Here is a 56298-nt window from a genome sequence, read left to right on the forward strand (position 1 = left end):
CCAGCAAAATCAAACCCTTAAGGCCAAATATCGCCGCCAGTCTCAAGAGCAAACGAGAAGGTCGCCAGCAGCGAAGCCGCCCTCGTCAACGACGCTGCTTATAGAACCCTCCACACTCAAACGTCAACACTCAACAGACAAAAATATCCAGAAAATTATGTAACCACATGTAAAACAACAATAATTTCTGAAACAATCCAGACATCAACGCAAAAACAGCGCGGAACGACGGGAATAATAGCGCAGCGGCAGCCGCCTTGCAAAGCCTGCCGGGATTGGGCACATTCCGCGCTCCCGCCGGGACGATCCATCCTGCCCCTTCGACAAGAACCCCGGGCGACCGGCGTTGCCATCAGGATAGCGCGCCGGCAGACGCATACAGGCCGACGATGACGTTTTCACGTGAATCACTCCCGACGCTTCCCGTCTCGCATGTCCTGCCCGATATCGCCGCAGCCCTGGCCGATCATGGCCGCGCGGTGCTTTCCGCGCCTCCGGGCGCCGGCAAGACGACGCTGGTTCCGCTTTATCTTCTCCAAGAGCCCTGGCGGAGCGACGGCAGGATCATCCTGCTCGAGCCACGGCGGCTGGCGGCCCGGGCGGCGGCGGCCCGGATGTCCGAACTGGCAGGGGAGGCGGTGGGCGCACTGGTCGGTTACCGCATGCGGCTCGACAACCGCATCTCCGCCCGCACGCGCATCGAAGTGGTGACGGAAGGCGTTTTCGCCCGCATGGTGCTGGACGATCCGGAACTTGCCGGCATCGCGGCAGTGATCTTCGACGAATTCCACGAGCGGTCTCTCGACGCCGATTTCGGACTGGCGCTGGCGCTGGACGTCCAGTCGGCGCTTCGCCCGGACCTGCGCATCCTGGTCATGTCGGCGACGCTCGATGTCGCGCGGGTCGGCGAACTGCTCGGCAATCCTCCAGCCATCGAAAGCATGGGACGCTCTTACCCGATCGATATCCGCCATGCGGAACGGCCGGCCGGCGAGCGGATCGAGGATACGATGGCGCGCGAAATCCGTGCGGTCCACGCCGCCGAAGACGGCTCGATCCTCGCCTTCCTTCCGGGACAGGCGGAAATCCTGCGCACCGCCGAACGGCTGGAGGGACGGTTCGGGCCGGATACGGATATCGTGCCGCTCTACGGCAATCTGAGCCAGAAGGAACAGGATGCCGCGATCCGCCCTGCCCCGGCCGGCCGGCGCAAGATCGTGCTCGCGACCTCGATTGCCGAAACCTCGATCACCATCGACGGGGTGCGGATCATCGTCGACAGCGGTCTGCAACGCCTGCCGGTGTTCGAACCGGCAACCGGGATCACGCGGCTGGAGACCGTGCGCGTCTCCAGAGCCTCCGCCGACCAGCGGGCGGGCCGCGCCGGACGCACCGGACCGGGCATTGCCATCCGCCTGTGGCATGCGGGCCAGACGGCAGCGCTTCCCGCCTTCACGCCGCCGCAGATTCTGTCCAGCGATCTGTCCGGTCTGGTTCTCGACATGGCGCACTGGGGCGTGAAGGACCCGGCCGGCCTTTCCTTTCTCGATCCCCCGCCTCCCCCCGCCTTCGCCGAGGCGCAGGCCCTGCTGACATTGCTCGGGGCGCTCGACCAAAACGGCGACCTGACCGAAGCGGGCAAACGCATCCGCTCGCTTGCACTTCCGCCGCGACTGGCGGCCATGACCGTCTCGGCGGCGGCGGACGGCCAGGCGATGGAGGCCTGCCTTCTCGGCGTTCTGCTCACCGAACAGGGCCTCGGCGGTGCGAGTCCGGATCTCGAGGACAGGCTGCGCCGGTTCAAAAGCGACAGAAGCAGCCGCGCCGAATCGGCAAGAAGGCTGGCGGCGCGCCTGGCCGCGTCCCTTCCGGCCGCAACCGGAAAGGCCGGCGAGCCGGCAAGTCCCGGCGCGCTTCTCATTCATGCGTTTCCGGATCGCGTCGCCCTTCAGCGCGGTGGCCGCGGCCGGTTCGTGCTGGCGAACGGACGCGGCGGCGAACTGGACGAGGCCGAGCGGCTTTCCGCAGCGGAGATGCTGGTGGTGGCGGACCTGACCGGCCGCGCGGCGCGGCCGCGCATTCTGGCGGCGGCGGAAATCGGCCGCGCCGATGTGGAACGGGAGCTGAAATCGGCGATCCGCCGCGAGGAACAATGCCTGTTCGACCAGAAGAGCCGGCAGGTGCGCGCCCGCCGCGTCACCCGTCTCGGCGCGCTGGTTCTGGAGGAATCGCCATTGCCCCGGCCCGCCGGGCCTGAGGCCGCAAAGGCGCTGGCCGAGGGTGTCACGCTGCTCGGCCTCGGCGTTCTGCCCTTCGGCAAGGAGGCGAAACAGCTTCGCGACCGCATCGGCTTCCTGCACCGCGCGCTCGGCGAGCCCTGGCCGGACATGAGCGACGACGCCCTGCTCGCACGGCTGGAGGATTGGTTCGAGCCTTTCCAGCAGGATACCCGCGGGCTCGACGACATCAGGCCGGGCACCCTCTCCGACGGACTGATGGCGCTGGTGCCGCATGCGCTCCAGCGCGATCTCGCCCGGCTCGCCCCGACCCATTTCGAAGCCCCGACCGGGCAGCGCCACCCCATCCACTATGACGGCGCGGAACCCGTGCTGACGATCCGCGTGCAGGAACTGTTCGGGCTCAAGGTTCACCCTTCCGTGGGAGCTGGACGCCTTCCCCTGGTTCTGGAACTGACATCCCCCGCCCATCGGCCGATCCAGACGACGCGCGACCTGCCCGGCTTCTGGACCGGTTCGTGGAAGGACGTGCGCGCCGAGATGCGCGGCCGCTATCCGAGGCATCCCTGGCCGGAAAACCCCGCCGAAGCCGCACCCACGACACGCGTCAAGCCGCGTGGTACATGAGCGCGATGCAGGAGAAGGACCTTATCGCCATGAACGCCACGCCATCCGACGCCAACATGACCTTCGGCCACGACAGCCGGGCGCTTCGCCTTCATACGCTCGCATGGCTGCGCTGGCTGGCCATCGGCGGCCAGACGGTCACGGTGCTTACGGTGGCGCTGGTCTTCGGCTTTCCGCTGCCCCTTTTCACATGCGTGGCGCTGATCGGCGGCCTCGCGGCGCTGAATCTGGCCCTGTCGCTGCGCTATCCCTCGACGCAGCGCCTTTCGCCGGAAGCGACGCTTGCGCTTCTGTCCATCGATCTTCTCCAGCTCGCGGGCCTGCTTTACGTGACCGGCGGGCTCGGAAACCCGTTCGCGCCGCTGCTGTGCGTTCCCGTCATCATTTCGTTCGCTGCCCAGCCGCTGCGTTATTCGCTGGCGCTGTTCGCCATCGCCCTGGCAGCCACCACCGCGCTCGCCTTTTCCATCTACGAAGTGCCGTGGTATCCCGGCGAGGAACTCTATATCCAGCCGATCATGCAGACGGGCATGTGGTGCGCCGTCATAGCGACGATGGCGTTTGCGGCCTTCTACGTCTATCGCATCTCCAGCGAGGCGACGCAGCTTGCCGATGCGCTCGCCGCCACGGAACTGATCCTGCAACGGGAAAAGCACCTGACGCAGCTCGACGGCCTGGCGGCCGCGGCGGCGCACGAACTCGGCACGCCGCTCGCCACGATCACCCTCGTCGCCAAGGAAATGGAACGCGAGCTTGGACCGGACGACCGCTTCGGCGAGGACGTGGCACTTCTGCGCAGCCAGAGCGAGCGCTGCCGCGACATCCTTCGCCGGCTCACCTCCCTTTCCGCCGAGGGCGAGGAGCATATGCGCTTCCTGCCGCTGTCGTCGCTGGTCGAGGAAGTGATGGCGCCGCACCGGGATTTCGGCGTGACGCTGGAACTGGTGGAAAAATCCGGCCGGGCCGGCGAACCGGTGGGCAACCGCAATCCCGGCATTCTCTACGGTCTCGGCAACCTGCTCGAAAACGCTGTCGATTTCGCCAGGGAGAAAGTGACGGTGACGGTGGAGCATACGCGCGAACGCGTCACCATCCTGATTTCCGACGACGGCGAGGGCTATGCGCCGGATGTGCTTGCCCATATCGGCGAGCCTTACGTGACGAAACGCAGCCGCCCGGACAAGGCCGGCGGGCTCGGGCTCGGCATGTTCATCGCCAAGACGCTTCTGGAACGATCCGGCGCACGGCTGGAATTCTACAACGGGCCGGACGACCGCCCGGGTGCGAATGTGCGCATCGAATGGCCCCGCGCGCGAATGGAAGCCGTCAACGGAAAATGACTTTACCCGTCAGGAATTAATGGCCATAACCGTTTCCGGGACGGATTGCCCTTGCCGGATATATCCTCCGCTGACGGATATCGGCAGGCAGGGGCGCGATCAGGAAGAAGCGGCACCCTGCCCGCCAGCGGGTCGCCGACGGCTCGAGAGGAATGGAAAGCAATGGTGGAAAAAGGCCCGAACGGCTCAGCCTCCCAGTCCCTGGCGGACAAGAACGGGACGGACACGGCGGCTGGCGAGGAGACCCTGCTGCTCGTGGATGACGACGGCCCCTTTCTCAGGCGTCTGGCCCGGGCAATGGAATCGCGCGGCTTCGCCGTCGAAATGGCCGAAACCGTCGCTGAAGGCATCGCCAAGGCCAAGGCCCGCCCGCCGAAATATGCCGTGATCGACCTGCGTCTCGGCGACGGCAACGGGCTGGACGTCATCGAGGCGCTTCGCGAGACGGAGGCAGAAACCCGCGTCGTCGTGCTGACCGGCTACGGCAATATCGCCACCGCCGTGACCGCCGTGAAGCTCGGTGCGCTCGACTATCTCGCCAAGCCCGCGGATGCCGACGACATCTACCATGCGCTGACGCAGCGGCCCGGCGAAAAGGCCGAGGTGCCGGAGAACCCGATGTCGGCGGACCGGGTGCGGTGGGAGCATATCCAGCGCGTCTATGAAATGTGCGAGCGCAACGTTTCGGAAACGGCGCGGCGCCTGAACATGCACCGCCGGACCCTGCAACGCATTCTGGCCAAGCGCGCGCCGAAATAGGCCATCCCTGGTGCGTCCCGATGGACGCCCGGCGCCGCGCGGGCGCCTTATCCTTCCCCGGGAAGGTTCCCCGGATTCCAGTCGGCTCCGGCCGCCCATTCGGCCGCCATCAGGCGGCGTGCCGCGGTGCGGGAAAAATGCAGCGTCAGCGATCTGCGGGTGGCCGGCGCAAGGCGATGCTCGGGCGCGTCGCGCAGCATATGCGCGCCATAGCCGTCCGATACGATGAGACCGCACTCCTCCGGAAAGATATCAAGGGGCACCTTATCATGCGTGGCGAAGAACAGCCGGTCGCAATGGGCGCGGTAGTCCGGCCATTTGCGGTCGGTGCGGAAGTCGATCAGCGACGACTTGATCTCGACGATCCAGATCTCGCCCTTTTCCGAAAGGCTGACGAGATCGGCCCGCCGGCCGCTGGCCAGCGGCAGTTCCGGCAGCGTTGCATGCCGCATGTCTTCCAGCAGGCGCTGGACGCCGCGCCGGACCATCAGCGCGGCATCGGATTGCCGTCCATCCATGAGCGGGCCCGGGCCCGAAAAACTGATCAGCGTCATCCGCTCTCACCTGCGGCTGCGATGCACCCTATGTTGCAAAAAGGCCATGCCCGCCAAAATTAGACGGGACCATACTTCGGCCCGCAAACAGCGGCTTGCCAAGCCCCGCCTTATCGAAAATAAACCTTGCTCAGAGACGGCCGCAAGCCGCCGAATCATCCCGTTTCACAAAGAGAATACCATGCGCGCCCGCAATGTCCTGACTTTGTCCGGTCTGGCAGCAATGCTAGCACTGGCCGGCTGCTCCACGACGTCCGAAACCGCCTCCGGAGACGGGAAGGCTCCCGCCACCCGGACGGCGCGGATCGAAACCAACCAGATCTTCTCCGATTCCTACGGCGCCGTCACCGACGCGGGCTACGCCCTTCCGGCGATCCCGATCGAACGGGTGAACAAGCAGTTCCACCGCCAGATCGTCGATTACCCCACGAGCGAAAAAGCCGGCACCATCGTCGTCGATACGCCGAAGCGTTTCCTCTACTATGTTCTGCCCGGAGGCAAGGCGGTGCGTTACGGCATCGGCGTCGGCAAGGCGGGCTTCGCCTGGAAGGGCGAGGCCTATGTCGCCTGGAAGCAGGAATGGCCGATGTGGCACCCGCCGAAGGAAATGGCGCAGCGCCGGCCGGACCTGACGAAATACGTGGAAGCCGGCATGGGCCCAGGCCTCAACAATCCGCTCGGCGCCCGCGCCATGTACCTGTTCGACGAGAAGGGCCGCGACACGCTCTTCCGCCTGCACGGCACGCCTGAATGGGCTTCCATCGGCACCGCCGCCTCCTCTGGCTGCATCCGCCTGATGAACCAGGACGTCATCGACCTCTACAACCGCGTCCGTCCCGGCCGCAACACCCGCGTCGTCGTTCTCCAGTAGGAGCCCCGCCGCACGCGCTGCAATCGAAAAGCCGCCGGAGCGATCCGGCGGCTTTTTCGTTCGATGTGGATCGGGACCGTTTCGACGGTCCCGGTCCTGCGTCAGGAGGCAAGCTTCGCCTTCAGTTCGCGGCGGCGGCGGTGCAGGACCGGCTCGGTATAGCCGTTCGGCTGCTCGCGTCCCTTGAGGACCAGATCGAGTGCCGCCTGGAAGGCGACGGAGCCGTCGAAATCGGCGGCCATCGGGGTGTAGAGCGGATCGCCGGCGTTCTGGCGGTCGACGACGGCAGCCATGCGCTTCATCGTCTCGAAAACCTGCTCCTCGGTGATGACGCCGTGGCGCAGCCAGTTCGCCATGTGCTGCGAGGAAATGCGCAGCGTGGCGCGGTCTTCCATCAGGCCGACATCGTTGATATCCGGAACCTTGGAGCAGCCGACGCCCTGGTCGATCCAGCGGACGACATAACCGAGGATTCCCTGCGCATTGTTGTCGATCTCGCGCTGGATATCCTCCGGCGTCCAGTTCGGCCGCGCCGCGACCGGCACCGAGAGAATATCGGAAAGCGCGGCGCGCGGACGGCTCTTCAGTTCGGCCTGCCGGGCGGCCACGTCGACCGTGTGATAATGCGTGGCGTGCAGCGTCGCCGCCGTCGGCGAGGGAACCCAGGCCGTGTTGGCACCGGCTTTCGGATGGGCGATCTTCTGCTCCAGCATCGCCGCCATCAGGTCGGGCATGGCCCACATGCCCTTGCCGATCTGCGCATGGCCGGACAGGCCGCATTCGAGGCCGATATCGACATTCCAGTTCTCGTAAGCCGCAATCCAGGCGGCCTGCTTCATGTCGCCCTTGCGGATCATCGGCCCGGCTTCCATCGAGGTGTGGATCTCGTCGCCGGTGCGGTCGAGGAAGCCGGTGTTGATGAAGACGACGCGTTCGCTCGCCGCGCGGATCGATTCCTTGAGGTTGACCGTGGTGCGGCGCTCCTCGTCCATGATGCCCATCTTGATCGTGTTGGGCGCCATGCCGAGCGCGTCTTCCACCCGGGCGAACAGCTTCGAGGCGAAGGCGACTTCCTCCGGCCCGTGCATCTTAGGCTTGACGACATACATGGAGCCGGCGCGGGAATTGGCGCGGCGGCCGTTCGGGCCGATATCGACGAGCGCGATCAATCCGGTCACGAGCGCATCCATGATGCCTTCCGGAATCTCGTTGCCCGCGGCGTCGAGAACGGCCGGATTGGTCATCAGGTGGCCGACATTGCGCACCAGCATCAGCGAGCGGCCATGCAGGGTGAACGTGGAGCCGTCCGGCGCGATATAGGTGCGGTCGGCATTGAGGCGGCGGGTGAAGGTCCTGCCGCCCTTCTCGACCTCTTCGGTCAGGTCGCCCCGCATCAGGCCCAGCCAGTTGCGATAGACGAGGACCTTATCGTCGGCATCGACGGCCGCCACCGAATCCTCGCAATCCATGATCGTGGTGATCGCCGATTCGAGGATGACGTCGGCGATGCCGGCCGGATCGGTCCCGCCGATCAGCGAAGCCGGGTCGATGCAGATGTCGATGTGCAGGCCGTTCTTCTCCAGAAGCAGGCTTTCCGGCTGTGCAGCCTCACCCGTGTAGCCGGCAAACGACGCCGTGTCCTTCAGGCCCGTCTTCGTGCCGTCGAGCAGCGTGACGGAAAGCGCTCCGCCCTCGATGGTGAAGGATTTCGCGTCCTTCCATGAACCGGAGGCAAGCGGGGCGCTGCCGTCGAGGAAATCACGCGCCCAGGCGATGACCTTCCCGCCGCGCTTCGGATTGTAGCCCTTACCCTTCTCCGCGCCGTCCTCCTCGGGGATCGCGTCCGTGCCATAGAGCGCATCATAGAGCGAGCCCCAGCGGGCATTGGCCGCGTTCAGCGCATAGCGGGCATTCATGACCGGAACGACGAGCTGCGGACCGGCGATCGAGGCGATTTCCGGATCGACGTTCTGCGTCGTGACGCTGAAGGCCGGGCCTTCGGGCAGGATATAGCCGATCTCGCGCAGGAAGGCCTCATAAGCCTTGAGATCGATGGGCGCGCCGTTCTTGCGATACCAGTCGTCGAGCTGCTGCTGGAAGCGGTCGCGCTTTTCGAGCAGCGCCCGGTTTTCCGGCGCAAGCTCATTCACGATGGCGGCGAAGGCGGCGAACCAGGCGTCCGGATCGACGCCCGCTGCCGGCAGCGCTTCCCTGACGAGAAATTCATGAAGACCGGCATCGAAGGCCAGCCCGTTCTTTTCAATCCGGCTCATATCCCAACTCCCATCGCAGCATACGTTACGTTGGGATTCAGTTTCCCCGGATTTCGCTTTTGGTCAATTCTGCAAAAGTTTGAAAGATTTTTTCCAAATTGGAAAAAATGGAGCGCAGGCGCCGATCTCAGAGGAGCTTCATGAGTTCGGGAAGCCGGTCGTTGATCAGCCAGCCGTAATAATTCTCCTCGGGCCAGGCCTGCCGGCCGGCGGCGCGCTGGGCGGCCAGCCGGCGGGCACGCTCGCGGGGGTTGCCGATATTGTAGAGTGTCGCGGTGATGCCCGGATTGGTGGAGATATCGACGCCGGCTATATCGTTGTAATCGTCGATCGAGCGGCGGATGATCGCCGCCATGTAGGCCAGTGAGCGATCCGGGTCCATGATCGCCCTGTAGACGCCGGCGGCATCCTTCTCGTCCAGCCTTTCATAGCCGGAACGCCTGACGACCAGGTCGGACAGCATCAGGGCCGTCAGCGGGTTGATCTGGCCGAGGCCGAAGGTCTGGCCGGCGAAGAAGGGCTGGAAGAATACGGCGCTGAAGCGGTTGTCCGGAAAGGACGTGCCATCGACCGCGCGGCCCCGGAAGCTCTTGTCCCAGATGCCCTCGCGGCAGGTCCAGAGGCTGTAGCTGTCTGACTGCCGGCAGCCGGCGAATTGCGGCCGGGCGAGAAAATCGGAAATCGACTCGTTCGCATAGCTGAAGCGGAACGAATTGCCGGTATAGGACGCCGCCTTGACATAATAGCTCTGGAGCCGGTCGTAGGCGTCGACATTATAGGTGTGTTCGCCGACCAGCGCCCCGACCATATGGATCGGCGCGATACCGTAGGTCGCGGCGGTCTTCTTTATCTTGGCGATGAGCTGGCGGTCGCTGGCCAGCAGGTCGCGGACCTTCTCGTACTTGCGGTCGAAGCTCGACTTCAAGGCGGCGGTGCGGCGCACCGAGGCCCCCGGGATCGCCGGTTGTTCGGCATTGCGGTTGCCCGCCGGCACGGCGACACCCGCCTGCGCCATTTCCGCCGATGCAAGGGCCGCAACGCCCGCCAATGCCAGAATGATCCGTCGAAGCTTCACCATCATGCCCGTTCTTTTTGGCAATTCCGGATGCAAATCGCTACCCGTTTTTCCGGAAACTGCAAGTGGCCCGGCTCAATCGCTTCCCGGCCGCGGCAGGCGGCCGAATCGGATCAACAGCGGGAAAGTCGCTTTCAGGCGGCTCAGACTGCCGACAAACTGCTCATCGCTCTCTTTCGTCATGGTCGGGCCAGACCCCACCATCCACCGCGCCGCTTGCGGCGTGGACCCTCGGGTCAAGCCCGAGGGTGACGAAGGAAAGGGTTTGCCAATACACTGAGTCGTCTTCAGGCGGCTCTCCTTTAACGAATCCGTGCCGGTTTTGTCGAGGGCGGGATTGTTCACAATCCCGCCAGACCGGCATTTCCGCCATCAGAGAATGTAGCGCGACAGGTCCGTGTCGCGGGCGAGATCGCCGACATGCTCGCGGACATACTCCGAATCGATCATGATTTCGGAGCCGCCACGATCCGGCGCATTGAACGAAATCTCGTCCAGAACACGCTCCATGACCGTTTGCAGGCGCCGCGCGCCGATGTTCTCGACAGTGGCGTTGAGATGCACCGCCGTATCCGCCAGCGCATCGATGGCGTCTTCGGTGAAATCGAGGTTCAGGTTTTCCGTCGCCATCAGCGCCTTGTACTGGCGGATCAGGCTGGCCTCGGTTTCCGTCAGGATGCGGCGGAAGTCTTCCTTGGTCAACGGCTTCAGCTCGACGCGGATCGGCAGTCGGCCCTGAAGCTCAGGCAGAAGGTCGGAGGGCTTGGCCACATGGAAGGCGCCCGAGGCGATGAAGAGGATGTGATCCGTCTTCACCGGGCCGTATTTGGTCGAAACCGTGGTGCCTTCGACCAGCGGCAGCAGGTCGCGCTGAACGCCCTCGCGGGAAACGCCCGCTCCGACGCCGCCGTCGCGCGCGGCGATCTTGTCGATCTCGTCGATGAAGACGATCCCGTCGTTCTCGGCCGAGCGGATCGCCTCGCGCTGGATGACCTCGTTATCGATCAGCTTGTCGGATTCGTCGCGGATCAGTTCGGGATAGGACTTGGAGACGGTGGTTCGCACTTTCTTGGTGCGCCCGCCCATCGCCTTGCCGAACATTTCCGAAAGGTTCAGCACGCCGATATTGGCGCCCGGCATGCCCGGGATCTCGAAACCCGGCGTGCCGGAACCGCTGTCGGCCACTTCGATGTCGATTTCCTTGTCGTCCAGCTCGCCGGCGCGCAGCTTCTTGCGGAAGCTTTCCCGCGTGGCGGGAGAGGCGGTGGCGCCGACCAGCGCGTCCAGCACGCGCTCCTCGGCATTCTGGTGGGCCTTGGCCTCCACTTCGGAGCGCTTCCTGTCGCGCACCAGCGCGATGCCGACCTCGACCAGATCGCGGATGATCTGCTCGACGTCGCGGCCGACATAGCCGACCTCGGTGAATTTCGTCGCCTCGACCTTGATGAAGGGAGCGCCGGCGAGCTTGGCCAGACGGCGGGAAATCTCCGTCTTGCCGACGCCGGTCGGGCCGATCATCAGGATGTTCTTCGGCATCACCTCGTCGCGCAGCCCTTCCTCGAGCTGCTGGCGGCGCCAGCGGTTGCGGAGCGCGATGGCCACGGCGCGCTTGGCGTCATGCTGGCCGATGATGTGGCGGTCCAGTTCGGACACGATTTCGCGAGGGGAAAAATTGGTCATGATACTCTTGGCCTCCCGTCCATCTCAACGTTCGGCATCGAGCGTTTCGACAATGACATTCTGGTTGGTATAGACACAGATATCGGCGGCGATATCCAGGGCACGGCGGGCGATTTCCTCGGCGTCCTTGTCGGAATCGATCAGCGCGCGGGCAGCGGCCAGCGCGTAATTGCCGCCCGACCCGATGGCGATCGCGCCATGTTCCGGCTCCAGCACGTCGCCGTTGCCGGTGATCGCCAACGTGACCTGCCGGTCGGCGACGATCATCATCGCCTCCAGATTGCGCAGATACTTGTCGGTGCGCCAGTCCTTGGCCAGCTCCACCGCCGCGCGCATCAGCTGGCCGGGATATTGCTCCAGTTTCTTTTCCAGCCGGTCGAGCAGGGTGAAGGCGTCGGCCGTCGCGCCTGCGAAACCGGCCACCACCTCGCCGCCCTTGCCGATGCGGCGGACCTTGCGGGCATTGCTCTTCATGACGGTCTGGCCGAGGCTGACCTGACCGTCGCCGGCCATCACGACCTTGCCATCCTTGCGTACAGAGATAATCGTCGTCATCGAATGATCCTTCGGCCCGGAAACGGTCCGGGCCCTTCCTTAAGATTCACACGCAATCCCGCACGCAAAACCGTTTCACATCTTGCCGGAGAACTGCTCTGGGTTGGAACTTATGTAAGCGCACCGGATGCGAATGCAATGCACCCCGCCCGCCGCAATGGATTCTGGCATTTGCGGCCCATGCCTGATAAGGAACGGACACATTGCAAGGGAGCCCCGACATGACCGAAGCCGCAAGCCGCAAGGCCAGCGTTTCCCGCACCACCAACGAGACCTCCATTTCCGTTTCCGTCGACATCGACGGCACCGGCCAGGGCAATATCTCGACGGGCATCGGCTTCTTCGACCACATGCTGGACCAGTTCTGCCGTCATTCGCTGATCGACATGGACATTTCCGTGAAGGGCGACCTGCATATCGACGATCACCACACCGTCGAGGATACCGGCATCGCGCTCGGGCAGGCGATCTCCCGGGCGCTCGGCGACCGCCGCGGCATCACCCGCTACGCCGCCCTCGACCTCGTGATGGACGAGACCATGACCAGGGCCGGCATCGACGTTTCCGGCCGCCCCTTCCTCGTCTGGAACGTAACGTTCCCGGCGGCGAAGATCGGCACCTTCGATACCGAGCTGGTGCGGGAATTCTTCCAGGCCTTCGCCCAGAATGCCGGCATCACGCTGCATGTGCTGAACCATTACGGCGCCAACAACCACCATATCGCCGAGACCTGCTTCAAGGCCGTTGCCCGCGCCTTGCGCACGGCAACCGAGATCGATCCACGCCAGGCAAACCGGATTCCCTCCACCAAGGGCATTCTGGTCTGATCCGGACCCGGCAATTGCCAACGGAAAGCCGCGAAACGCTTTCCGCGATTGCCCCGGACGCCTCGCCCACGAGGGAAACCCTTCATGGCAAGCTTCGTTTTTCTGACACCGCCCGGCAGCGTCGAAGGCGACGAGCGCACGGCGGTCGTCCGTGACGGCTTCTCGTTTCTGGCCTATTTCCTGCCGCCACTATGGTTTCTTCTCCATCGCCTGTGGTTCGAGGCTTTCCTGACGCTTCTGCTGCTGGCGCTTTCCGGCATTCTGGCCGGGATCGAGGCCGCCGCTCCCGCCGGGCCGGTCCTGGCTTTGGCCGTGAGCGTTTTCAGCGGGCTTGAAAGCCGCAATCTCGCCATCCGCAAACGCGAGCGGCACGGCTACCGGATCGCCGCCGCGATCGTGGCGAGGAATCTCGACGAGGCCGAGGAAATCTTCTTTTCCGGGGCGGCACTTCGGACTAGAACGCCGGTGAATTCAGCCGGTGCGGCGCCGGCCGCCTATGCGCCAGTGGGCGACCGGCGTCCGGTGCTCGGCCTTTTCGATTTGCATGGAGGACGCTAGAGCGATGCGCGTCGCGATCATAGACTACGGTTCGGGCAACCTGCGCTCGGCCACCAAAGCCTTCGAGCGTTCCGCCCGCGAACAGGGACTGGACGCCGAGATCGTCCTGACCGACAAGGCCGACATCGTTGCCGGCGCCGACCGCATCGTGCTGCCGGGCGTCGGCGCCTATGCCGATTGCCGCGCCGGTCTCGACGCCGTGCCGGGCATGGTGGAAGCGCTTCGCCATGCGGTGGAGGAAAAGGCGCGTCCCTTCCTCGGCATCTGCGTCGGCATGCAGCTCATGTCGTCGCGCGGACTGGAAAAGACGATCACCGACGGTCTGGGCTGGATCGCCGGCGACGTGGTGGAAATGACGCCGTCCGACCCGGAGCTGAAGATTCCGCAGATCGGCTGGAACACGCTGACGCTCAACCGTCCCCACCCGCTTTTCGACGGCATCCCAACGGGGCCGGACGGGCTGCATGCCTATTTCGTGCATTCCTACCATCTGGCCGCGGCGCGGCCGGAAGACGTCATCGCCACCACCGATTACGGCGGGCCGGTGACGGCCTTCGTCGGCCGCGACAACATGGCCGGAGCGCAGTTCCACCCCGAAAAGAGCCAGACGCTCGGCCTGAAACTCATCGCCAACTTCCTGAAATGGGCGCCCTGACATGATCCTCTTTCCCGCAATAGACCTGAAGGACGGCCAGTGCGTGCGCCTGAAGCTCGGCGACATGGACCAGGCCACGGTCTACAATCCCGACCCGGCGGCCCAGGCGAAAGCCTTCGAGGACCAGGGCTTCGAATGGCTGCACGTCGTCGACCTCAACGGCGCCTTCGCCGGCTCGTCGGTCAACGGCGCGGCGGTGGACGCCATCCTGAAGGCGACGAAGAACCCGGTGCAACTCGGCGGCGGCATCCGCACGCTCGACCATATCGAAAGCTGGCTTGCGCGCGGGCTTTCCCGCGTCATCCTCGGCACGGTCGCGGTGCGCGATCCGGCACTGGTCATCGAGGCCTGCAAGCGCTTCCCCGGCCATATCGCCGTCGGCATCGACGCCAAGGGCGGCAAGGTGGCGGTCGAGGGCTGGGCGGAAGCCTCCGAACTCGGGGTGATCGAACTGGCGCGGAAATTCGAGGGTGCCGGCGTCTCCGCCATCATCTACACCGACATCGACCGCGACGGCATCCTGACCGGCATCAACTGGGCCTCGACGCTGGAGCTGGCGAACGCCGTTTCCATTCCCGTCATCGCCTCGGGCGGGCTCGCCTCGCTGGACGATATCCGCCGCATGCTTGAGCCAGATGCCGCCCGTCTCGAAGGCGCGATCTCCGGCCGGGCGCTCTACGACGGCCGCATCGACCCGAAGGAAGCGCTGGCGCTGATCGCAAATGCGAAGAAGGAGGCCGTCCGATGACCCTCAAGGCCCGCGTCATTCCCTGCCTCGACGTGAAGGACGGCCGCGTCGTCAAGGGCGTCAACTTCGTCGACCTGATCGACGCCGGCGATCCGGTGGAGGCCGCGCAGGCCTATGACGCCGCCGGTGCCGACGAGCTGTGCTTCCTCGACATCACCGCCTCGTCGGACGATCGCGACACGATCTTCGACGTGGTGCAGCGGACCGCCGAACATTGCTTCATGCCGCTCACCGTCGGCGGCGGCGTGCGCACCATTGCCGATATCCGCAAGCTGCTGCTGTGCGGCGCGGACAAGGTTTCGATCAACTCCGCCGCCGTGAGGAACCCGGATTTCGTCACGGAAGCCGCCGACAAGTTCGGCGACCAGTGCATCGTCGTCTCCATCGACGCCAAGAAGGTTTCGAAAGAGGGTGAGGCGAACCGCTGGGAAATCCATACCCACGGCGGCCGCAACCCGACCGGCATCGACGCCGTCGACTTCGCCATCAGGATGGTCGAGCGCGGCGCGGGCGAGCTGCTCGTCACCTCGATGGACAGGGACGGCACCAAATCCGGCTACGACCTGGAACTGACGCGGACGATTGCCGACGCCGTGCGCGTTCCCGTGATCGCGTCGGGCGGCGTCGGCACGCTGGACGACCTCGTGGCCGGCGTGAAGGAAGGCCATGCGACGGCGGTGCTCGCCGCCTCGATCTTTCATTTCGGCACCTATTCCATCGGCGAGGCCAAGCGCTATATGGCCGAACGCGGCATACCGATGCGGCTCGACTGATATCCGGGAGAGAAACGATGAGCGAGTTCACCCTGTCCGATCTGGAAAAGATCGTCGCGACGCGCGCGCATGCCTCGCCGGACGAATCCTGGACGGCGAAGCTCTACGCCGCCGGCCAGCGCAAGGCGGCGAAGAAGCTGGGCGAGGAGGCCGTTGAGACGGTGATCGCCGCCATCGCCAGCGACCGCGCCAACCTTATCGACGAAAGCGCGGACCTGCTCTATCATCTTCTCGTCGTTTTGAAGATTGCAGACATACCGCTTTCGGATGTATTGAAGATATTGGAAAAGCGTACTGTGAAAACCGGCCTTGAGGAGAAGGCCAGTCGTCGGGAGTGAGACATGGTCGCAATCAGGGAGGTGGAGGTGCCGGAAACGCTGGATCATTTCCAGGCGAGCCGATATTCTCCGTATCATTTCTTCAGCGCAACGGAATGGGCGCGGTTCCGCGCCGATACGCCGTTGACGCTCACCGAAGACGACCTGAAGCGTCTGCGCTCCATCGACGATCCCATCGACCTCGATGAAGTGCGCCGCATCTATCTGTCGCTGTCGCGCCTGCTTTCGGCCCATGTCGAATCCTCGCAGATGCTGTTCAACCAGCGCAACCAGTTCCTCAGCCTTTCCGATGCCGTCAAGACGCCCTTCGTGATCGGCATCGCCGGTTCCGTGGCCGTGGGCAAGTCGACGACGGCGCGCATCCTGAAGGAGTTGCTGGCCCGCTGGCCGTCGAGCCCGAAGGTCGATCTCGTCACCACCGACGGTTTTCTCTACCCGAACGCCATCCTGAAGGCGCGCGGCCTGATGGCCCGCAAGGGCTTTCCGGAAAGCTACAACACCGGCGCCCTGCTGCGCTTCCTGTCGGATATCAAGGCCGGCCTGCCGAATGTGAAGGCGCCGCGCTATTCGCACAACGTCTATGACGTCCTGCCGGACGAATTCACCATCGTCGACCGGCCCGACATCCTGATTTTCGAAGGCGTCAACGTTCTCCAGTCCCGCCACCTGCCGGCGGGCGGCAAGATCGTGCCCATCGTGTCCGACTTCTTCGACTTCTCGATTTATATCGACGCCGAGGAACACCTGATCCACGAATGGTATGTGAGCCGGTTCCTGCGCCTGCGCGAGACGGCCTTTCGCGACCCGCACGCCTATTTCAACCGCTATGCCTCGATCAGCGTCGAGGAGGCGGTGGGCATGGCCGAGGGCCTGTGGCACAACACCAACCTGAAGAACCTGCGCCAGAACATCCTGCCGACGCGCCCGCGCGCCGACCTCATCCTCAAGAAGGGCGAGAACCACCTGGTGGAAACGGTCGCGCTGCGCAAGCTCTGAAACCCGCGCCCACATTCACGGCGCGGGCGAGACGCGCCGCAGGGTGAGATTGACGCGCCCGCCGTTCTTCAGAAGATCGGACGTGCCCGGATAGATCCGGTCGACGCCGTGAAACAGAAGGCGCCCCTCCCCGCCCAGCACGAAGACGTCGCCGCTGTGCAGCCGGAACGATTTCGTCGGATCGTTGCGCGCAAGGCCGCCGATCCGGAACAGGCAGGCATCGCCCAGCGAGACCGAGAGGACGGGCGCGGAGAATTCGTGTTCGTCGCGGTCCTGATGCAGGCTCATACGGGCGTCGGGAGCGTAGAAATTCACGAGGCAGGCTTCCGGCGGCGGCGCATCGGGCGCGACCTCCTTCCAGAGATCGAGAAGCCTTGGCGGAATGGCGGGCCACGGCTTGCCGGTTTCGGGATGAAGCGGCTGGTAGCGATAGCCGCGCTCCTTGTCCGTCACCCAGCCGAGCGGACCGCAATTGGTCATGCGCACCGACATCGGCTTGCCCGTGCGCGGCATGCGCGGAACGAACAGCGGCGCCTCGGCCACGGCGGCGCGGATCTCCGCAAGCAGATCCTCCTGCGACGTCCGGTCGAAATAGCCGGGCAGAAGCCTGACGCCCGGCGACAGGACAAGCTCATTTCCATTGGCCATCGGTAGGTCCAGCCTGGAGCATTTCCGCTTTTCTCCGAATCGCGAAAATTCTCTCACTATTTGTTTTCACGCATTTCCGGACGCAGAACCGCTTCGCACTTTTGCTGGAAATGCCCTATGAAAAAACGGAACCGCCGCAGTCCGGCGGACAGGCGGCGGTCCCTTCATTTTCGTCATGGTCGGGCCAGACCCGACCATCCACCGCGCCGCTTGCGGCGTGGACCCTTGGGGCTCAAGCCCGAGGGTGACGAAGGAGAGGGTTTGCCAATACACTGAGCGCCGTCAGGCGGCTCTCCTTTCACGAATCCCTGCCGGTTCTGTCGAGGGCGGGATTGTTCACAATCCCGCCAGACCGGCATTTCCGCCATGCACGATATCAGGCATCCAGTTCCGGAATGCGCAGAACCTGGCCCGGATAGATCTTGTCCGGATGGGTCAGCATCGGCTTGTTGGCCTCGAAGATCAGCGTGTGCTTGGCGCCCTTGCCGGCGCCGTAATGCGCTTCGGCGATCTTCCAGAGGTTGTCGCCCTTCTTCACCGTGTAGAAGACCGGCTCCTTGGCGGCGGTGTCGGCAACCTTGAGTTCGGAGGCTTCCACCTTGGAGACGCCGAGCGTGTTGCCGACGGCGACGACGGCTTTTTCGAAGATGCTCTGGTCGGCGACATCGCCCTTCAGGACCACCTTGTCACCGTCCAAGGCCACCTGAACCTTATCGGTTCCGAGGCCGTGCGATTCCAGTTCCTTCTTCACCGCCTCGACATCCGGCGGTGTCGTCCCCTCGTCATCCACCAGGCCGAGCTTCTTGCCGGCGTTCTTGATGAAGTTGAACAGACCCATGATCGTTTCTCCCTAAGGGTGGTTGTGATTCCCGTATTAAGAGAGGGCAGCGACAGGAAGATTACAAGGGTTGACCCGTTAAAAATCGGCAGGGAAAAATCATCACGCCGCGGATCATTCCGTCGAAGGGCGGCCACGCATTTTCTTGACCACGGCACGGCCGGATTTTTCCTTGAGCCGGCGTTCGACGGAGCCTTTCGTCGGCTTCGTCTTCCTGCGCGGCGGCGGAGGCGGCGCGGCAGCCTCCAGCAGGAGCGCTTTCAGGCGTTCGCGGGCATCTTCCCGGTTGCGCTCCTGGCTGCGGAACCGGCTCGCCTCGATCATCAGCACGCCATCCTTCGAAACCCGGCTGCCGCCGAGCCGGATGGCATTGGCCTTCACCCGGTCGTTGAGCGCAGGCGAGGAGGCGATGTCGAAGAAAAGCTGGACCGCCGTCGACACCTTGTTGACGTTCTGTCCGCCCGGACCGCCCGCCAGCACGAACTGCTCGACGAGCTCCCATCCCGCAATCGTAATGCGGCTGTTGATCACCAGCGGATCGCTCGCCATGTGCCCCTACTCCTTCGTTCCCGCTCTTGATAACCGGACGGGCGCAAAAGAAAAACCCGGCTGTGGTGTCCACAGCCGGGTTTCACGTGAATCCACTCGTGTGTGCGGATCAGGCGGCAGCCGGTGCCGCAGCCTTGACGTTCGAGTCGACGTGATCCTCGAACTTTGCGAAGTTCGCGACGAACATGCCGGCCAGCTTCCGGGCCTGCGCGTCGTAGGCGGCAGCGTCGGCCCAGGTCGAACGCGGGTCGAGGATGGCGGAATCGACACCTTCCAGCGCCTTCGGAACCAGGAAGCCGAAGTTCTCGTCCTTGCGGAACTCGACCTTGTTCAGTTCGCCGGAAAGTGCCGCGGTCAGCAGGGCGCGGGTTGCCTTGATCGGCATGCGCTGGCCGACGCCGTAGGCGCCGCCGGTCCAGCCGGTGGACACCAGCCAGCAGGTCACGCCGTGCTTGGCGATCAGTTCCTTGAGCAGCTTGCCGTATTCGGCCGGATGACGCGGCATGAACGGCGCGCCGAAGCAGGTCGAGAAGGTGGCTTCCGGCTCGGTCACCCCCTTTTCCGTGCCGGCGACCTTGGCGGTGTAGCCGGACAGGAAGTGGTACTCGGCCTGTTCCGGCGTCAGCTTGGCGATCGGCGGCATGACGCCGAAAGCGTCGGCCGTCAGCATGATGATCGTCTTCGGATGCGGCGCGATGCCGGTGTCCGAGGCGTTCGGGATGAAGTGCAGCGGATAGGCGCAGCGGGTGTTTTCCGTCAGGGAGCCGTCGTCGAAATCGGGAACGCGGTTCTCGTCGAGGACGACGTTTTCCAGAACCGTGCCGAAACGCTTGGTCGTGGCGTAGATTTCCGGCTCGGCCTCGGCCGACAGGCGGATCGTCTTGGCGTAGCAGCCGCCTTCGAAGTTGAAGATGCCGTGTTCGCCCCAGCCATGCTCGTCGTCGCCGATCAGCGTGCGCTTCGGGTCGGCCGACAGCGTGGTCTTGCCCGTGCCGGACAGGCCGAAGAAGACGGCGGCATCACCGGCGGGACCGACATTGGCGGAGCAGTGCATCGGCATCACGCCCTTGGCGGGCAGGAGATAGTTGAGAACCGTGAAGACGGACTTCTTGTTCTCGCCGGCATAGGACGTGCCGCCGATGAGGACGAGGCCGTTTTCGAGGTCGCAGGCGATGACGGTTTCCGAACGCACGCCGTGGCGGGCCGGATCGGCCTTGAAGCTCGGCAGGTTGATGATCGTCAGCTTCTGCTGGAAGGTGGCCAGATCCTCCTTCTTCGGACGGATCAGAAGATTGCGGATGAAGAGGGCATGCCAGGCGAGTTCCGTCACGACGCGGGTCGGGAGGGCGTTTTCCGGGTCGGCGCCGCCGATGAGGTCCTGCACGTAGAGCGTCTTGCCCTTGGCATGGGCCAGCATGTCGGCCTTGAGAACGGCGAAGTGTTCCGGCGAGATCGGCTTGTTGTTGTCCCACCAGATCTTGTCTTCGGTCTGGGCGTCGCGGACGACGAACTTGTCCTTCGGGGAGCGGCCGGTATGTTGCCCGGTGATGGCGCGCACGGCACCGTCGGCGGTCAGGTCGGCTTCACCGGCGCGAATCGAATCCTCGACCAGATACGGCTCGAGGAGGTTGTACTTGACGACAGCAGCGCCCTCGATCCCGCTCGTGGTCACGCTATTGGCCGGATTGAATACTCCGAGCTCCTCCATGCAGACGCCCTCCTTCAGTTGAGGCTAGAGATTGCAAAGCTGCCGAAACCTAGTGGGGGGCGAAAAAAAACGCAAGAGACTCGCACGAGAATCTTCAATAATTTCAAACAATTAATCGGTTTAAAGCAAATCTGTCCCGTTTAAATCGTTTAAACCTGCCCGCCATTCCGGCTTTCGTCAAATCCTCGCGATGCGACAATGCGCTTTCCGATTTGCCTTTGCCACAATTTGTTCCACCTTTATACTCAAGAAAGCGCACCGGCTTGCGCCGGGCCTGGGCTGGGAATCGAAATCCAGGAGATGCGCATTCGATGATGGCGGAGAATTTTAGCATGCAGACAATCGCGCTCGTTGACGACGACCGCAATATCCTGACATCCGTATCCATCGCGCTTGAGGCCGAAGGCTACAAGGTGGAAACCTATACGGACGGCGCCTCGGCGCTGGAAGGATTGACGGCACGGCCGCCACACCTGGCGATCTTCGACATCAAGATGCCCCGCATGGACGGCATGGAGCTTCTGCGCCGCCTGCGCCAGAAATCCGACCTCCCGGTGATCTTCCTCACCTCCAAGGACGAGGAGATCGACGAGCTGTTCGGGCTCAAGATGGGCGCCGACGATTTCATCACCAAGCCGTTCTCGCAGCGGCTGCTGGTGGAGCGCGTCAAGGCGATCCTGCGCCGGGTGGCGAACCGGGAAGCGGCCGCGGCCGGTGGCTCTTCCGCCAAACCGGCGCAGGGCGAACAGGCCCGCACGCTGGAGCGCGGCCAGCTCGTCATGGACCAGGAGCGCCACACCTGTACCTGGAAGGGCGAGCCCGTGACGCTGACCGTGACGGAATTCCTCATCCTGCAAGCGCTGGCGCAACGTCCCGGCGTCGTGAAAAGCCGCGACGCGCTGATGGATGCGGCCTATGACGAACAGGTCTATGTCGACGACCGCACCATCGACAGCCACATCAAACGGCTTCGCAAGAAGTTCAAGATGGCCGACGGCGACTTCGACATGATAGAAACGCTTTACGGCGTCGGCTACCGCTTCCGCGAATCCGCCTGATCCTCGGGCGGCCGGAGGGCTTGGGAAAGAGAATGGCGACAACGGCGGAAATCATAGCGGACAAGAACGGCCAGACACTGGGGAACCGGTTTTCGCGCCGGACGGGCCGCAATGTGCTGTCGCGACCGTTCACGCTGATCCGCCGGATGTTCGGCAATGCCGTGTTCTCCAGCCTGACGCGCCGGATCGTCTTCTTCAATCTCGCCGCGCTCGTGGTGCTGGTGGGCGGCATCCTCTATCTCAACCAGTTCCGCGAGGGCCTGATCGACGCCCGCGTCGAGAGCCTGCTGACCCAGGGCGAAATCATCGCCGGCGCGATTTCCGCGTCGGCGTCGGTCGACACGAACTCGATCACCATCGACCCGCAGAAGCTGCTCGAACTCCAGGCCGGCCAGAGCATCACGCCGGCGCCGAACGACGAGAACCTCGATTTCCCCATCGATCCGGAGCGCGTCGCCCCGGTGCTGCGTCGGCTCATTTCGCCGACCCGCACCCGCGCCCGCCTGTTCGATTCCGACGCGAACCTGCTGCTCGATTCCCGCCACCTCTATTCGCAGCGGCAGGTGCTGCGTTTCGACCTGCCCCCCATCGGTCCGGCGGACATCGGCCTCGGAGACCGCTTCATGAGCTGGGTCAACCGGATGCTCCAGCCCGGAAACCTGCCGCTCTACAAGGAATCGCCCGGCGGCGACGGCCAGATCTACCCGGAGGTCATGAACGCCCTGACCGGGGTGCGCGGCGCGGTGGTGCGCGTGACGGAAAAGGGCGAGCTGATCGTTTCGGTCGCCGTCCCCGTCCAGCGCTCGCGTGCCGTGCTCGGCGTCCTTCTCCTGTCCACCCAGGCCGGCGACATCGACAAGATCGTCCATGCCGAGCGCCTCGCCATCATGCGCATGGCCGGGGTGGCGACGCTGGTGAACATCGTGCTGTCGCTGATGCTGTCCTCGACGATCGCCAATCCGCTGCGCCGGCTGGCGGCGGCGGCCGTGCGCGTGCGCCGCGGCGCCCGGCAGCGCGAGGAAATCCCCGACTTCTCGATCCGTCAGGACGAGATCGGCAACCTTTCCGTCGCGCTGCGCGAGATGACGACGGCGCTCTACGACCGCATCGACGCCATCGAAAGCTTCGCGGCCGATGTCAGCCACGAGCTGAAGAACCCGCTGACCTCGCTCAGGAGCGCCGTCGAGACGCTGCCGCTCGCCAAAACCGAGGAATCGAAGCAGCGGCTGGCGGATATCATCCAGCACGACGTGCGCCGCCTCGACCGGTTGATCAGCGACATTTCCGACGCCTCGCGCCTCGATGCGGAACTGGCCCGCGCCGATGCGGTTCCGGTCGACCTGGAGGTGCTGCTCGGCAATCTCGTCAATATTTCCCGGCAGATCCGCGGCCACAAGAAGCCGGTCGAGCTGGATTACGTCATCGACCAGAAGCCCGGCAGCCGCGCGGGCTTCACTGTGAACGGCCACGACCTGCGCCTCGGCCAGATCGTCACCAACCTGATCGAGAACGCCCGCTCCTTCGTGCCGGACAAGAACGGTCGCATCGTCGTACATCTGTCGCGCAGCAAGGACCGCTGCATCGTGCAGGTCGAGGACAACGGTCCCGGCATCCAGGCCGAGGATATCGACCGCATTTTCGAGCGTTTCTACACGGATCGGCCCGAGGGCGAGAGCTTCGGGCAGAATTCCGGCCTCGGTCTTTCGATCAGCCGCCAGATCGCCGAGGCGCACGGCGGCACGCTCCGGGCCGAGAACATGCATGACGAGAAAACCGGCAAGATATGCGGCGCCCGCTTCATCCTGACGTTGCCGGCCGAACACAAGATGGCGTGAGGCCGTGGGCGAGGCCGGCACGCGCGCATCGTCCAACGTTCACGCGACCGCCATCGTGGTCGCGACGACGGGCCTGCTGTTCACCGGCCCGTCCGGCAGCGGCAAATCGACGCTTGCCTTTACCTGCATGGCGGCGGCACGGCGGGCGGGGCTTTTTTCGGCCCTGATCGCCGACGACCAGGTGTTTCTCGATGTCGTGAACGGCCGTGTTCTGGCGCGGCGGCCGCAGGCCATCGCCGGGCTGATGGAATTTCGCGGCACCGGAATTGCCGAAATCGAAAGCCTGCCGCAGGCGCTCATCCATGCTGCGGTGCGGATCGTGAATGTCGGCGAAAGCGACCGCCTGCCGCCGGAAAACGAACGGTTCGCGGTCGGCGGAACCGTTTCGCTGCCGCTGCTGCGGCTTGCGGCGACGACGCCCGATCCCCTCGCCGTTCTTTGCGCTTTCTGGCCGGACCTTGCCGGACCTGCCGGCTAGACCGGCCCCGAAACCTCGGTTAAAACCTCCATTTTGGGCTTGCACTTCACATTTTCATGGCCAAGATACCTGTCCACCGATGGACAGCGTCGCTGCATTGCGATATCGGGCCATACAGTCTGCGCTGTGAGGAGACGGGTTTAATATGATCGGATTAGTGCTGGTGACGCATGGCAAGTTGGCGGAAGAGTTCCGTCTGGCTCTGGAACATGTCGTCGGCCCCCAGCAGTTGATCGAGACCATCTGCATCGGCCCCGAGGACGACATGGACCAGCGCCGCCAGGATATCGTCGAGGCCGTGACGCGGGCCGAGACCGGTCATGGCGTCATCATTCTCACCGACATGTTCGGCGGCACGCCGTCCAACCTGTCGATCTCCGTGATGAACACCGGCAAGGTCGAGGTGATCGCCGGTATGAACCTTCCCATGCTCATCAAGCTCGCGGGCATCCGCGCCGACAACGACATGGAAAAGGCATTGCTGGAATCCTCCGAGGCCGGGCGGAAATACATCAATGTCGCAAGCCGCGTTCTCAGCGGAAAATAAGGCAATCCCGGCACGCGCGCGAAGCGGCATTGTCTGCGGAACCGACTGAAAAGGATATCGATGACTTCGCTTTCGCGCGAATTTCCCATCATCAACAAACGCGGACTGCACGCGCGCGCCTCGGCGAAATTCGTGCAGACGGTCAACGCCTTCGACGCCAGCGTGATCGTTTCGAAGGACGGCATGTCCGTCGGCGGAACCTCGATCATGGGCCTGATGATGCTGGCCGCCAGCCCGGGCTGCTGCGTGGTGGTCTCGGCCAGCGGCAACCAGGCCGCCGAGGTGCTCGACGCGCTCGAGCGGCTCGTCGCCGACCGCTTCGGCGAGGAAATGTAACTCCAGTCCCGTTGCGGTTCGCAAAACCCTGTTCTCCGCCCGTGCGCCGTGCGGAGCATGCCATGCCCCCATTCTCCGGCACCCTGTCGACATAAAGATATAAAGACTTCTTTATGTGGCAATTGCCATTGCGCGCAAAGCCTGATAAAGCCTTTTCCCGGTTATGCTCGCCGCGTGCGGGTTCCATCGAGCGCCGCCCTGCCAAGCCAGAGATGCGGCTCATCCATCATCCGGGAGTCTGCCATGAGCACCGACAAGGATTACATCGTTGCCGATATCGACCTTGCCGCCTACGGCCGCAAGGAAATCGACATTGCCGAAACCGAAATGCCGGGCCTGATGGCCTGCCGCGCCGAATTCGGCGATTCCAAGCCGCTGAAGGGCGCGCGCATTTCCGGCTCGCTTCACATGACCATCCAGACCGCCGTCCTGATCGAGACCCTGAAGGTTCTCGGCGCGGACGTGCGCTGGGCGTCGTGCAACATCTTCTCGACGCAGGACCATGCCGCCTCCGCCATCGCCGCCGCCGGCATTCCGGTCTTCGCGGTCAAGGGCGAGTCGCTGACCGAATACTGGGAATACACCGACCGGATCTTCCAGTGGACCGACGGCGGCGTTTCCAACATGATCCTCGACGATGGCGGCGACGCCACCATGTACATCCTGCTGGGCGCCCGCGCCGAAGCCGGCGAGGACGTGCTTTCGAACCCCGGTTCCGAGGAGGAGGAAATCCTCTTCGCGCAGATCGGCAAGCGCCTGAAGGCCTCTCCGGGCTGGTTCACGAAGCAGCGCGACGCCATCAAGGGCGTGACGGAGGAAACCACCACCGGCGTCCACCGCCTGTACGAGCTTTCCAAGAAGGGCCTTCTTCCCTTCCCGGCCATCAACGTCAACGACAGCGTCACCAAGTCGAAGTTCGACAACAAGTACGGCTGCAAGGAATCGCTGGTCGACGGCATCCGCCGCGCCACCGACGTGATGATGGCCGGCAAGGTTGCCGTGGTCTGCGGCTACGGCGACGTCGGCAAGGGCTCCGCCGCATCGCTGCGCGGCGCCGGCGCGCGCGTCAAGGTCACGGAAATCGACCCGATCTGCGCCCTCCAGGCGGCGATGGACGGCTTCGAGGTCGTGCAGCTCGAGGATGTCGCCGCCTCGGCCGACATCTTCATCACCACGACCGGCAACAAGGACGTCATCCGCATCGAGCACATGCGCGCGATGAAGGACATGGCGATCGTCGGCAATATCGGCCATTTCGATAACGAAATTCAGGTTGCCTCGCTGAAGAACCTGAAGTGGACGAACATCAAGCCGCAGGTCGACATGATCGAGTTCGCCGGCGGCAACCGCATCATCCTGCTGTCGGAAGGCCGCCTGCTCAATCTGGGCAACGCCACGGGCCATCCCTCCTTCGTGATGTCGGCGTCCTTCACCAATCAGGTCCTGGCGCAGATCGAGCTCTACACCAAGCCCGACGAATACAAGAACGACGTCTATATCCTGCCCAAGCACCTCGACGAGAAGGTCGCGCGTCTGCACCTCGAAAAGCTCGGCGTGAAACTGACCGAACTTTCCGAAGAACAGGCCAGCTATATCGGCGTCTCGCCGGCCGGTCCGTACAAGGCGGAACACTACCGCTATTGATTGGCGCAAGTTAATCCACAAGATGTTGATGTCGCGGCCTTGACAAAGGCCGCGATTTCTTTTTTGGCCCGCTCCCTTCCCGTGGATTCCCTAAAGAAGTATCGTTTTGAGACTTGATTCGCGCATTCCTGGCGGAGTTCTGCGCGAAAATGGGATGTCTTGTCGAAATGCGGCACAAGGGACGGAGACAGACCGGTTATGACGGTACACATGCAAGGGCAGCCTTCGGGCGAGACCCAGAACGACGGTGACGAGGACCGTCGCGCCCGGGCCCGAAACGGCCTCGGCACCCTTCTGAAAAAGGCGCTCTGCAAGCCGCTTTCGCGGCGGCACACGCCGGTTCTTAGGGCCTTCCTGTCCGGCACGACCCTTTCGGGGCTGGCGGCCTCGGCCCATGCCCAGCAGGCCGAGCCCGTGGCCGCGCGCCTGTTCTCCTCGACGGAAATGGCCACCTTCTCGCTGGTGCTCGGCGTCCTGTCGGCAACGCTTCTGTCCACCGTCTGGTTCATCCGCCAGCGGGGCAACATGGAAACGGAAGCGCGCGAAATTCGTTCCGCCCTTTCCGACGCCAACCATCGCATTTCCAAGTACGAGGCGCTGATCGCCGACAAGAACCGCCGCATCGTCATCTGGGACGGCGCTGAGTCGAAGCCGGAAATCCTCGGCGCCCTGCCGCCGGAAACCGGCGCGCCCGCCGGCAACAGCGATTTCCTCGCCTTCGGGCGCTGGCTGCGTTCCGGCTTCGCCGCCGACCTCGAAAAGGCGGTCGAGACGCTGCGCACCGACGCCCGCAGTTTCGACATGGTGGTCGAGACGCTGCGAGACGAGGTGCTGGAAGTGCAGGGCCGCGTCTCTGGCGGCCGTGCCTTCGTCCGCTTCATCGCGCTCAACAACCTGCGCGCCGAACTGGCCGAGCTGAAGATCGAGCGCGAGCGGCTGCAAACCTCCATTTCCATTTTCCAGGAACTTCTCGATTCCATCGAGCAGCCGGTCTGGCAGCGCGGTCCGGACGGCCAGCTGACCTGGGTGAACCACGCCTACGGCCAGGCCGTCGACGCCGACACCCCGCAGACCGCAGTGCGCGAGGGCCGGGAAATTCTCAGTACCGTTACCCGCGAGAAGATCCGCGCCAGCGCCATGCCGGAATCGCCCTTCCAGGGCACGGTTTCGACGGTGGTGCGCGGCAACCGCACCTTCTACGACGTCGTGGACGTGAAGACGGCGAACGGTTCCGCCGGCATGGCCATCGACGTTTCGGCCGTCGAGGCGGTGCGCGAGGAGTTGAAGCGGACGCTGAGGGCACATGCCGAAACGCTCGACCATCTCGGCACGCCCGTTGCCATCTTCGATGGCGAGCGCCGGCTGCAATTCTACAACCAGGCGTTCATGCAGCTGTGGGAACTCGACATGGCGTTCCTGGAATCGGCGCCGGACAACAACGAGCTGTTCGACCGGCTGCGCAGCGCCGGCAAGGTTCCCGAGCAGCTCAACTGGAAGAGCTGGAAGGAAAACGCCCTTTCCGTCTATCGCTCGCTCGATACGAAGACCGATCTCTGGCATCTGCCGAACGGCCAGACGCTGCGGGTGATCGCGACCGCCCATCCGCAGGGCGGCGCGACCTGGGTCTTCGAGAATCTGACCGAACAGGTCGATCTCGAGACCCGCTACAACACGCTGGTCAGGGTTCAGGGCGAAACCATCGACCACCTGACCGAAGGCGTAGCCGTGTTCGGCCCGGACGGGCGCATCCGCCTTTCCAACCCGGCGTTCCGCGCCCTTTGGGGCATCACCGAGGAGCAGGCGAAGCCGGCGACGCATATCCGCGCCATCGAGACCGCCTGCGCGCCGTCCTACGACCGGCCCGACGGCTGGCGCCGCTTCGGCGGTATGATCACCAGCTTCGACGACGAGCGCCCCTCGATCGACGGAACGCTGGAGCTGCATTCCGGCCTGGTGCTCGATTACGCCGTGATCCCGCTGCCGAACGCCCAGACCATGCTGACCTTCGTCAACATCACCGACAGCGTTCGCGCCGAGCGGGCGCTCAAGGAAAAGAACGAGGCGCTGCGCAAGGCCGACGAACTGAAGAACGATTTCGTCCAGCACGTTTCCTACGAACTGCGCTCGCCGCTGACCAACATCATCGGCTTCACCGATCTTCTGAAGACGCAGGGCGTCGGCCCGCTCAACGAGCGGCAGTCGGAATATGTCGATCACATATCGACGTCCTCCGCCCTGCTGCTGACCATCGTCAACGACATTCTCGATCTGGCGACGGTCGATGCCGGCATCATGCAGCTCAACTACCAGACCACCGATCTGGACGACCTGCTGGACGACGTCGCCATGCAGATCGCTGACCGGTTGCAGGAAGCGGCCGTCACGCTCGAAATCCTTGCGCCCGCCCATCTCGGCTCCATCGTCGCCGATCCGCAGCGCCTCAAGCAGATCCTGCTCAAGCTCCTGAGCAACGCGGCCAATTTCGCGCCGGAGGGCTCGGTGATCTCGCTGACTTGCCAGCGCGAGGACGAGGATTTCGTCTTCTCCGTCGCCGACAAGGGGCCGGGCATTCCCGAGGAAATGATCAAGGCCGTCTTCAACCGCTTCAATTCGGGGGCCGGCAGCGGCAAGCGCAGCGGGGCCGGCCTCGGTCTCTCGATCGTCGAAAGCTTCGTCAGCCTGCATGGCGGCAAGGTGTCGATCGACAGCGCTCCGGGCGAGGGCACCACGGTCCATTGCCGCATTCCCGGCGGCGCCGCCGATCCCGAAGCCCGTTCCGTCGCCGCCGAATGACCGATACCGCACGCATCTTCACGCTGGCGCTGGCCGGCGAGGCCGACACGATCCGCCTCGGCGAGGATCTGGCGCTGGCGCTGAAGGCCGGCGACTGCCTCGCCCTTTCCGGCGACCTCGGGGCCGGCAAGTCGACGCTGGCGCGCGCCTTCCTGCGCGCGATGGCCGACGACCCTTATCTGGACGTGCCGAGCCCGACCTTCACGCTGGTGCAGAGCTACGACCTGCGCCTTGCGGTTGCCCATTTCGATCTCTACCGGATTGCCGACCCGTCGGAACTCGATGAGCTCGGTCTCGACGAAGCGCTGGAACACGGCGTGGCGCTGATCGAATGGCCGGAAATGGCGGGCGAGGCCCTGCCGGGCGACACCATCCGCCTCAGGCTCGATCACGACGGCAACGGGCGGCGCGCGACGATCACAGCGGGCGAGCCGCAGGCCTCCCGTATCGCCCGCAGCCTGCTCATCCGCGATTTTCTCTCCGCCCACGGCCATGCGCAGGCGGCGCGGCGGCATCTGACGGGCGATGCCTCCACCCGCGCCTACGAGTATATCGTTGAGCCGGGCAAACCGCGCCTTATCCTGATGGATGCGCCACGCCAGCCGGACGGTCCGCCGATCCGCGACGGCAAGCCCTATTCGCAGATCGCGCATCTGGCCGAGGACGTCTATCCCTTCGTCGCCATCGGCCGCACGCTGCGGGAAAAGGGGTTCGCCGCCCCGGACATCCACGAGAGCGACCTCGAGTCCGGCATCCTGCTGATCGAGGATCTGGGCACCGAGGGCGTGCTGGATGCGGACCGGAACCCCATTCCGGAACGCTACCGCGCCTCCGTCGCCTGTCTCGCCCATCTGCATTCCATGCAGTTCCCCCGCGAAATCCGCGTCACCGAAACGCATGTCCACTCCATTCCGGATTACGACGCGACCGTGATGAAGATGGAAGCCGAGCTGACGCTCGACTGGTATCTGCCGTGGAAGCGCGGCGGCAGGGGCGCGACCGAGGCGGAGCGCACCGATTACCTCGCCATATGGGACGGACTGATCGCCGAGCTTGCCGGCGCCGAAACCAATCTGGTGCTGCGCGACTTCCATTCGCCCAACATCATCTGGCGGCCGGAGGCCGAAGGCATCGGCCGCGTCGGACTGATCGACTTCCAGGATGCGATGATCGGCCCGACGGCCTACGATCTCGTCTCCGTCGTGCAGGATGCCCGCGTCACCATCGAGCGCGATCTCGTCGACGTGCTGATGGCCGACTACATGGCGCTGCGCCACGCAAAGGGCGGTTTCGACGAGGCGAATTTCCGCAAGGCCTGGGCGATCATGGCCGCCCAGCGCGCCTCCAAGCTCAACGGGCTGTGGGTGCGGCTCAAGGAACGCGACGGCAAGGACGGTTACATGAAGCACATGCCGCGCACGCTGTGGCATCTTCAGGTCGCCTTCGAGCACGACGCACTTGCCCCCTTGCGCGAATGGTGCGCGCGGGCTGGAATAGGCCCGTTCGAATCATAGGCCGGTAAGCGCGACATGATCATCCAACAGGCTATGGTGCTGGCCGCGGGGCTCGGCACCCGCATGCGCCCGATCACCGACACGATCCCTAAACCGCTGGTCGAGGTCGGCGGCAGGACGATGATCGACCGTGCTCTCGACCTTCTGGAGGAAGGCGGCGTGACCCGCGCCGTCGTCAACGTCCACCATCTGGCCGACAAGATGGAAGCCCATCTGAAGGGGCGCCGACATCCCGATATCCTGATTTCCGACGAACGCGACGCGCTTCTCGATTCCGGCGGCGGCGCGAGGAAGGGCTTCCGCCTGCTGGAAGACGGCCCGGTCTTCGTCATGAATTCCGATCTGTTCTGGGTCGAGGATGGGCCTAAGGAACAAAACAGCTTCCGCCGGCTCGGGGATTTCTTCGATCCGGCGCGAATGGACATGGCGCTGCTGTGCGTGCCGCCGGAGCGCACCACCGGCCACAACGGCAAACGGGACTTCAGCCTCGGCCCCGATGGACGGCTGAAGCGCTACCGGGACGGCATGGACGATCCGGTCGTCTATGCCGGGGCCATCGCCATGACGACCGGCCTTCTTTGCGATGCGCCGGAAGGCCCCTTCAGCCTGAACAGGACCTTCGACGAAGCGATTGCGCGGGGCCGCCTGTTCGGCCTGACGCTGCACGGCCACTGGCTAACGGCGGGCACGCCGGACGCCATCGGCGAAGCCGAAACCGCGCTTGCCCGGCTTGCAGCGGGAGCGCGGGCGTGAGCGGCGGCTTCCGCCCGCGCCTCTATTCCATCGCCCCCGGCGCTCCCTTTCTGGCGACGGTGGCGCAGACGCTCTGCGACGGCGTGCTGACGCCGGATTTCACCTACGATCCCGCCAATCCGCTTTCGCTGGCGGGCGTGACCGTCTTCGTGCCGACCCGGCGCGCGGCGCGCGCCCTGCGGTCGGAATTCGTGGACCTGCTGGGCGGGCGCTCGGCGATCCTGCCGGTGATCCGGCCGCTGGGCGAAACGGACGAGGATGCGGGCTTTTTCGACGAGGCGCCGCCCGCCCTCATCGACCTCGCCGAGCCGCTTTCCGGCCCCGGCCGTCTTCTGGAACTCGCACGCCTCATCCTCGCCTGGCGCAACCGCCTGCCCGAAGCGATACAGGCGCTTCACTCCGGTTCGCCGCTGATCGCGCCGGCCAGCCCGGCGGATGCCATCTGGCTCGCCCGCGATCTGGCCGAACTGATCGACGCCATCGAAACGGAAGAGCGCGACTGGAGCGATCTCGACCGTCTGAAGGTCGAGAATTATGCCGACTGGTGGAAGCTGACGCTGGAATTCCTGAAGATCGCAGCCGAATGGTGGCCGGCGCGGCTGGCCGAGCTGAAGCGCTCCTCCCCTTCCCGCCACAGCACCTCGCTGCTCGATGCCGAGGCGCGGCGCCTTGCCGGGCTGGCCGAGGGCGAACCGGTGATCGTCGCCGGTTCCACGGGCTCCGTGCCGGCGGCGGCCCGGCTGATCGCCACCGTGGCGAAAATGCCGAACGGCACCGTCATCCTGCCCGGTCTCGACCGGACCATGCCGGAAGACCACTGGCGGGAAATCGGCGCAGCGGACCTCTCCTCGCCCGTCTCGGACGCGGCCCGGCGCAGTCATCCGCAATACGGCCTCCACCGGCTGCTGGAAAAGCTCGGCGTCACCCGCGAGGACGTTCTGCCGCTCGGAGCCGTTCCGGCGCCGCTCGAAGCCCGCGCGGCGATCCTGTCGCGCGCGCTCGGCCCGTCGCAGGCGACGGACGGCTGGACCATGTGGCGCAGAAGCCTGCCGGCCGAAACGCTGGAACAGGCCTTCGCCGGCGTTTCGCTGATCGAGGCGGCCAACGAGCGCGAGGAAGCGCTGGCGATCGCCATCGCCCTTCGCCTGGCACTGGAAAAGCCCGGACGCACCGGCGAAGCCTCGCGCGCGGCGCTGATCACGCCCGACCGCAATCTCGCCCGCCGCGTCAGCGCGGAACTCGTCCGCTTCGGCATCGAGGCCGACGATTCGGCCGGAACGCCGCTGGCCGCGACGCATCCCGGCACGCTGATGACCCTGCTTCTGGAAGCGGCACTACGCCCCGGCGACCCGGTGGCGGCGGCCGCCCTTCTCCATCATCCGCTGGCCCGTTTCGGCATGGAGCGGGACCGCTACCGCCGGGCAGCGGAAGCGCTGGAACTGACCGCCTTGCGCGGCGGTGTGGGCGAAACCGATATCGCCCGGCTCTCCCCCCTGCTGGCGAGCCGCCTTCCGTCGTTCCGCAAAGCCGAGGAACGGGGCCACGCCCCGCACTGGCGGCCCGCATCCGGCGATCCGCTTCTCGACGAGGCGGCCGAGCTCGCCCGGCGTCTCGCGGCAGCGGTCGAGCCCCTGTCTGGCGTCTTCCTGAAACGGCGGGCGGGCGGCGGGCTGACGGCCAGTCTCGCACTTTCAGAATGGGCGGAACGGACCGGCCGGGCGCTCGAGGCCGCCGCCACCGACGAGGCGGGCGATCTTGCGGCGCTGTGGTCCGGCGAGGCGGGCGAAAAACTTGCCGGCCTGCTGGCCGCCGTCATGGAGAACGACGGCGGGGTCGAGGCCGACGGCCCGCAATGGATCGACATCACCACGGCGCTGATGGCGAGCGAGGCGGTGAAGCCGCGCGCCATGAGCCATCCGCGCGTCTTCATCTTCGGCACGCTGGAAGCGCGCCTCCAGGACGTCGACACGATGATCCTCGGCGGATTGAACGAGGGATCGTGGCCGGACCTGGCGTCCAGCAATCCGTTCATTTCCCGCAGCATGAAAGGCGAAATGGGGCTGGAGCCGCCGGAACGGCGCATCGGCCAGCTTGCCCACGATTTCGAGATGGCCAACGGCACCGCCGACCTGATCTATTCGCGGTCGCTCCGGCAGGGCTCGGCCCCGACGGTCGCCTCGCGCTTCCTGCAAAGGCTTCTGGCGCTGGGCGGCGCGGATTTCGCTGCGACACTCAGGGCCCGCGGCGATCTCTACCGGGCTTATGCCGCCGCCATCGACAGGGGCGAAAACCAGAGGCAGGCCGGGCGCCCCTCGCCCACGCCGCCGGCGGAGATACAGCCGAAGCGCTATTCGTTCTCGGAGGTCGGGCGGCTCAGGCGCGATCCCTATTCGGTCTATGCCCGCCGCGTGCTGAAGCTCGATCCGCTCGATCCGTTCAACAGCGATCCGGGCGTCGCCGAGCGCGGCACGCTCTATCACGCCATTCTCGATCGCTTCGTCAACGAGGGCCACGCGGCGGCAACGCCGGCGGCGCGCGAGGCGATGGCCCGGATCGTCGACGAAGCCTTCGCCGCCGAGGGCCTGCCGCCCCATATCGACGCGGTGTGGCGGCCCCGCTTCCGCGAGGTGGCCGCCGCCTTCCTCGACTGGGAGGCGCGGCGGCAGGGCGAGACGGCCCGCAGCCTGACCGAAGTGCGGGCCAACATGCCGCTCGAAGCCCTCGGCATCGCGCTGACCGGCAGCGCCGACCGGATCGATCTCATGACGGACGGAACGGCCACCATCATCGACTACAAGACCGGCTCCAGCCCTTCGAAGAAACAGGCCCGGACCCTGCTGGAACCGCAATTGCCGCTCGAAGCCGCGGCACTGAAGGCCGGCGCCTTCAGGGGACTGCCCGCGCAGGAGGCAGGCGAGCTGCTCTATGTGCGGCTGCGCCCGGGTCGGCGCTTCGACCAGGATATCGTCAACAACGAAGCGGCGAAGGACGGCAAGTCCGCTGCCGTGCTGGGCGACGAGGCGCTGGCACAGTTCAGCCGCTTCGTCTCCGTCCTCCAGACCGGCGAGCGGGGCTTCACCTCGCGGCTGGTGCCCTTCAAGCAGTTCGATTACGGCGGCGAATACGACCACCTCGCCCGCGTGGCGGAATGGTCGACCGCCGAAACCGAGGAGGACGGCGACAATGGCGAATGAGCCGGACATCGCGCCCGATCCGCAGGAATGGCTGAGCCGCACCGCCGAGCGCCAGAGCATGGCGTCCGATCCGGCGCGCTCGGCCTGGGTCTCGGCCAATGCCGGCTCGGGCAAGACGCATGTGCTCACCCAGCGGGTGATCCGCCTGCTTCTGGCCGGCTGCCGCCCGTCGGCCATCCTCTGCCTTACCTACACCAAGGCGGCGGCCTCGGAAATGTCGAACCGCGTCTTCGCCCGGCTGGCCGAATGGGCGGTTCTGGACGAGACGGAACTGAGCCGGCGCATCGAAGCCATCGAGGGCTTGGCCCCGGACGCGATCAAGCTGGCGGAAGCGCGCCGCCTGTTCGCCCGGGCGCTCGAAACGCCCGGCGGCCTGAAAATCCAGACCATTCACGCCTTCTGCGAGGCGCTGCTGCACCAGTTTCCGCTGGAAGCCAATGTCGCCGGCCATTTTTCGGTTCTCGACGACCGGGCCGCCGCGGCGCTGCTGGCGGATGCGCGCCGTTCGCTGCTGACGGCGACGACGACGGAAGACGACGGCGATCTGGCGGAGGCCTTCGCGCATGTGCTGTCGCTGGCCGACGAGACCGGGCTCGAGACGCTTCTTGCCGATATCGTCGCCAACCGGCAGGCGCTTTCCCGCTTTCTGGCCGGGGCAGCGGCACAGGGCGGCATCGAAGCGGTCCTTCGCGACGGTTACGGCATCGGCCCGCTCGAAACCGTGGAAAGCGTTACCGAGCAGCTCTGGCCGCTGCCGGGCCTCTCCGGCCCGATGCTGACCGCCTATCTGGACCAGGCCGACGCCAATGGCAGCGCGACGGTCAAGGCGATTGCCGCCGAGATGAGGACGGCCGTGGCCGAAACCGATCCGGCACGGCGTCTTGCCGTTCTCGAAGGCGTCCTTCTCACGAAGGAAGGCAAGCCGAAATCGCTGAAGACGCTGGTTTCCGCGGCCATGCGCAAGGCGGACCCGCGCCTCGACGATCTCGTGGCCGAAGCGGCGGCGCATCTGCTTTCCATCCGCGACCGCCTGAGGCTTTTCGCCATGCTGGAGGCGACGAAGGCTGCGCTGACGCTCGCCGCCCGGCTGCTGGCGGATTACGAGGAGCTCAAGAAGCGCCGCAGCCAGCTCGATTTCGAGGATCTGATCGCGCGCACGGCGACGCTGCTCACACGCAAGGATATCGGCCCCTGGGTGCATTACAAGCTGGACCAGGGCATCGACCATATCCTGGTCGACGAGGCGCAGGACACGAGCCCGGTGCAGTGGACGGTTATCACTTCGCTGACCGAGGACTTCTTTTCGGGCGAAAGCGCCCGCGGCAACGCCCTGCGCACGGTCTTCGCGGTGGGAGATGAAAAGCAGTCGATCTATTCCTTCCAGGGTGCGCGGCCCGAACGCTTCTCCGCCGAACGGGAAGCGACCGAACGGCGCGTTCGGGCCGGCGGCCTTGCCTTTTCTCCGATCAGCCTGCCGCTTTCCTTCCGCTCGACGGCAGACGTGCTCTCGGCGGTCGATGCGGTCTTTTCCAGCGAGGCCAATGCCCGGGGCCTGAGCGCCCGGGCCGAGCCGGTCGTGCATGTGTCGAACCGTATCGGCCATCCCGGCGCGGTCGACCTGTGGGACATGATCCGTGCCGAGAAGAGGAACGACGAGGAAGACTGGATAGCGCCCTATGATTCGACGCCGGAGAGCCAGCCGCCGGCCGTGCTCGCCCGCCGCATCGCGCTGACGATCCGGGAGATGATCGGCCACGAAACCATCGTCGAGAAGGACAGGGCGCGCTTCATCGAACCGGGCGACATCCTCGTTCTGGTGCGCAAGCGCGACAGCTTCGTCAATGCGCTGACGCGGGCGCTCAAGAACCTCGACAACATTCCCGTCGCCGGGGCCGACCGCCTGACGCTGACGGGCCATATCGCCGTGCAGGACCTGATGGCGCTCGGGCGCTTTCTCGTGTCCGAGCGCGACGACCTTTCGCTGGCGGCGACGCTGAAAAGCCCGCTCTTCGATCTTTCGGAGGAGGATCTTCTCGAACTTGCTGCCTATCGCGACGAAGGCCAGAGCCTGTGGGCGCGGCTGAAGGCGCTGGCCGATGCCGGAACGGAGCGCTATGCGGCAGCGGTCGAAACGCTCAACCGGCTTGCCGCGCTCGCCCGCTCGCTCAGCGTCCACGATTTCTATGCGCGGCTTCTGGGCGCCGACGGCGGGCGGCGCAGGTTCCTCGCCCGGCTCGGCAGCGAGGTCAGCGACATCCTCGACGAGTTCCTGACCTTCGCGCTGGACCACGAGACGACCGGCCTGCCGGGCCTTTCCGCCTTCCTCGCCACGATGGAAACGGAAGCCCCGGTGGTGAAACGCGAGCAGGACAAGGGCCGCAACGAGGTGCGGATCATGACCGTCCACGCCTCCAAGGGTCTGGAAGCGCCGGTCGTGTTTCTGGTCGACGGCGGCTCGAAGGCCTTCTCCCATTCGCATCTGCCGAAATTCCGCCTGATCGAGCGCGCGGAGGACGAGGCCGCCCTGCCCGCCTGGGTGCCGAACGGCTCGCTGGCCAACGGCCTCGTCGGCGCCGATACCGAACGCGCCCGCGACCTTGCCGAGCAGGAATATCGCCGCCTTCTCTATGTCGGCATGACCCGCGCCGCCGACCGGCTGGTCGTCTGCGGCTATTCCGGCCAGACGGAAAACCGGGACATATGGCATGCGATGGTCCGCGAAGCCCTGGCCGGCGATGCGGAGCGTTGCCGCGAGCGGACCTTCACGCTGCCAGACGGTTCGCAATGGGAAGGGCTCTCCTGGCGGGTGGCCGGCAGCCGCACCTTCGAGACGGAACCAAAGGCCGAAGCCGCCGGAAAGCCGGATACCGGCCTGCCGGCGGCGCTGTCCCGGCCGCTGCCGCCGCAGCGCATGCTGCCGCGGCCGCTCAGCCCGTCCGGCGCGGGCGCCATGATCGACGACGGCGCCGACGACGCGGTCGTCACCTCACCCCTGTTTGCGACGAAGACGGAAGGTGGCGGTTTTTTCCTGCAACGCGGCCGGCTCGTCCACCGCATGCTGCAAATGCTGCCGGATTTCCCGCCGGCGGACCGCGCGGCCGCCGCGCGGCGCTACGTGTCCCGCATCGTTCCCTTCTGGCCGGAAAGCGAACGGGAACGGCTGATCGCCTCGGTGCTCGGCGTGCTTTCGGACCCGTCGCTCGCCGGGCTGTTTTCGGCCTCGTCCCGCGCCGAAACGTCGATCATGGGAACGATCCGGCTGCATGGCCGCGATTTCGCCGTCTCGGGACGCGTCGACCGCATCGGCGACGACGGCGAATGCGTGACCATCGCCGATTTCAAGACCAACCTGACGCCGCCTTCGGATGCGGCAGCGGTGTCCTTCGCCCACCGGGCGCAGCTTGCGATCTATGCGGAAGTGCTGAAACCGCTCTATCCCGGGCGGCGGATCGAGTGCCTGCTGATCTACACGCAATCGGGAAAAGTCATCCGGCTTTCCGGACCGGTTCTGGACGAAAGCCTTGCCGCCCTCGCGGCAAAGTGAGATACGAAGTGTTGAAAATCCTTAACGGACACATCACATATTCGCCATCTTCAGATCATCCGAAGGGAAAGCCCAATGGCCACCGTCACCGTCAACAATGCCAATTTCCAGAGCGAAGTGCTCGAAGCTGCCGAACCCGTCGTCGTGGATTTCTGGGCCGAGTGGTGCGGCCCCTGCAAGATGATCGGGCCGAGCCTCGAGGAAATCTCCTCGGAACTGGCCGGCAAGGTGAAGATCGTCAAGCTGAACATCGATGAGAATCCGGAACTGGCGGCCAAGTTCGGCGTCCGCTCGATCCCGACGCTCGCCATCTTCAAGGGCGGCGAAGTGACCGACATTTCGGTCGGCGCCAAGCCGAAGACGGCCCTGTCCGCCTGGATCTCCTCCGCTGCCTGATCTTAAGCGACGACTTCGTGAGGCATTCCGCCCGATCGGCGGAATGCCTGTTTTCATGCGCAAAGACCGAACGCCTTAGTCAAACCGGCGGCGTTTCGTTGTCTGCCAGCGCATTTCCCGCCAGATAAAGCGAACCGCAGATCAGGATCCGCGGGGCTCTCCTGTCCGGGTCGGAGGCGATGGAACGGATTTCCTCCAGCGCCTCGACAATGCTTCCCATCGGCTGGCCGACGAGCCCGGCATCATAGGCCGAGGTCGCCAGAACCACCGGATCGGTCATGGCATCGGTGCCGCGAATGGGCACCGTGTAGACGCGTTCGACGAGCCCTTCGAAGGGGCGGAAATAATTCAGAGAATCCTTGGTGTTGATCATGCCGACGATCAGGAAGAGCGGCCGCGGGCGGCGCTCCTCCAGTTCGGCCAGCGCCTCGGCGATCACTTCCGCGGCACCGGGATTATGGCCGCCGTCCACCCAGATTTCCGCGCCCGGCGGCGCATGGGCGGGAAGCCTGCCTTCCGTGAGGCGCTGCATGCGGCCCGGCCATTCGACCGACGACATGGCGCGTTCGATCGCCTCGTCGGAGAGTGCGAAGCCGGCGGCGCGAACGGCGCGGATCGCGGCGGCGGCATTGGCAAGCTGGTGGCGGCCGGGAAGCGCCGGCAAAGGCAGGTCGGCCAGCCCGGTTTCGTCCTGATAGATCATCCGGCCGAATTCCTCATGGGCGGAATAATCCTGCCCGTAGGTCCAGAGCGGACAGCCCAACCGCTCGGCGGTCGAGACCAGAACGTCGAGCGCGGCGTCGAATTGCTGGAATCCGACCACGGCAGGGCGGCCGCGCTTCAGAATACCGGCCTTTTCCGTCGCCACCAGTTCCACGCTGTCGCCGAGAAAGGCCTGATGGTCGAGCGATATCGGCATCACCACCGAAACGGCGGGGCTTTCGACGACATTGGTCGCATCGTGGCGGCCGCCAAGCCCGACTTCCATCACCACGGCATCGGCGGGGTGTTCGGAAAAGAGAACGAAGGTGGCGGCGGTCAGGATCTCGAACAGGGTGATGGGCTGGCCGTCATTGGCGGCCTCGATCCGCCGCAGGACCTCCGCCAGAACCTCGTCCTCGACATAACGCCCCCGTCCGCCCTTGACGCCCAGACGATAGCGCTCGTGCCACTTGACGAGATGCGGCGAGGTGTGGACATGCACCGCATAGCCCGCGGCCTCCAGCAGCGCTCGACAGAAGGCGGAAGCCGAGCCCTTGCCGTTCGTGCCGGCGATATGGATCACCGGTGGCAGTTTCCGCTCGGGATTGCCCAGCTTGCCGAGCAGCGCCGTGATCCGGTCGAGCGACAGGGTATGGCGCTTGGGATGAAGGCTCGCCAGACGTTCGATTTCCCGATCCGCCAGGCTTGTCGAAAGATGGGTCATGGTCGGCCCCCGCGCTGCACAAACGGAAAGCGGGTGCGGCCACAACCGGCCCCATCCCGCTTTCCGGCATTTCCCTGAGAGCGTTTCCGCTTTTCCCCGAATCGCAAAAACGCTCCAACCTCTTGTTTTCATGCATTTCCGGACGCACAAAACCGCGTGCTGAACCTTTGCCGGAAACGCTCTGGACCTCAGGCAGCCTCTTCGACGGCTTCCGGCCGATTGGTCAGGATGGTCAACACCCGCGCCAGCGTATCGGCCATTTCGCGGCGGTCGACGACCATGTCGATCATGCCGTGCTCCAGAAGATACTCGGCCGTCTGGAAGCCCGGCGGCAGCTTCTCGCGAATGGTCTGCTCGATCACGCGCTTGCCGGCGAAGCAGATTTCGGCGCCCGGTTCGGCGATGTGCAGATCGCCCAGCATGGCGTAGGACGCCGTCACCCCGCCCGTCGTCGGATTGGTGAGAACGACGATGTAGGGCAGGCCCGCCTCCTTGAGCATGTCGACCATGACCGTGGTGCGCGGCATCTGCATCAGCGACAGGATGCCTTCCTGCATGCGCGCGCCGCCCGAGGCCGGAAAGAGCACCAGCGGGCACTTTTCGGCGATGGCGCGTTCGAAGGCCTTGACGATGGCCTCGCCCGCGGCCATGCCGAGCGAGCCGCCCATGAAGTTGAACTCATGCACCACGGCGACGAGCTTGACGCCCCTGACCGTGCCGAGGCCGGCGAGGATCGTGTCTTCCTGCTCCGTCTTGGCGCGGCTGTCGCGCAGGCGGTCGACATATTTCTTGGAATCGCGGAACTTCAGCGGATCGACCGCCACCTTCGGCTGGACGAAAGCCTCGTATTCGCCGCCGTCGAAAAGATCGGCAAGGCGGGCTTTCGCGGGCATCTTCATATGATAGCCGGAGGACGGAATGACCCACTTGTTGTCTTCGAGATCCTTGTGGAAGACCATCTCGCCCGTTTCCGGGCACTTGATCCAGAGGTTTTCGGGAACCTCGCGGCGACCCAGCATCGAATTGATCTTCGGGCGGACGTAATTGGTAATCCAGTTCAAAGTTCACCACTCCCGTTGATGGCACCTGCCGTGGCAGGAGATCCTTGTTGTTCTTATTCCGCAGCGACAGGGCGCGCCGAGCGCACGCCGGCCGCCAGTTCGCGAACCAGCGAAGCAGCCGCCTCGACGGTCCTGTCCGTCGCCCTGCCGTCTTCCGTCAGGCTGCCGGCGATGCGGTTGACGATGGCCGTGCCGACCACGACGCCGTCCGCCGCAGCGGCAATGGCGCGGGCATGGTCCGCCGTCTTGACGCCGAAACCGACGCAGACCGGCAGGTCCGTGCGGGCCTTGATGCGGGCGACGGCGCCGCCGACCAGCGACGGGTCCGGCAGGGCCGATCCGGTGATGCCGTTCATCGAGACGTAATAGACGAAGCCGGACGTGTTCCTGAGAACCGTCGGCAGGCGCTTCTCGTCCGTCGTCGGCGTCGTCAGGCGGATGAAGCTGATGCCCTTTTCCAGCGCCGGAACGCACAGTTCGTCGTCCATTTCCGGCGGCAGGTCGACGACGATCAGGCCGTCAATGCCCGCGGCGAGCGCATCGTCGAGGAACCTGTCCACGCCGTAGACGTAGATCGGGTTGTAGTAGCCCATCAGCACGACAGGCGTGTCGTTGTCCGTCCTGCGGAAGTCGGCGGCGATGCGCAACGTCTTCTTGAGCGTCTGGCCGCCGGCCAGCGCGCGGTGGCCGGCAAGCTGGATCGCCGGGCCGTCCGCCATCGGATCGGAAAAGGGCATACCGAGTTCGATCACGTCGGCACCGGCTTGCGGCAGCGCCTTCATGACCGAGAGCGAGGTTTCGTAATCCGGATCGCCGCCCATGAAATAGGTGACGAGAGCCGGACGGTTTTCCGCCTTCAGCGCCGCGAAGCGCTTTTCCATACGCGCAGTCATTCTTCGTTCACTCCCAGACCGAGAAGCTTGCCGACGGTGAAGATGTCCTTGTCGCCGCGGCCGGAGAGGTTCATCAGGATGATCTCGTCCTTGCCCATCTTCGGCGCCCGCTTGATCACTTCCGCAAGCGCGTGGCTCGGTTCGAGCGCCGGGATGATCCCTTCGAGGCGGGTGAGAAGCTGGAAGGCCTCCAGCGCCTCATGATCCATGATCGGGACGTATTCGGCGCGGCCGGTGTCGTTCAGCCAGGCGTGTTCCGGGCCGATGCCGGGATAGTCGAGGCCCGCCGAGATCGAGTGGCCCTCGAAGATCTGGCCGTCGCCGTCCTGAAGAAGATAGGTGCGGTTGCCGTGCAGCACGCCGGGGCTGCCCGCCGTGATCGAGGCGCAATGTTCCTGCCCCTGAAGACCGCGGCCACCCGCCTCGACGCCGACGATCTTCACGTCCTTGTCGTCGAGGAAGGGATGGAAGATGCCGATGGCGTTCGAGCCGCCGCCGACCGCCGCGATCACCAGATCCGGCAGGCGGCCTTCCGCCTCCAGAAGCTGGGCCTTCGCTTCCTCGCCGATCACGGCCTGGAAGTCGCGCACCATTTCCGGATAGGGATGCGGGCCGGCCGCCGTGCCGATCAGGTAATAGGTGTCCTCGACATTCGTCACCCAATCCCTGAGCGCCTCGTTCATCGCGTCCTTCAGCGTGCCGTGGCCGGCGGTGACGGGACGGACTTCCGCGCCGAGCAGCTTCATGCGGAAGACGTTCGGCGCCTGGCGCTCGACGTCGGTCGCGCCCATGTAGACCACACAGGGCAGGCCGAAGCGGGCCGCGACCGTGGCCGAGGCCACGCCGTGCTGGCCGGCGCCGGTTTCGGCGATGATCCGGGTCTTGCCCATGCGCTTCGCCAGAAGGATCTGGCCGAGGCAATTGTTGATCTTGTGCGAACCGGTGTGGTTCAGCTCCTCGCGCTTGAAATAGATCTTCGCGCCGCCGAGGTGCTCGGTAAGGCGTTCGGCGAAGTAGAGCGGGCTCGGACGGCCCGTGTAATGCTTGCCGAGATGAGCGAGCTGCGCCTTGAATTCCGGATCGTCCTTGGCCTTTCGCCACTCTTCCTGCAATTCCAGTATCAGCGGCATCAGGGTCTCCGCGACGAAGCGGCCACCATAGATGCCGAAGCGTCCGTCTTCGTCCGGACCGGCGCGGAAGGAATTGGGTTCAGGCGTATGGTTCACGTCTCATGACTCCATTGAGAGCGGCTGGTTGACACCGGCCTTTTCGACCGCATCGAAAAATGCGTCGATCATGCCGGCATCCTTGACCCCCGGCGCGCTTTCGACACCGGAGGAAACGTCGATGGCCCGCGCCTTCGTCAGCGCCAGCGCGGAACCGACATTATCCTTGTCCAGTCCTCCGGAAAGCATGTAGTCGATGCTTCCGTCAAGCGACTGGAGAAGGCGCCAGTCGAAGGAAACGCCGTTTCCGCCCGGCAAATCCGATCCGCGGGGCGGCTTGGCGTCGAACAGAAAACGGTCGGCTATTCCTATATAGGGATCGATGCGTTGCAGATCACCCGCATCCCGAACGGAAAACGCCTTGATGACCGGCAGGCCGTAAAGCGCCTTCAGGGTCAGCACCCGCTCGGGGCTTTCGCTGCCGTGAAGCTGCAGGATGTCGGGCTTCAGCTGATCGACGATCTCATCCAGATCGTCCGTATCGGCATCGACGGTGACGGCGACGATCTTTGCACGGCCGCGCGCGCGATCCGCCAGCTCACCGGCAAGGGCGGGCTCGATGTTGCGCGGGCTCTTCGGAAAGAAGATGAAGCCGATATGGGTCGCGCCCCGGGCGACCGCCCGATCGACCGCCTCTTCCGACTTCAATCCGCAAATCTTGACGTCCGGTTTCATGGCAGCCGAAGTGACATGAAAAAACGGCGGAGTCGAGAAAAATCGCACGATTTTCTGCCGTTCCGGCCCCTGGATGCGCTTTCTGCGGGCATCCGATCCGGTGGCGGGCAGATGCTCGTTTTCGACTGCGCAAATGCTCGCGGACGCGGCGTTTGCCCGGGGATCAGCCGAAGTCGACGGCGTGCAGGGCGTTGCCGTGTTCCTTGAGCCAGGCCTTGGCCCGATCCGTGCCGGGGCAGAGCCTCTCGCACAGCGCCCAGAATCCCGGGCCGTGGTTCATTTCCTTCAGATGCGCGCATTCATGCGCGGCGAGATAGTCGATGACATCCGGCGGCGCCATGACGATGCGCCAGGAAAAGCTCAGCGCGCCAGCGTGCGAACACGAACCCCAGCGGCTGCGCGTATCCTTGAGCGTCATCGATCTGACCGGCCGGCCGACACTGGCGGCATGGACGGCGACGCGCGCCTCGAGATCGCGGCGGGCCTCGCGCTTGAGGAAATCGGCGATGCGGCGGGGAAGGTGCTCCGGCAGGCCGCTAACGCGCAGCACCGCTTCTCCGTCGATGACGATGCTTTCCGTCAGTCCCCTCATCCTGCCGGTGTGCTCGATGCGATGGTCGACGCCACGCAGGGGAACGGAGCCGCCGTCCTTCAAAAATGCCGTCGCCCGCTGCTCCATGCGGGAGATGCGCTCGCGCAGCCAGCCTTCGTGTCGTTCCAGAAAGGCATCGATATCATGATGGCGCAGACCCGGCGGCACCGTCATCTTCAGCGCCTTGCCGCCCGGCTCGATCCTCAGCGTTATGCGCGTGGCGCGGCGGTTTTCGCGGATCGTCAGGGGCAGCGCCCGGCCGAGCACGTCCACACTACGGGCCCTGGCGGCGGCGGTCTTCGTGCGGCCGGCGGGCCTTTTCTGTTTCAGGAATCCGAACATGGAAACTGGATAGCTGATTCGCGGCTCATCCCGTCAAGCAAAAGCCGACCCTTTTGCGAAGATTATTCGCGCATGCCCTGCGACTGCGAACGCTGCGTTCCACCGCCTTTCGCTTGCATTGCAACCCGTGCCGCTTATCTTTGTCCTGCCGCCTCCTTCCCCGGACCGGAGCGGAACCTGATCCTCCTCATCCTGCCCTGCTGAAAGCAGTGCATTGAAAGCCAGAGATTTGCCATGACCGAAACCAATTCCCGCCAGGCCGAATATTCCGTGGACCCCCTCTTCCTGAACCGCTGGTCGCCCCGCGCATTCACCGGCGAGGCCGTTCCGGAAAAGGACCTCCTGACCATTCTGGACGCCGCCCGCTGGGCGCCTTCCGCCTTCAATTCCCAGCCCTGGCGTTTCGTCTACGGCATCAAGGGCACGCCCGCCTTCGACACGCTGCTCGGCCTGCTGAACGACTTCAACCAGAGCTGGGCAAAGGATGCCGGCGCCGTCGTCGTTCTCCTGTCCAAGACGCATCTCCTGCCGCCGGGCGCCAGCGCGGAGGTTCCCTCCTACAGCCATACGCTCGATGCCGGCGCCGCCTGGGGCATCGCCGCCCTTCAGGCCACGCGGCTCGGCTACTTCACCCACGGCATGACCGGCGTTCATTTCGACAAGGTCCAGGAGACGCTCGGCGTGCCGGACGGCCACCGCGCCGAACTCGCCTTCGTCGTCGGCAAGCGCGGCGACAAGTCGAAGCTTCCCGAAGGCCTTGCCGCCCGCGAGGAGCCGAGCCCGCGCAAGCCGCTTGCCGAACTCGCCTTCGAAGGCTCTTTCAAGGCCTGAGGTCCGATCCCCACAAAAAGGTTTCACGTGAATCCTTCGAACTGGCCAGGCCGAAAACGGCTGATTCACGTGAAACACGAAAAGAAAAGTCCCGGGGAAGGTTTTCCCCGGGACTTTTTCATTTCCTCGGCCGATTGCGGACGGATCAGATATCGAGGTTGGCGACCGACAGGGCGTTATCCTGAATGAACTCGCGACGCGGCTCGACTTCGTCGCCCATGAGGCGGGCGAAGAGACCATCGGCATCGACGGCATCCGCCACCCTCACCTGAAGCAGCGAGCGGGCGTTCGGATCGAGCGTCGTTTCCCAGAGCTGCTCGGCGTTCATCTCGCCGAGGCCCTTGTATCGCTGCATCGACAGGCCCTTGCGCCCGGCGGCGAAAATCGCATCCAGCAGCGCGCGCGGGCCGGAGATTTCCGTCGAGCTGTCCTTGCGGGCGAGAACCGGCGGATGGGCGTAGATATCCTTCAGGCGCGGGGAAAGCTGGTCGATGTAGCGGGCGTCCGTGGAACCGATCAGCGCCATGTCCAGCGTCGCGACCTCGCGCACGCCGCGGATGGTCCGTTCGAAGCGCAGGCCGCCGTCCTTCGTGACGCTGCCGGTCCAGCCGCGTTCCGTTTCCTCGGCGATCAGGTCCAGGCGGGTGGCGACGTCGGCGGCGACACGCTCGGCTTCCTCCCTCCGCGTCGTCAGTTCCGGGTCGAGGGCGCCGGCAATGGCCGCCTGCTCGACAACCGAGCGGCTGTAACGCGAGTGGAGACCGTCGATCAGCGCCCGCAGGCGCAGGGCATCGTGAATGACCTCGCGCAGATCGGCGCCGGTGCGGACTTCACCCGTGCCCAGTTCGAGACGCGTTTCCTCCGTGCCCTGGGCGATGAGATATTCTTCCAGCGCCTTTTCGTCCTTCAGGTATTGCACCGACTTCCCGCGCGTCACCTTGTAGAGCGGCGGCTGGGCGATGTAGAGGTGGCCGCGCTCGATGAGCGACGGCATCTGGCGGAAGAAGAAGGTCAGAAGCAGGGTGCGAATATGCGCGCCGTCGACATCGGCATCGGTCATGATGATGATCTTGTGATAGCGCAGCTTGTCGGCGTTGAACTCGTCCTTGCCGATCGACGTGCCGAGCGCGGTGATCAGCGTGCCGATTTCCTGGCTCGACAGCATCTTGTCGAAACGGGCGCGCTCGACGTTGAGGATCTTGCCGCGCAGCGGCAGGATGGCCTGGTTCTCGCGCGAACGGCCCTGCTTGGCCGAGCCGCCGGCCGAATCGCCCTCGACGAGAAAGAGTTCGGACTTGGCCGGATCGCGCTCGGAACAATCCGCCAGCTTTCCGGGTAGCGAGGCGATGTCGAGAGCCCCCTTGCGGCGCGTCAGTTCGCGGGCCTTGCGGGCGGCCTCGCGGGCCACGGCGGCTTCCACCACCTTGCCGACGAGAATCTTCGCTTCGGCCGGATGTTCCTCCAGCCAGTTCGACAGCGCCTCGTTGACGAGGTTTTCCACCACCGGGCGCACTTCCGAGGAGACGAGCTTGTCCTTGGTCTGCGAGGAGAATTTCGGGTCCGGCACCTTGACCGACAGGACGGCGGTCAGGCCTTCGCGGCAATCGTCGCCCGTCAGCGAGACCTTCTCCCTCTTGATGATGCCGGACGTATCGGCATAGGAGGTGATCTGGCGGGTCAGCGCGGCGCGGAAGCCGGCCATGTGCGTGCCGCCGTCGCGCTGCGGAATGTTGTTGGTGAAGCACAGCACGTTCTCGTGATAGCTGTCGTTCCACCACATCGCGACCTCGACGGTGATGCCGTCCTTCTCGCTGTTGATGACGACCGGCTTGTCGACGAGCGGCTTCCGCGCCCGGTCGAGATAGCGCACGAAGGCTTCGAGGCCGCCTTCGTAGAGAAGCTCCTCCTCCCGCACTTCCGGGCGCCGCCTGTCGGTCAGGAGAATGCGGACGCCGGAATTCAGGAAGGCGAGTTCGCGCAGGCGGTGTTCCAGCGTGGCATAGTCGAACTCGATATGGGTGAAGGTTTCCGGGCTCGGCTGGAAGGTCACTTCCGTGCCGGAACGGCCTTCATATTCGCCGATCACCGCCAGCGGCGCGTCGGCGACACCGTGGGTGAACTTCATTTCGTGGATCCTGCCGTTACGGCGAATCCTGAGCTTCAGCCACATCGACAGCGCATTCACCACCGAAACGCCCACGCCGTGCAGACCGCCGGAGACCTTGTAGGAGTTCTGGTCGAACTTGCCGCCGGCGTGGAGCTGGGTCATGATGACTTCGGCGGCGGAAACACCCTCGGAGGAATGGATATCGGTCGGGATGCCGCGCCCGTTATCCGTCACCGTCACCGAACCGTCGGAATTCAGCGTCACCGTGACGATGTCGGCATGGCCGGCCAGCGCCTCGTCAATGGCATTGTCCACGACTTCGTAGACCATGTGGTGAAGGCCCGAGCCATCGTCGGTGTCGCCGATATACATGCCTGGCCGCTTGCGCACGGCGTCAAGGCCCTTCAGGACCTTGATGGAATCGGCACCATATTCGGCACTCGCGCCGTTTTCAGTCACGGGTGTGTCGCTCATCGATGATCTTTCCAGTGTTTCCGGAACAGGCGCGCGGTGAAGCGAATCACCGGCAGTTTTCCATGCACCAACTATAGGGTTTTTGCCGCAAGGTCCAAACGCATGGACCGGAAATACGGCAGAAAACAGGGGATTAACGCCCCTTCTAGCGCTTCCCTGCCGCCTTTTCCAGCACTGCGTCGAGTTCGGCTATGACATCGGGCGGAAGCTGGCGCATTTCCCGGGCAATCCGGTTGGCAAGCGCCGTGTAGGCAGCCGGCAGGCCGGACGTATCGACCGTCACCCGGGGGTCGGAACGGGCCGCTATGCGGAACAGCTCCTCGGCCTCGTCCCAGATGACGTTGAAGTAGCCTGCGACGCGTTGCAGGAAATCGAAACTCGGCTTGCCGCGCTTTCCATGCTCCAGCGCAGACAGATAGGCCGGAGACACGCCGATGGCCTCGGCCATCTGCTTCTGGGTCACGCCGCGCTGCTCGCGAAGCCGGCGAACGGTTTCACCGAACGGCGTCGTCATCCCTTCGTTCCCCTTTGCCGCGACAGCCTCACATAGAAGGCGCCCTCCCCGCCGTGGTTGCGTGCAGCCTGTTCGTAGGACGAGATGAAGAAACGGAACTCAGGCTTTGCGAACCACAGCGGAACCGCGCGCTTCAGGGCGCCCTCGCTGCCCATCGAGGATCCCTTGCCGGTGATGACGAGAACGTGGCGCAGTCCCCGTTCATGGGCGCGAATGATGAAATCGAGCAGAACCGTATGGGCCTCGCTCTGATACATGCCGTGCAGGTCGATCCGCGCTTCGAGCGAGAGGGCGCCGCGCGACAGCTTGCGCTTGACCGGCTTTTCGAGCGGATGATGACGATGGCTTGCCGGATTCGTCACATTCTTATCCGGAGTCCCAGCCGGCTCCCGGCCTGGCGTTTCCTGTCTGGAAGCCGGACCCGGTTCCGGCGGAACGGCATAGGTTTCGTCGAAACGCAGCAGGTCTTCCATCCGTCCCGGCAGGGCGCGGACGGTGCGCGCCACCTTGCCCCAGAGGACGCGCTCGTCCGATTCCAGATCGCGTTTGCCCTTGCCCTTCATGACCGGAACCTCTTTGCCGCATTCTTCGGAATGAGGATGGCGAAATCCGCCGGGTTGCGGATCGTGCCCGCCTGCTCGCCGGCACGGGCGCCCGACCCCGTGAAGATATCGCCGCGGGCGGGACCGACGATGGCGGAACCCGTATCGAGCGCCAGCATAAGCCGGTGGAACGGATGGCCGTCGTCCAGATGGGTCAGGGTCGGCGAGGAGACGAAGAAGGGAAAGCCGAATGTGTGGATCAGGCGGTCCACCGCCAGCGAGCGTCCCGCCGCCAGCGGCACCTTGGCGGCGGCGACCGGGCCGCTCGACGGATCGGCCACCCCGGCCTCGCGAAAGAAGATGTAGGAACGGTTGTGCCAGAGAATCTCGTCGACACGATCCGGGTGTGCGGCGAGCCAGGCCCGGATCGCCTGCATGGAAACGGTGGCGGGATCGAGTTCGCCGATCTCGATGAGATAGCGGCCGATGCCCGAAAAGGGATGCCCGGCCTTGGCCGCATAGGTGATCCGCCGGATCCGGCCATCGGGATAGACAAGCCGCGCCGCGCCCTGCACATGCGCGAAGAACACGTCGACCTTCGATCTCGCCCAGGCGATTTCAAGGCCCCGGCCTTGCAGCGCGCCACGGTCGATGGCGGCCCGATCGGGATAGGGCTCAATCGAGCCATCCTCCCGCCTGAGACCGAAACGGTAATCCCCGTCCATGCCCGGCGGGCGATTCGTGTCGTCGATATCGGCGAGGTCGTCGGGACGGCGATAGAACGGATGACACCAGATCGCATCCGGCGTTGCCGACACCTCCACGTCCGGTTCGTAGAAACCCGTGACGAAGCCGTGGTCCGAATTGGCCGGGACGATGCGGAAAGGGTCGGCATGCCTTTCGAAAAAGGTGCGGACCTCTGCCGCGCCGGACGGCGAAACGGCTTCCGCCGCCTGAAGCAGCGGCAGCAGATCCTCGGACGTCAGGCCGAGCGCGCCGGCCCGATAGGACCGACCGGCGCGAAGGTGTTCGTGGACATGGCGCAGGACCGGAAAGAGCGGCGACGGATCGTCCCGGCTCCAGCCTTCCAGGGCGGAGAAGGGAATAGCCTCCAGCCGAAAGGAACCGGCCCCGCCGCTCATTGTTCGGATTCGGTGGCGATCAGCTTCCAGTTCGGGTCACGGGAGCGGCTGTCGCGGGCAAAGGTCCAGAGATCGTTGACCTCGGCGACATTCTCCGCATCGCCATCCACCGTCTTGCCGTCCTTGTCGAAGGTGGCGGAAATAAGCTGGCTCAGAATGCGGACCGTGATCTGCACCTCGGTCTCCTTCACGGAAGCCTGCACGATGTCGGACTTGTCGACGCCGATGAAGGTCGATTTCATCGTTTCCCCGGCGTTCTCGCGTTCGGTGATCGCCGCGTCGAAACCTTCGAAGACCTCCTTCGACAGCAGGCCCTTGAGCGTCTTGCGGTCTCCGTCGGCAAACGCCATCACGATCATTTCGTAGGCCATGCGGGCGCCGTTGATGAATTCCTTCGGATCGAAGGACGGATCGGCGCCGGCCACCTTGCGCAGCTGTTCGTTCAGATCGCTGCCCGCCGGCGCATAGGCGTCGATGGCGGCAAACGGGTCTTCGCCGTCCTGATCGGCACGGCGCTGAAGCGTCACCACCTTGCCATCGTCCGCCGCGGTCTTCGCGTCTTCCCGGGCGCTGTAGGGATCGAAGGGCGGCTTTTCATTTCCCGTGCGGCGGCCGAGAACCGACCGGAGCTGAATGAAGATCAGCACCGCCGCCACCAGGAAAAACAATGTTATAAAGTCGTTCGATCCCATCTTATCCCGCAACTTCTGTTAATATCGTTATTTATCCCCATATAATAGCATCTGCCCGGCATTCAAACATCGAAGGCCGGAATCGGCCATGAATCCGGTCACAACGACTTCATTCAGGAAGAAATACGACGAAACCATGCCATCGCGCCTTCTAGTCCCTGTCCTTCTCCTGCTTCCGCTCGCGGAAATCGCCGTTTTCGTCCTCGTCGGGCAACGGATCGGCGTCGCCGCGACGATCCTTACGGTTCTCGCCAGCACGTTCGCCGGGCTCGTCCTTCTGCGCCGCCAGGGCGTTTCGATGATCCGCAATCTCCAGGCCGGCACCCCCGGTGCGGCCGGCGGGGACGAGGTGATGCGCAGCATGCTCTACATGGTGGCCGGCCTGCTGCTGGCCGTTCCCGGCTTCATCACCTCCGCGCTCGGCCTTCTTCTGTTGCTGCCGTTCACCCGCAGCTTCCTGTGGAAGTCGTTGAAGCCGGACGTGATCGTCACCCGCTCCGCCCGGTTCTACCGCCGGCCCGATCCGGGCGGGAACGCCGAATCGCGGCGCGGTCCTTCCGTCATCGACCTGGACGAGGACGAGTTTCGCCGCGACGATGACGGCGGTTCCGCAAGCCCTTCCAAACCGGGCGAATCGCCCTGGTCGAGACCCGACAAGCCGCCCGGCCATTGAGGCCGCAACGGCGCTCAGGGTTGTAAGGCAGGGTCCGAAATGCTAGAGCGGCACACAAATCAAATGCGGAGATAGCCCTATGGCCAACGAAAATTCTTCCGAGGGCGCAGTACAGCCCTCCCTCAACATCCTTGCCCAGTACATCAAGGATCTGTCCTTCGAGAACCCGAGCGCGCCGCGCTCGCTTCAGGCACGTGACAAGGCGCCCGCAATCAATATTTCGGTCAACGTCAATGCCAACCCGCTTTCCGACAGCGATTTCGACGTCGTGCTTTCGCTGAACGCCGAAGCCAAGGATGGCGACAAGGCCCTGTTCGCCGTCGAACTGGTCTATGGTGGCGTTTTCCGGATCACGGGCTTTCCGCAGGAGCATGTCCTTCCGCTGCTCTTCATCGAGTGCCCGCGCCTTCTCTTCCCCTTCGCGCGCCAGATCGTGTCCGACGCCACCCGCAACGGCGGCTTCCCGCCGCTGATGATCGATCCGATCGACTTCGCCCAGATGTTCTCGCAGCGCATGGCCGAGGAACAGGCCCGCGCGAAGGTTCAGACGAACTGATCGCAGGACATTCCGCCCGACATGCAAAAGCCCGGTCCTTCGACCGGGCTTTTTTGTTGACGCCCTTCAGGCCGGGTCGTCGTATTTCGACCAGATCGGCGTGCTCTTGAGGGAAGAAACCATCACCGCGTGCCGTTCCCTCTCCTCCGCGGAAAGCCGGGAGACGAGCGGCCGCGGCCGTTTTCCGAAATCGGAAATGCCGGCATCGTCGTCCGCATTGCCCTCGGCCCGGCGCTCGTCTTCGGTCAGGCCGAAGGCCGCCTGACGGCCGCCGATCATCTCGATATAGACTTCCGCCAGAAGCTCGGCGTCGAGCAGGGCGCCGTGCTTGGTGCGGTGGGAATTGTCGATCCCGTAGCGCCGGCAAAGCGCATCGAGCGTGTTCGGCCCCATCGGATGCTTGCGGCGCGCCATCGAGAGCGTGTCGATGACCATGTCGTTCGACACTGGCGGCAGGTTCAGCCGCGCGAATTCCGCATTGATGAAGCCCATATCGAATGTGGCGTTATGGGCGATCCATTTGGCGCCTTCGAAGAACGCGACGATTTTCGGCGCGACATCGGCAAAGGGCGGCTTGTCGGCCAGAAACTCGTCGGTGATCCCATGCACGGCCAGGGCGTCCGGATGGACCTTGCGGTCGCCGGGATTGATATAGAAATGGATGGTATTGCCGGTCGGGAAATGGTTGAAAAGCTCGATCCCGCCGATTTCGATCACGCGGTCGTTCCTGTTTTCGAGACCGGTTGTTTCCGTATCGAAGATGATTTCACGCATGTTCAGCCCTTCCGTTTCCAGCCTGCGCCGAGCGTCGCCAATATGCTGCGAACCTGCTCGCGCGCGGCATCCATTCCGAGTCCGGTGTCGATGATGAAATCGGCCCGCCGCCGCTTCTCCGCATCCGGCAATTGCCGGCTCAGGATCATGTCGAATTTCTCAGGCGTCATGCCCGGACGCGCCAGGACCCGCTGCCGCTGGATTTCGGGATCGCAGGTCACGACGACCACGGCATCGACGCGCCCTTCCCCGCCCGTTTCGTAGAGAAGCGGAATGTCGAGCAGCACGACCGGACTGCCCGCCTGCCGCTGCCGCTCCAGAAAACCTTTCTCCCGCGCCCGGACGAGCGGATGGACGATGGCTTCCAGCTGCTTGAGCTTAGCCGGATTCCCGGCCAGTTGCCGGCTCAGTTCGGCACGGTCGATCACGCCGCCGACCACGCTTCCCGGGAAAAGATCACCGACCGGGCCGACGGCCTCGGTCCGGTAGAGATCGTGAACCACGGCATCGGCATCGTTGACCGGCACGCCTTCGGCCCGGAAGAAATCCGCCGTCGTCGATTTTCCCATGCCGATGGAGCCGGTCAGGCCGAGAACGATCATCGGTGCTTTTCCATATCCGCAATCACCAAAGCCCTCAGCACCTCATCCACGACGGGCCGCCGGCCGAACCATTTCTCGAAACCCGGCACCGCCTGATGAAGCAACATGCCGAGCCCGTCGATGGCGGCAAAGCCCTGGGCTTCGGCCATCGCCAGAATCGGCGTTTTCAGCGGCACATAGACAATGTCGGTGACGGCGGCGTTCGATGCAAGCGGTGAAAAGTCGATGGCGGGCACGGGCATGCCGTCCATCCCAAGCGATGTGGTGTTCACGAACAGTCCGGCGCCGCTCATCACCTCGGGCAGCGCCTCCACGGAATGGGCGTGGATGTTCGGGCCGAAGCGGTCGGCCAGTTCCCGCGCCCGCCCGACCGTGCGGTTCACGACATTGATTTCCGCAATTCCGCGGTTCCTCAGGGCCTGAAGGACCGCCCGGCTGGCGCCGCCGGCCCCCAGGACCACGGCGCGTCCGGTGTCATCCCAGCCGGGCCGGCGTTCGTCGAGGTTCGAAACGAAACCCATCCCGTCGGTGTTGGTGGCTTTCAGCCTGCCATCCTCGAGCCAGAGCGTATTGGCGGCGCCCAGTTCCTCTGCAAGTCCGTCCGGTTCGTCGGCAAGCGCGAAGGCCATTTCCTTGTGCGGTATGGTGACGTTGCCGCCGCGGAAACCGCCGGAACCGTCCTTGAGCGCCGCGATGAAGGCCGGAAAATCCTCCGGCGCCACTTCCCGGGCGGCATAGTGTCCGTCGATGCCGAAGGATTTCAGCCAGTGGCCGTGAATGAGCGGCGAGCGGGAATGCCTGACCGGATAGCCGGTCACGAAAGCGCGCATGGTTAACGTTTCACGTGAATCAGCCATCGATTTCCCCCAGGCGACGCAATTCCCCGAGCACGGCCAGAAGCGGCAGGCCGATGATGGTGAAATAATCGCCGTCGATCTTTTCGAAGAGCTGTATGCCCTCCCCTTCAAGCTGGTAGGCGCCGACACTCAGGAGTGCCCGGTCGCCAACCCGCGCCAGATGCCTCTCTATGAATCCGTCCGAAAGCGGACGCACCGTCATATCGGCATGGGCGACATGCTCCCAGACGACGGTGCCGGCTCTGGCGAAGGCCACGGCGCTGTTCAGCCGGTGGGTCTTGCCGGAAAGCGACCGAAGATGTTCGCCGGCCGCTTCGAGCGTCGGCGGCTTGTGGTAGACGCGGTCGCCGAGCGACATGGTCTGATCGGAGCCGATCACCAGCGCCGCCGGATGACGGCCGCTGACCTCCAGAGCCTTCGCCCGGGCGAGATGAAGCGCCACCTCGTCCGGCGTCGCGCCGGATCGTTCGAGTGGCGCTTCGATCGCGCGTTCATCGATCCTCGCCGCAATCGCCTCGAAGGCCAGGCCGGCATTCTCCATAAGCTGGCGGCGAAACGGACTGGAAGATGCGAGAATGAGAGAAGAAGCGGCCATCGGTCTGCCCGGGTATGATTTCCTGTAAAACGGGCCCCGGTCTATCGCAGCTTCGGCCGCAGGGCAACGATGGCGGCCGCCGTTTCCTCGATGGAGCGGCGCGTCACGTCGATAACGGGCCAGTTGTTGCGGGCACAGAGCGAACGGGCATATTTCAGTTCCTCGGAAATCGCCGCGCGGTCGGTGTAGTGCATGTGGTCATAACCGTTGACCGTACCGAGTTCCCGGTGTTCGCGAACCTGCGAGATGCGATCCGTGGTGGCGACAAGCCCAACGATCAGCGGCCTGCTTGCCGCGAAAACAGCCTCCGGCAAGGGAACGCCGGGCACGATCGGTATGTTGGCGGTCTTGATGCCGCGGTTGGCGAGATAGATGCTGGTGGGCGTTTTCGATGTGCGGCTGACGCCGAGAATGATGACATCCGCCTCGTCGTAATCCTCCGGCATCTGGCCGTCGTCGTGATCCATTGCGAAGTTCAGCGCCTCGATGCGCGCGAAGTAATCGGCATTCATCAGGTGCTGGGCCGAGACCCTGCGGCGCGACGGCGTTCCGAGATAGAGCTGGAAGACGTTCATGACCGGCTCGAGAACGTTTGCCGCCGGAACGCCGATCTCCCGACAGCGTTCGTCCACCAGCGCCGCCAACTCGGTATCGACCAGCGTGTAGAGAACGATGCCCGGCTCGGTGTCGATCGCCTCCAGCACGGCCAGCAACTGCTTGCGACTGCGGATCAGCGGATAGAGGTGCTCCACCGGTTGCGCATCGCGAAACTGCACCGACGCCGCCCGGCCCGCCGACATCAGGGTCTCCCCCGTCGAATCGGAGATCAGATGGAGGTGGAAGAAGTTTTTGCGGTTTTCCACGTTATTCTGAAAGCCCTGTTGAAAATCCGGGAGAGGGATCGGCAAAAACCCGGACCTTGTCCAGGCTAGTGGAAAACTGCCGGGTTTTCCACATTCGGCAAACAACCGGAAAACCTGCGGCAATGGCTGTGAACAAGACTCATAAGCTCCAGCTTTCCAT

Annotated in this window: 51 protein-coding genes; 26 read left to right on the forward strand and 25 right to left on the reverse strand. The window is 64.7% G+C overall.

The window, feature by feature from the left end; translation table 11 throughout:
- Nucleotides 1–389 precede the first annotated feature (389 nt).
- The 3 genes from hrpB (at nucleotide 390) to NOF55_RS20295 (ending at nucleotide 4963) form a co-directional block, all read left to right on the forward strand.
- A complete protein-coding gene (gene hrpB, locus NOF55_RS20285) occupies nucleotides 390–2864 on the forward strand; it encodes an ATP-dependent helicase HrpB (protein ID WP_306412945.1) in 2475 nt (824 codons plus the stop codon).
- A 29-nt stretch (nucleotides 2865–2893) separates the two neighbouring features.
- Nucleotides 2894–4204, forward strand: coding sequence for an ActS/PrrB/RegB family redox-sensitive histidine kinase (locus NOF55_RS20290; protein WP_306413105.1), 1311 nt, complete (start codon nucleotides 2894–2896; stop codon nucleotides 4202–4204).
- Nucleotides 4205–4366: 162 nt separating this feature from the next.
- A complete protein-coding gene (locus NOF55_RS20295; protein WP_370869015.1) occupies nucleotides 4367–4963 on the forward strand; it encodes an ActR/PrrA/RegA family redox response regulator transcription factor in 597 nt (198 codons plus the stop codon).
- A gap of 47 nt (nucleotides 4964–5010) precedes the next feature.
- Here NOF55_RS20295 and NOF55_RS20300 read toward each other — a convergent pair whose 3' ends face one another.
- The gene (locus NOF55_RS20300) at nucleotides 5011–5517 is read right to left on the reverse strand and encodes an MmcB family DNA repair protein (RefSeq protein ID WP_306412946.1); all 507 of its coding nucleotides are present in this window, start codon (nucleotides 5515–5517) and stop codon (nucleotides 5011–5013) included.
- Between the two features lie 181 nt (nucleotides 5518–5698).
- On the opposite strand from NOF55_RS20300, the gene NOF55_RS20305 reads away from it, so the two are divergent.
- Complete coding sequence (locus NOF55_RS20305; RefSeq protein ID WP_306412947.1) at nucleotides 5699–6388, forward strand: L,D-transpeptidase; 690 nt, start codon at nucleotides 5699–5701, stop codon at nucleotides 6386–6388.
- A 101-nt stretch (nucleotides 6389–6489) separates the two neighbouring features.
- Here NOF55_RS20305 and NOF55_RS20310 read toward each other — a convergent pair whose 3' ends face one another.
- From NOF55_RS20310 to hslV, 4 genes are all read right to left on the reverse strand, one after another.
- Nucleotides 6490–8661: a malate synthase G gene (locus tag NOF55_RS20310; protein WP_306412948.1), complete on the reverse strand. Its 2172-nt coding sequence runs from the start codon at nucleotides 8659–8661 to the stop codon at nucleotides 6490–6492.
- A gap of 127 nt (nucleotides 8662–8788) precedes the next feature.
- Entirely contained in the window at nucleotides 8789–9739 is a 951-nt protein-coding gene (locus NOF55_RS20315; RefSeq protein ID WP_370869025.1) for a DUF1402 family protein, read from the reverse strand.
- Between the two features lie 369 nt (nucleotides 9740–10108).
- On the reverse strand, nucleotides 10109–11416 hold the full coding sequence (hslU, locus tag NOF55_RS20320) for an ATP-dependent protease ATPase subunit HslU (protein WP_306412950.1): 1308 nt from the start codon (nucleotides 11414–11416) through the stop codon (nucleotides 10109–10111).
- Nucleotides 11417–11440: 24 nt separating this feature from the next.
- Nucleotides 11441–11971 (reverse strand): ATP-dependent protease subunit HslV, encoded by a 531-nt coding sequence (hslV, locus tag NOF55_RS20325; protein ID WP_306412951.1) that lies wholly within the window; start codon nucleotides 11969–11971, stop codon nucleotides 11441–11443.
- A 221-nt stretch (nucleotides 11972–12192) separates the two neighbouring features.
- Between hslV and hisB the strand changes: the two genes are divergently transcribed.
- The 7 genes from hisB (at nucleotide 12193) to coaA (ending at nucleotide 16866) form a co-directional block, all read left to right on the forward strand.
- Nucleotides 12193–12798, forward strand: a complete 606-nt coding sequence (gene hisB, locus NOF55_RS20330) for an imidazoleglycerol-phosphate dehydratase HisB (RefSeq protein WP_306412952.1) — start codon at nucleotides 12193–12195, stop codon at nucleotides 12796–12798.
- An 84-nt stretch (nucleotides 12799–12882) separates the two neighbouring features.
- Nucleotides 12883–13356: a DUF2628 domain-containing protein gene (locus NOF55_RS20335; RefSeq protein ID WP_306412953.1), complete on the forward strand. Its 474-nt coding sequence runs from the start codon at nucleotides 12883–12885 to the stop codon at nucleotides 13354–13356.
- A 4-nt stretch (nucleotides 13357–13360) separates the two neighbouring features.
- Entirely contained in the window at nucleotides 13361–14011 is a 651-nt protein-coding gene (gene hisH, locus NOF55_RS20340) for an imidazole glycerol phosphate synthase subunit HisH (RefSeq protein WP_306412954.1), read from the forward strand.
- A gap of 1 nt (nucleotide 14012) precedes the next feature.
- Nucleotides 14013–14759, forward strand: a complete 747-nt coding sequence (gene hisA, locus NOF55_RS20345; RefSeq protein WP_306412955.1) for a 1-(5-phosphoribosyl)-5-[(5-phosphoribosylamino)methylideneamino]imidazole-4-carboxamide isomerase — start codon at nucleotides 14013–14015, stop codon at nucleotides 14757–14759.
- Nucleotides 14756–15532: an imidazole glycerol phosphate synthase subunit HisF gene (hisF, locus tag NOF55_RS20350; protein WP_306412956.1), complete on the forward strand. Its 777-nt coding sequence runs from the start codon at nucleotides 14756–14758 to the stop codon at nucleotides 15530–15532. Before hisA ends, hisF begins: the two co-directional genes overlap by 4 nt.
- 17 nt (nucleotides 15533–15549) lie before the next feature.
- Nucleotides 15550–15870, forward strand: coding sequence for a phosphoribosyl-ATP diphosphatase (locus NOF55_RS20355; protein ID WP_306412957.1), 321 nt, complete (start codon nucleotides 15550–15552; stop codon nucleotides 15868–15870).
- 3 nt (nucleotides 15871–15873) lie between these two features.
- Entirely contained in the window at nucleotides 15874–16866 is a 993-nt protein-coding gene (gene coaA / locus NOF55_RS20360) for a type I pantothenate kinase (protein ID WP_306412958.1), read from the forward strand.
- Nucleotides 16867–16881: 15 nt separating this feature from the next.
- On the opposite strand, the gene NOF55_RS20365 is transcribed toward coaA, so the two are convergent.
- The 4 genes from NOF55_RS20365 to NOF55_RS20380 form a co-directional block, all read right to left on the reverse strand.
- Complete coding sequence (locus NOF55_RS20365) at nucleotides 16882–17514, reverse strand: alpha-ketoglutarate-dependent dioxygenase AlkB family protein (protein ID WP_306412959.1); 633 nt, start codon at nucleotides 17512–17514, stop codon at nucleotides 16882–16884.
- A 376-nt stretch (nucleotides 17515–17890) separates the two neighbouring features.
- The gene (lysM, locus tag NOF55_RS20370; protein ID WP_306412960.1) at nucleotides 17891–18352 is read right to left on the reverse strand and encodes a peptidoglycan-binding protein LysM; all 462 of its coding nucleotides are present in this window, start codon (nucleotides 18350–18352) and stop codon (nucleotides 17891–17893) included.
- A gap of 114 nt (nucleotides 18353–18466) precedes the next feature.
- Nucleotides 18467–18901, reverse strand: a complete 435-nt coding sequence (gene arfB / locus NOF55_RS20375) for an alternative ribosome rescue aminoacyl-tRNA hydrolase ArfB (RefSeq protein WP_306412961.1) — start codon at nucleotides 18899–18901, stop codon at nucleotides 18467–18469.
- Nucleotides 18902–19010: 109 nt separating this feature from the next.
- A complete protein-coding gene (locus NOF55_RS20380) occupies nucleotides 19011–20609 on the reverse strand; it encodes a phosphoenolpyruvate carboxykinase (RefSeq protein ID WP_306412962.1) in 1599 nt (532 codons plus the stop codon).
- A 332-nt stretch (nucleotides 20610–20941) separates the two neighbouring features.
- On the opposite strand from NOF55_RS20380, the gene NOF55_RS20385 reads away from it, so the two are divergent.
- The 12 genes from NOF55_RS20385 to trxA all read left to right on the forward strand — a co-directional run bounded on the left by NOF55_RS20385 (nucleotide 20942) and on the right by trxA (nucleotide 38701).
- Nucleotides 20942–21667, forward strand: coding sequence for a response regulator transcription factor (locus tag NOF55_RS20385; RefSeq protein ID WP_306412963.1), 726 nt, complete (start codon nucleotides 20942–20944; stop codon nucleotides 21665–21667).
- A gap of 146 nt (nucleotides 21668–21813) precedes the next feature.
- On the forward strand, nucleotides 21814–23502 hold the full coding sequence (locus tag NOF55_RS20390; RefSeq protein WP_306413107.1) for a sensor histidine kinase: 1689 nt from the start codon (nucleotides 21814–21816) through the stop codon (nucleotides 23500–23502).
- Nucleotides 23503–23506: 4 nt separating this feature from the next.
- Nucleotides 23507–23980 (forward strand): HPr kinase/phosphorylase, encoded by a 474-nt coding sequence (locus NOF55_RS20395; RefSeq protein ID WP_306412964.1) that lies wholly within the window; start codon nucleotides 23507–23509, stop codon nucleotides 23978–23980.
- 145 nt (nucleotides 23981–24125) lie between these two features.
- Nucleotides 24126–24527 carry a PTS sugar transporter subunit IIA gene (locus NOF55_RS20400; protein WP_306412965.1) on the forward strand — a complete coding sequence of 134 codons (402 nt, stop codon included), beginning with the start codon at nucleotides 24126–24128 and terminating at the stop codon, nucleotides 24525–24527.
- Nucleotides 24528–24587: 60 nt separating this feature from the next.
- The gene (locus NOF55_RS20405) at nucleotides 24588–24863 is read left to right on the forward strand and encodes an HPr family phosphocarrier protein (protein ID WP_306412966.1); all 276 of its coding nucleotides are present in this window, start codon (nucleotides 24588–24590) and stop codon (nucleotides 24861–24863) included.
- 243 nt (nucleotides 24864–25106) lie between these two features.
- On the forward strand, nucleotides 25107–26507 hold the full coding sequence (gene ahcY, locus NOF55_RS20410) for an adenosylhomocysteinase (RefSeq protein ID WP_306412967.1): 1401 nt from the start codon (nucleotides 25107–25109) through the stop codon (nucleotides 26505–26507).
- A gap of 198 nt (nucleotides 26508–26705) precedes the next feature.
- A complete protein-coding gene (locus NOF55_RS20415; RefSeq protein ID WP_306412968.1) occupies nucleotides 26706–29300 on the forward strand; it encodes a sensor histidine kinase in 2595 nt (864 codons plus the stop codon).
- Nucleotides 29297–30814 carry a tRNA (adenosine(37)-N6)-threonylcarbamoyltransferase complex ATPase subunit type 1 TsaE gene (gene tsaE, locus NOF55_RS20420; RefSeq protein ID WP_306412969.1) on the forward strand — a complete coding sequence of 506 codons (1518 nt, stop codon included), beginning with the start codon at nucleotides 29297–29299 and terminating at the stop codon, nucleotides 30812–30814. Before NOF55_RS20415 ends, tsaE begins: the two co-directional genes overlap by 4 nt.
- 15 nt (nucleotides 30815–30829) lie before the next feature.
- A complete protein-coding gene (locus tag NOF55_RS20425; RefSeq protein WP_306412970.1) occupies nucleotides 30830–31567 on the forward strand; it encodes a nucleotidyltransferase family protein in 738 nt (245 codons plus the stop codon).
- On the forward strand, nucleotides 31564–34761 hold the full coding sequence (gene addB / locus NOF55_RS20430) for a double-strand break repair protein AddB (RefSeq protein WP_306412971.1): 3198 nt from the start codon (nucleotides 31564–31566) through the stop codon (nucleotides 34759–34761). The genes NOF55_RS20425 and addB overlap by 4 nt, the downstream gene beginning before the upstream one ends.
- On the forward strand, nucleotides 34751–38305 hold the full coding sequence (gene addA, locus NOF55_RS20435) for a double-strand break repair helicase AddA (protein ID WP_306412972.1): 3555 nt from the start codon (nucleotides 34751–34753) through the stop codon (nucleotides 38303–38305). The genes addB and addA overlap by 11 nt, the downstream gene beginning before the upstream one ends.
- A gap of 75 nt (nucleotides 38306–38380) precedes the next feature.
- On the forward strand, nucleotides 38381–38701 hold the full coding sequence (trxA, locus tag NOF55_RS20440; protein WP_306412973.1) for a thioredoxin: 321 nt from the start codon (nucleotides 38381–38383) through the stop codon (nucleotides 38699–38701).
- Between the two features lie 79 nt (nucleotides 38702–38780).
- On the opposite strand, the gene NOF55_RS20445 is transcribed toward trxA, so the two are convergent.
- The 6 genes from NOF55_RS20445 to NOF55_RS20470 all read right to left on the reverse strand — a co-directional run bounded on the left by NOF55_RS20445 (nucleotide 38781) and on the right by NOF55_RS20470 (nucleotide 44916).
- The gene (locus tag NOF55_RS20445; protein WP_306412974.1) at nucleotides 38781–40127 is read right to left on the reverse strand and encodes a bifunctional folylpolyglutamate synthase/dihydrofolate synthase; all 1347 of its coding nucleotides are present in this window, start codon (nucleotides 40125–40127) and stop codon (nucleotides 38781–38783) included.
- A 188-nt stretch (nucleotides 40128–40315) separates the two neighbouring features.
- Entirely contained in the window at nucleotides 40316–41188 is an 873-nt protein-coding gene (gene accD, locus NOF55_RS20450; protein WP_306412975.1) for an acetyl-CoA carboxylase, carboxyltransferase subunit beta, read from the reverse strand.
- A 53-nt stretch (nucleotides 41189–41241) separates the two neighbouring features.
- Nucleotides 41242–42081: a tryptophan synthase subunit alpha gene (gene trpA / locus NOF55_RS20455; RefSeq protein WP_306412976.1), complete on the reverse strand. Its 840-nt coding sequence runs from the start codon at nucleotides 42079–42081 to the stop codon at nucleotides 41242–41244.
- A complete protein-coding gene (trpB, locus tag NOF55_RS20460) occupies nucleotides 42078–43307 on the reverse strand; it encodes a tryptophan synthase subunit beta (protein WP_306412977.1) in 1230 nt (409 codons plus the stop codon). The genes trpA and trpB overlap by 4 nt, the downstream gene beginning before the upstream one ends.
- Before the next feature lie 3 nt (nucleotides 43308–43310).
- Nucleotides 43311–43982 (reverse strand): phosphoribosylanthranilate isomerase, encoded by a 672-nt coding sequence (locus NOF55_RS20465; RefSeq protein ID WP_306412978.1) that lies wholly within the window; start codon nucleotides 43980–43982, stop codon nucleotides 43311–43313.
- A gap of 163 nt (nucleotides 43983–44145) precedes the next feature.
- Nucleotides 44146–44916 (reverse strand): M48 family metallopeptidase, encoded by a 771-nt coding sequence (locus NOF55_RS20470; RefSeq protein ID WP_306412979.1) that lies wholly within the window; start codon nucleotides 44914–44916, stop codon nucleotides 44146–44148.
- Between the two features lie 234 nt (nucleotides 44917–45150).
- On the opposite strand from NOF55_RS20470, the gene NOF55_RS20475 reads away from it, so the two are divergent.
- A complete protein-coding gene (locus tag NOF55_RS20475) occupies nucleotides 45151–45747 on the forward strand; it encodes a nitroreductase family protein (RefSeq protein ID WP_306412980.1) in 597 nt (198 codons plus the stop codon).
- Nucleotides 45748–45892: 145 nt separating this feature from the next.
- Here the strand turns inward: NOF55_RS20475 and gyrB are convergent, their stop codons facing one another.
- From gyrB to NOF55_RS20500, 5 genes are all read right to left on the reverse strand, one after another.
- Entirely contained in the window at nucleotides 45893–48328 is a 2436-nt protein-coding gene (gene gyrB / locus NOF55_RS20480) for a DNA topoisomerase (ATP-hydrolyzing) subunit B (protein ID WP_306412981.1), read from the reverse strand.
- Nucleotides 48329–48473: 145 nt separating this feature from the next.
- Complete coding sequence (locus NOF55_RS20485; RefSeq protein WP_306412982.1) at nucleotides 48474–48842, reverse strand: helix-turn-helix domain-containing protein; 369 nt, start codon at nucleotides 48840–48842, stop codon at nucleotides 48474–48476.
- Nucleotides 48839–49405 (reverse strand): Smr/MutS family protein, encoded by a 567-nt coding sequence (locus NOF55_RS20490; RefSeq protein WP_306412983.1) that lies wholly within the window; start codon nucleotides 49403–49405, stop codon nucleotides 48839–48841. Before NOF55_RS20490 ends, NOF55_RS20485 begins: the two co-directional genes overlap by 4 nt.
- A complete protein-coding gene (mltA, locus tag NOF55_RS20495) occupies nucleotides 49402–50526 on the reverse strand; it encodes a murein transglycosylase A (protein WP_306412984.1) in 1125 nt (374 codons plus the stop codon). The genes NOF55_RS20490 and mltA overlap by 4 nt, the downstream gene beginning before the upstream one ends.
- On the reverse strand, nucleotides 50523–51218 hold the full coding sequence (locus NOF55_RS20500) for a Tim44/TimA family putative adaptor protein (protein ID WP_306412985.1): 696 nt from the start codon (nucleotides 51216–51218) through the stop codon (nucleotides 50523–50525). Before NOF55_RS20500 ends, mltA begins: the two co-directional genes overlap by 4 nt.
- Before the next feature lie 88 nt (nucleotides 51219–51306).
- Here NOF55_RS20500 and NOF55_RS20505 point away from each other — a divergent pair, with 88 nt between their 5' ends.
- Entirely contained in the window at nucleotides 51307–51891 is a 585-nt protein-coding gene (locus NOF55_RS20505; protein ID WP_306412986.1) for an FxsA family protein, read from the forward strand.
- Between the two features lie 79 nt (nucleotides 51892–51970).
- Nucleotides 51971–52447, forward strand: a complete 477-nt coding sequence (gene secB, locus NOF55_RS20510; protein ID WP_306412987.1) for a protein-export chaperone SecB — start codon at nucleotides 51971–51973, stop codon at nucleotides 52445–52447.
- 66 nt (nucleotides 52448–52513) lie between these two features.
- Here secB and dnaQ read toward each other — a convergent pair whose 3' ends face one another.
- The 5 genes from dnaQ to NOF55_RS20535 are packed head-to-tail and all read right to left on the reverse strand — an operon-like array spanning nucleotide 52514 to nucleotide 56138.
- On the reverse strand, nucleotides 52514–53221 hold the full coding sequence (gene dnaQ / locus NOF55_RS20515) for a DNA polymerase III subunit epsilon (protein WP_306412988.1): 708 nt from the start codon (nucleotides 53219–53221) through the stop codon (nucleotides 52514–52516).
- 2 nt (nucleotides 53222–53223) lie between these two features.
- On the reverse strand, nucleotides 53224–53823 hold the full coding sequence (coaE, locus tag NOF55_RS20520; protein ID WP_306412989.1) for a dephospho-CoA kinase: 600 nt from the start codon (nucleotides 53821–53823) through the stop codon (nucleotides 53224–53226).
- Nucleotides 53820–54680, reverse strand: coding sequence for a shikimate dehydrogenase (locus NOF55_RS20525; RefSeq protein WP_306412990.1), 861 nt, complete (start codon nucleotides 54678–54680; stop codon nucleotides 53820–53822). The genes coaE and NOF55_RS20525 overlap by 4 nt, the downstream gene beginning before the upstream one ends.
- Nucleotides 54673–55275, reverse strand: a complete 603-nt coding sequence (locus NOF55_RS20530; protein ID WP_306412991.1) for a Maf-like protein — start codon at nucleotides 55273–55275, stop codon at nucleotides 54673–54675. Before NOF55_RS20530 ends, NOF55_RS20525 begins: the two co-directional genes overlap by 8 nt.
- Nucleotides 55276–55316: 41 nt before the next feature.
- The gene (locus tag NOF55_RS20535) at nucleotides 55317–56138 is read right to left on the reverse strand and encodes a pyruvate, water dikinase regulatory protein (protein WP_306412992.1); all 822 of its coding nucleotides are present in this window, start codon (nucleotides 56136–56138) and stop codon (nucleotides 55317–55319) included.
- Nucleotides 56139–56298: the final 160 nt, after the last annotated feature.

Origin of the sequence: Ectorhizobium quercum (assembly GCF_026552795.1) — a bacterium.
Taxonomy (GTDB): domain Bacteria; phylum Pseudomonadota; class Alphaproteobacteria; order Rhizobiales; family Rhizobiaceae; genus Ectorhizobium; species Ectorhizobium quercum.

Excerpts from the sequence above, each read along its gene's own strand:
- NOF55_RS20505 (WP_306412986.1), top strand. The coding sequence starts at position 51,307 with ATGAATCCGGTCACAACGACTTCATTCAGGAAGAAATACGACGAAACC.
- ahcY (WP_306412967.1), top strand. The coding sequence starts at position 25,107 with ATGAGCACCGACAAGGATTACATCGTTGCCGATATCGACCTTGCCGCC.
- NOF55_RS20415 (WP_306412968.1), top strand. The coding sequence starts at position 26,706 with ATGACGGTACACATGCAAGGGCAGCCTTCGGGCGAGACCCAGAACGAC.
- dnaQ (WP_306412988.1), bottom strand. The coding sequence starts at position 53,221 with ATGCGTGAAATCATCTTCGATACGGAAACAACCGGTCTCGAAAACAGG.
- addA (WP_306412972.1), top strand. The coding sequence starts at position 34,751 with ATGGCGAATGAGCCGGACATCGCGCCCGATCCGCAGGAATGGCTGAGC.
- NOF55_RS20400 (WP_306412965.1), top strand. The coding sequence starts at position 24,126 with ATGATCGGATTAGTGCTGGTGACGCATGGCAAGTTGGCGGAAGAGTTC.
- NOF55_RS20500 (WP_306412985.1), bottom strand. The coding sequence starts at position 51,218 with ATGGGATCGAACGACTTTATAACATTGTTTTTCCTGGTGGCGGCGGTG.
- NOF55_RS20445 (WP_306412974.1), bottom strand. The coding sequence starts at position 40,127 with ATGACCCATCTTTCGACAAGCCTGGCGGATCGGGAAATCGAACGTCTG.
- hisA (WP_306412955.1), top strand. The coding sequence starts at position 14,013 with ATGATCCTCTTTCCCGCAATAGACCTGAAGGACGGCCAGTGCGTGCGC.
- NOF55_RS20355 (WP_306412957.1), top strand. The coding sequence starts at position 15,550 with ATGAGCGAGTTCACCCTGTCCGATCTGGAAAAGATCGTCGCGACGCGC.
- hslV (WP_306412951.1), bottom strand. The coding sequence starts at position 11,971 with ATGACGACGATTATCTCTGTACGCAAGGATGGCAAGGTCGTGATGGCC.
- hslU (WP_306412950.1), bottom strand. The coding sequence starts at position 11,416 with ATGACCAATTTTTCCCCTCGCGAAATCGTGTCCGAACTGGACCGCCAC.
- NOF55_RS20475 (WP_306412980.1), top strand. The coding sequence starts at position 45,151 with ATGACCGAAACCAATTCCCGCCAGGCCGAATATTCCGTGGACCCCCTC.
- gyrB (WP_306412981.1), bottom strand. The coding sequence starts at position 48,328 with ATGAGCGACACACCCGTGACTGAAAACGGCGCGAGTGCCGAATATGGT.
- NOF55_RS20335 (WP_306412953.1), top strand. The coding sequence starts at position 12,883 with ATGGCAAGCTTCGTTTTTCTGACACCGCCCGGCAGCGTCGAAGGCGAC.
- tsaE (WP_306412969.1), top strand. The coding sequence starts at position 29,297 with ATGACCGATACCGCACGCATCTTCACGCTGGCGCTGGCCGGCGAGGCC.
- lysM (WP_306412960.1), bottom strand. The coding sequence starts at position 18,352 with ATGGGTCTGTTCAACTTCATCAAGAACGCCGGCAAGAAGCTCGGCCTG.
- NOF55_RS20530 (WP_306412991.1), bottom strand. The coding sequence starts at position 55,275 with ATGGCCGCTTCTTCTCTCATTCTCGCATCTTCCAGTCCGTTTCGCCGC.
- hisF (WP_306412956.1), top strand. The coding sequence starts at position 14,756 with ATGACCCTCAAGGCCCGCGTCATTCCCTGCCTCGACGTGAAGGACGGC.
- NOF55_RS20295 (WP_370869015.1), top strand. The coding sequence starts at position 4,367 with ATGGTGGAAAAAGGCCCGAACGGCTCAGCCTCCCAGTCCCTGGCGGAC.
- hisH (WP_306412954.1), top strand. The coding sequence starts at position 13,361 with ATGCGCGTCGCGATCATAGACTACGGTTCGGGCAACCTGCGCTCGGCC.
- NOF55_RS20390 (WP_306413107.1), top strand. The coding sequence starts at position 21,814 with ATGTTCGGCAATGCCGTGTTCTCCAGCCTGACGCGCCGGATCGTCTTC.
- coaA (WP_306412958.1), top strand. The coding sequence starts at position 15,874 with ATGGTCGCAATCAGGGAGGTGGAGGTGCCGGAAACGCTGGATCATTTC.
- NOF55_RS20465 (WP_306412978.1), bottom strand. The coding sequence starts at position 43,982 with ATGAAACCGGACGTCAAGATTTGCGGATTGAAGTCGGAAGAGGCGGTC.
- NOF55_RS20365 (WP_306412959.1), bottom strand. The coding sequence starts at position 17,514 with ATGGCCAATGGAAATGAGCTTGTCCTGTCGCCGGGCGTCAGGCTTCTG.
- trpA (WP_306412976.1), bottom strand. The coding sequence starts at position 42,081 with ATGACTGCGCGTATGGAAAAGCGCTTCGCGGCGCTGAAGGCGGAAAAC.
- hrpB (WP_306412945.1), top strand. The coding sequence starts at position 390 with ATGACGTTTTCACGTGAATCACTCCCGACGCTTCCCGTCTCGCATGTC.
- NOF55_RS20490 (WP_306412983.1), bottom strand. The coding sequence starts at position 49,405 with ATGAAGGGCAAGGGCAAACGCGATCTGGAATCGGACGAGCGCGTCCTC.
- NOF55_RS20425 (WP_306412970.1), top strand. The coding sequence starts at position 30,830 with ATGATCATCCAACAGGCTATGGTGCTGGCCGCGGGGCTCGGCACCCGC.
- NOF55_RS20525 (WP_306412990.1), bottom strand. The coding sequence starts at position 54,680 with ATGGCTGATTCACGTGAAACGTTAACCATGCGCGCTTTCGTGACCGGC.
- NOF55_RS20300 (WP_306412946.1), bottom strand. The coding sequence starts at position 5,517 with ATGACGCTGATCAGTTTTTCGGGCCCGGGCCCGCTCATGGATGGACGG.
- NOF55_RS20380 (WP_306412962.1), bottom strand. The coding sequence starts at position 20,609 with ATGGAGGAGCTCGGAGTATTCAATCCGGCCAATAGCGTGACCACGAGC.
- arfB (WP_306412961.1), bottom strand. The coding sequence starts at position 18,901 with ATGGCGAGCGATCCGCTGGTGATCAACAGCCGCATTACGATTGCGGGA.
- NOF55_RS20385 (WP_306412963.1), top strand. The coding sequence starts at position 20,942 with ATGCAGACAATCGCGCTCGTTGACGACGACCGCAATATCCTGACATCC.
- secB (WP_306412987.1), top strand. The coding sequence starts at position 51,971 with ATGGCCAACGAAAATTCTTCCGAGGGCGCAGTACAGCCCTCCCTCAAC.
- coaE (WP_306412989.1), bottom strand. The coding sequence starts at position 53,823 with ATGATCGTTCTCGGCCTGACCGGCTCCATCGGCATGGGAAAATCGACG.
- mltA (WP_306412984.1), bottom strand. The coding sequence starts at position 50,526 with ATGAGCGGCGGGGCCGGTTCCTTTCGGCTGGAGGCTATTCCCTTCTCC.
- hisB (WP_306412952.1), top strand. The coding sequence starts at position 12,193 with ATGACCGAAGCCGCAAGCCGCAAGGCCAGCGTTTCCCGCACCACCAAC.
- NOF55_RS20310 (WP_306412948.1), bottom strand. The coding sequence starts at position 8,661 with ATGAGCCGGATTGAAAAGAACGGGCTGGCCTTCGATGCCGGTCTTCAT.
- trxA (WP_306412973.1), top strand. The coding sequence starts at position 38,381 with ATGGCCACCGTCACCGTCAACAATGCCAATTTCCAGAGCGAAGTGCTC.
- NOF55_RS20405 (WP_306412966.1), top strand. The coding sequence starts at position 24,588 with ATGACTTCGCTTTCGCGCGAATTTCCCATCATCAACAAACGCGGACTG.
- NOF55_RS20315 (WP_370869025.1), bottom strand. The coding sequence starts at position 9,739 with ATGGTGAAGCTTCGACGGATCATTCTGGCATTGGCGGGCGTTGCGGCC.
- NOF55_RS20470 (WP_306412979.1), bottom strand. The coding sequence starts at position 44,916 with ATGTTCGGATTCCTGAAACAGAAAAGGCCCGCCGGCCGCACGAAGACC.
- NOF55_RS20290 (WP_306413105.1), top strand. The coding sequence starts at position 2,894 with ATGAACGCCACGCCATCCGACGCCAACATGACCTTCGGCCACGACAGC.
- NOF55_RS20305 (WP_306412947.1), top strand. The coding sequence starts at position 5,699 with ATGCGCGCCCGCAATGTCCTGACTTTGTCCGGTCTGGCAGCAATGCTA.
- NOF55_RS20485 (WP_306412982.1), bottom strand. The coding sequence starts at position 48,842 with ATGACGACGCCGTTCGGTGAAACCGTTCGCCGGCTTCGCGAGCAGCGC.